General features: G+C 63.2%; 52 protein-coding genes and 2 tRNA genes (1 of these 54 running past the window's edge). 27 read left to right on the top strand and 27 right to left on the bottom strand.

Going from position 1 to position 57,671, the window contains the following annotated elements; translation table 11 throughout:
* Both J1C48_RS09505 and J1C48_RS09510 read left to right on the top strand, forming a co-directional pair.
* On the top strand, window positions 1-687 hold a 687-nt coding region (locus J1C48_RS09505; RefSeq protein WP_207257612.1), incomplete at its 5' end, for an IS3 family transposase.
* A 219-nt stretch (window positions 688-906) separates the two neighbouring features.
* Window positions 907-1,356 carry a type 2 periplasmic-binding domain-containing protein gene (locus tag J1C48_RS09510; protein WP_207257613.1) on the top strand — a complete coding sequence of 150 codons (450 nt, stop codon included), beginning with the start codon at window positions 907-909 and terminating at the stop codon, window positions 1,354-1,356.
* Between the two features lie 205 nt (window positions 1,357-1,561).
* Here J1C48_RS09510 and J1C48_RS09515 read toward each other — a convergent pair whose 3' ends face one another.
* Complete coding sequence (locus J1C48_RS09515; protein ID WP_207257614.1) at window positions 1,562-1,858, bottom strand: restriction endonuclease, SacI family; 297 nt, start codon at window positions 1,856-1,858, stop codon at window positions 1,562-1,564.
* A 245-nt stretch (window positions 1,859-2,103) separates the two neighbouring features.
* On the opposite strand from J1C48_RS09515, the gene J1C48_RS09520 reads away from it, so the two are divergent.
* On the top strand, window positions 2,104-2,382 hold the full coding sequence (locus J1C48_RS09520) for a ribbon-helix-helix domain-containing protein (protein WP_207257615.1): 279 nt from the start codon (window positions 2,104-2,106) through the stop codon (window positions 2,380-2,382).
* Between the two features lie 6 nt (window positions 2,383-2,388).
* A complete protein-coding gene (locus J1C48_RS09525) occupies window positions 2,389-2,706 on the top strand; it encodes a type II toxin-antitoxin system RelE/ParE family toxin (RefSeq protein WP_207257616.1) in 318 nt (105 codons plus the stop codon).
* Between the two features lie 410 nt (window positions 2,707-3,116).
* Here J1C48_RS09525 and J1C48_RS09530 read toward each other — a convergent pair whose 3' ends face one another.
* Entirely contained in the window at window positions 3,117-4,445 is a 1,329-nt protein-coding gene (locus tag J1C48_RS09530) for a site-specific integrase (RefSeq protein WP_207257617.1), read from the bottom strand.
* Between the two features lie 172 nt (window positions 4,446-4,617).
* A tRNA-Ser gene (locus tag J1C48_RS09535) sits at window positions 4,618-4,707 on the bottom strand.
* Between the two features lie 657 nt (window positions 4,708-5,364).
* Here J1C48_RS09535 and J1C48_RS09540 point away from each other — a divergent pair.
* From J1C48_RS09540 to mazG, 8 genes are all read left to right on the top strand, one after another.
* Window positions 5,365-6,441, top strand: coding sequence for a septal ring lytic transglycosylase RlpA family protein (locus J1C48_RS09540; RefSeq protein ID WP_207257618.1), 1,077 nt, complete (start codon window positions 5,365-5,367; stop codon window positions 6,439-6,441).
* A 162-nt stretch (window positions 6,442-6,603) separates the two neighbouring features.
* Window positions 6,604-7,830: a D-alanyl-D-alanine carboxypeptidase family protein gene (locus tag J1C48_RS09545; RefSeq protein ID WP_207257619.1), complete on the top strand. Its 1,227-nt coding sequence runs from the start codon at window positions 6,604-6,606 to the stop codon at window positions 7,828-7,830.
* Between the two features lie 15 nt (window positions 7,831-7,845).
* Entirely contained in the window at window positions 7,846-8,523 is a 678-nt protein-coding gene (gene tmk, locus J1C48_RS09550) for a dTMP kinase (RefSeq protein ID WP_207257620.1), read from the top strand.
* A 13-nt stretch (window positions 8,524-8,536) separates the two neighbouring features.
* Window positions 8,537-9,631 carry a DNA polymerase III subunit delta' gene (locus tag J1C48_RS09555; RefSeq protein ID WP_207257621.1) on the top strand — a complete coding sequence of 365 codons (1,095 nt, stop codon included), beginning with the start codon at window positions 8,537-8,539 and terminating at the stop codon, window positions 9,629-9,631.
* Window positions 9,632-9,747: 116 nt separating this feature from the next.
* Complete coding sequence (gene metG / locus J1C48_RS09560; RefSeq protein ID WP_207257622.1) at window positions 9,748-11,301, top strand: methionine--tRNA ligase; 1,554 nt, start codon at window positions 9,748-9,750, stop codon at window positions 11,299-11,301.
* Window positions 11,298-12,098 carry a TatD family hydrolase gene (locus J1C48_RS09565; protein ID WP_207257623.1) on the top strand — a complete coding sequence of 267 codons (801 nt, stop codon included), beginning with the start codon at window positions 11,298-11,300 and terminating at the stop codon, window positions 12,096-12,098. Before metG ends, J1C48_RS09565 begins: the two co-directional genes overlap by 4 nt.
* A 61-nt stretch (window positions 12,099-12,159) precedes the next feature.
* A complete protein-coding gene (locus J1C48_RS09570; protein WP_207257624.1) occupies window positions 12,160-12,969 on the top strand; it encodes an MBL fold metallo-hydrolase in 810 nt (269 codons plus the stop codon).
* Window positions 12,970-13,420: 451 nt separating this feature from the next.
* On the top strand, window positions 13,421-14,290 hold the full coding sequence (gene mazG / locus J1C48_RS09575; RefSeq protein WP_207257625.1) for a nucleoside triphosphate pyrophosphohydrolase: 870 nt from the start codon (window positions 13,421-13,423) through the stop codon (window positions 14,288-14,290).
* On the opposite strand, the gene J1C48_RS09580 is transcribed toward mazG, so the two are convergent.
* The 9 genes from J1C48_RS09580 to J1C48_RS09620 all read right to left on the bottom strand — a co-directional run bounded on the left by J1C48_RS09580 (window position 14,276) and on the right by J1C48_RS09620 (window position 22,681).
* A complete protein-coding gene (locus tag J1C48_RS09580) occupies window positions 14,276-14,692 on the bottom strand; it encodes a TfoX/Sxy family protein (protein WP_207257626.1) in 417 nt (138 codons plus the stop codon). The two genes, mazG and J1C48_RS09580, sit on opposite strands and share 15 nt — an antisense overlap.
* 19 nt (window positions 14,693-14,711) lie before the next feature.
* Entirely contained in the window at window positions 14,712-15,095 is a 384-nt protein-coding gene (gene sufA / locus J1C48_RS09585) for a Fe-S cluster assembly scaffold SufA (RefSeq protein WP_207257627.1), read from the bottom strand.
* A 112-nt stretch (window positions 15,096-15,207) separates the two neighbouring features.
* The gene (locus J1C48_RS09590) at window positions 15,208-15,630 is read right to left on the bottom strand and encodes a VOC family protein (RefSeq protein ID WP_231081690.1); all 423 of its coding nucleotides are present in this window, start codon (window positions 15,628-15,630) and stop codon (window positions 15,208-15,210) included.
* A 14-nt stretch (window positions 15,631-15,644) separates the two neighbouring features.
* Window positions 15,645-15,995 (bottom strand): SUF system Fe-S cluster assembly protein, encoded by a 351-nt coding sequence (locus tag J1C48_RS09595; RefSeq protein WP_207257777.1) that lies wholly within the window; start codon window positions 15,993-15,995, stop codon window positions 15,645-15,647.
* A 123-nt stretch (window positions 15,996-16,118) separates the two neighbouring features.
* A complete protein-coding gene (locus J1C48_RS09600; RefSeq protein ID WP_207257629.1) occupies window positions 16,119-17,369 on the bottom strand; it encodes a cysteine desulfurase in 1,251 nt (416 codons plus the stop codon).
* Between the two features lie 67 nt (window positions 17,370-17,436).
* Window positions 17,437-18,696, bottom strand: a complete 1,260-nt coding sequence (gene sufD / locus J1C48_RS09605) for a Fe-S cluster assembly protein SufD (RefSeq protein ID WP_207257630.1) — start codon at window positions 18,694-18,696, stop codon at window positions 17,437-17,439.
* A gap of 2 nt (window positions 18,697-18,698) precedes the next feature.
* Complete coding sequence (sufC, locus tag J1C48_RS09610; protein WP_207257631.1) at window positions 18,699-19,454, bottom strand: Fe-S cluster assembly ATPase SufC; 756 nt, start codon at window positions 19,452-19,454, stop codon at window positions 18,699-18,701.
* A gap of 386 nt (window positions 19,455-19,840) precedes the next feature.
* On the bottom strand, window positions 19,841-21,358 hold the full coding sequence (sufB, locus tag J1C48_RS09615; RefSeq protein ID WP_207257632.1) for a Fe-S cluster assembly protein SufB: 1,518 nt from the start codon (window positions 21,356-21,358) through the stop codon (window positions 19,841-19,843).
* A 132-nt stretch (window positions 21,359-21,490) separates the two neighbouring features.
* A complete protein-coding gene (locus tag J1C48_RS09620; RefSeq protein ID WP_207257633.1) occupies window positions 21,491-22,681 on the bottom strand; it encodes a cysteine desulfurase family protein in 1,191 nt (396 codons plus the stop codon).
* A 192-nt stretch (window positions 22,682-22,873) separates the two neighbouring features.
* Here J1C48_RS09620 and J1C48_RS09625 point away from each other — a divergent pair, with 192 nt between their 5' ends.
* Entirely contained in the window at window positions 22,874-23,548 is a 675-nt protein-coding gene (locus tag J1C48_RS09625) for an alpha/beta hydrolase (protein ID WP_207257634.1), read from the top strand.
* 11 nt (window positions 23,549-23,559) lie between these two features.
* Here J1C48_RS09625 and J1C48_RS09630 read toward each other — a convergent pair whose 3' ends face one another.
* A complete protein-coding gene (locus J1C48_RS09630; protein ID WP_231081689.1) occupies window positions 23,560-25,287 on the bottom strand; it encodes an ArnT family glycosyltransferase in 1,728 nt (575 codons plus the stop codon).
* A gap of 173 nt (window positions 25,288-25,460) precedes the next feature.
* Here J1C48_RS09630 and tyrS point away from each other — a divergent pair, with 173 nt between their 5' ends.
* Window positions 25,461-26,711 carry a tyrosine--tRNA ligase gene (tyrS, locus tag J1C48_RS09635; protein WP_207257635.1) on the top strand — a complete coding sequence of 417 codons (1,251 nt, stop codon included), beginning with the start codon at window positions 25,461-25,463 and terminating at the stop codon, window positions 26,709-26,711.
* A 79-nt stretch (window positions 26,712-26,790) separates the two neighbouring features.
* On the opposite strand, the gene J1C48_RS09640 is transcribed toward tyrS, so the two are convergent.
* Window positions 26,791-30,006, bottom strand: coding sequence for a hypothetical protein (locus tag J1C48_RS09640; RefSeq protein ID WP_207257636.1), 3,216 nt, complete (start codon window positions 30,004-30,006; stop codon window positions 26,791-26,793).
* Between the two features lie 245 nt (window positions 30,007-30,251).
* Between J1C48_RS09640 and bcp the strand changes: the two genes are divergently transcribed.
* The 3 genes from bcp to J1C48_RS09655 all read left to right on the top strand — a co-directional run bounded on the left by bcp (window position 30,252) and on the right by J1C48_RS09655 (window position 33,148).
* Window positions 30,252-30,725: a thioredoxin-dependent thiol peroxidase gene (bcp, locus tag J1C48_RS09645; protein WP_207257637.1), complete on the top strand. Its 474-nt coding sequence runs from the start codon at window positions 30,252-30,254 to the stop codon at window positions 30,723-30,725.
* Window positions 30,722-31,567, top strand: a complete 846-nt coding sequence (locus J1C48_RS09650) for a ferritin-like domain-containing protein (RefSeq protein ID WP_231081688.1) — start codon at window positions 30,722-30,724, stop codon at window positions 31,565-31,567. Before bcp ends, J1C48_RS09650 begins: the two co-directional genes overlap by 4 nt.
* A gap of 213 nt (window positions 31,568-31,780) precedes the next feature.
* Entirely contained in the window at window positions 31,781-33,148 is a 1,368-nt protein-coding gene (locus J1C48_RS09655; RefSeq protein WP_207257638.1) for a M23 family metallopeptidase, read from the top strand.
* Window positions 33,149-33,214: 66 nt separating this feature from the next.
* On the opposite strand, the gene prfB is transcribed toward J1C48_RS09655, so the two are convergent.
* From prfB to J1C48_RS09670, 3 genes are all read right to left on the bottom strand, one after another.
* Window positions 33,215-34,343 (bottom strand): peptide chain release factor 2 gene (gene prfB / locus J1C48_RS09660; protein ID WP_207257639.1). Its coding sequence is split into 2 segments (ribosomal slippage): window positions 33,215-34,273 and window positions 34,275-34,343, totalling 1,128 coding nucleotides; the frame shifts between segments, so codons are not numbered across the junction.
* 141 nt (window positions 34,344-34,484) lie between these two features.
* Window positions 34,485-36,938, bottom strand: coding sequence for a penicillin-binding protein 1A (locus J1C48_RS09665; RefSeq protein ID WP_207257640.1), 2,454 nt, complete (start codon window positions 36,936-36,938; stop codon window positions 34,485-34,487).
* A gap of 343 nt (window positions 36,939-37,281) precedes the next feature.
* Entirely contained in the window at window positions 37,282-38,508 is a 1,227-nt protein-coding gene (locus tag J1C48_RS09670; RefSeq protein ID WP_207257641.1) for an N-acetylmuramoyl-L-alanine amidase, read from the bottom strand.
* 139 nt (window positions 38,509-38,647) lie between these two features.
* Between J1C48_RS09670 and J1C48_RS09675 the strand changes: the two genes are divergently transcribed.
* Together J1C48_RS09675 and J1C48_RS09680 are read left to right on the top strand one after the other, a co-directional pair.
* Window positions 38,648-39,079: a hypothetical protein gene (locus J1C48_RS09675; RefSeq protein ID WP_207257642.1), complete on the top strand. Its 432-nt coding sequence runs from the start codon at window positions 38,648-38,650 to the stop codon at window positions 39,077-39,079.
* Between the two features lie 200 nt (window positions 39,080-39,279).
* Complete coding sequence (locus tag J1C48_RS09680; RefSeq protein WP_207257643.1) at window positions 39,280-42,153, top strand: Rne/Rng family ribonuclease; 2,874 nt, start codon at window positions 39,280-39,282, stop codon at window positions 42,151-42,153.
* A 342-nt stretch (window positions 42,154-42,495) separates the two neighbouring features.
* Here J1C48_RS09680 and J1C48_RS09685 read toward each other — a convergent pair whose 3' ends face one another.
* The 5 genes from J1C48_RS09685 to pdxH form a co-directional block, all read right to left on the bottom strand.
* Window positions 42,496-43,896, bottom strand: a complete 1,401-nt coding sequence (locus tag J1C48_RS09685; protein WP_207257644.1) for an NAD(P)(+) transhydrogenase (Re/Si-specific) subunit beta — start codon at window positions 43,894-43,896, stop codon at window positions 42,496-42,498.
* A 10-nt stretch (window positions 43,897-43,906) separates the two neighbouring features.
* Complete coding sequence (locus tag J1C48_RS09690) at window positions 43,907-44,335, bottom strand: proton-translocating transhydrogenase family protein (protein WP_207257645.1); 429 nt, start codon at window positions 44,333-44,335, stop codon at window positions 43,907-43,909.
* Window positions 44,335-45,510 carry a Re/Si-specific NAD(P)(+) transhydrogenase subunit alpha gene (locus tag J1C48_RS09695; protein ID WP_207257646.1) on the bottom strand — a complete coding sequence of 392 codons (1,176 nt, stop codon included), beginning with the start codon at window positions 45,508-45,510 and terminating at the stop codon, window positions 44,335-44,337. Before J1C48_RS09695 ends, J1C48_RS09690 begins: the two co-directional genes overlap by 1 nt.
* 199 nt (window positions 45,511-45,709) lie before the next feature.
* Window positions 45,710-45,934: an aa3-type cytochrome c oxidase subunit IV gene (locus J1C48_RS09700; RefSeq protein ID WP_231081687.1), complete on the bottom strand. Its 225-nt coding sequence runs from the start codon at window positions 45,932-45,934 to the stop codon at window positions 45,710-45,712.
* A 133-nt stretch (window positions 45,935-46,067) separates the two neighbouring features.
* On the bottom strand, window positions 46,068-46,688 hold the full coding sequence (pdxH, locus tag J1C48_RS09705) for a pyridoxamine 5'-phosphate oxidase (protein ID WP_207257647.1): 621 nt from the start codon (window positions 46,686-46,688) through the stop codon (window positions 46,068-46,070).
* Between the two features lie 66 nt (window positions 46,689-46,754).
* Between pdxH and J1C48_RS09710 the strand changes: the two genes are divergently transcribed.
* The 5 genes from J1C48_RS09710 to J1C48_RS09730 all read left to right on the top strand — a co-directional run bounded on the left by J1C48_RS09710 (window position 46,755) and on the right by J1C48_RS09730 (window position 50,688).
* The gene (locus J1C48_RS09710; RefSeq protein ID WP_207257648.1) at window positions 46,755-47,165 is read left to right on the top strand and encodes an RT0821/Lpp0805 family surface protein; all 411 of its coding nucleotides are present in this window, start codon (window positions 46,755-46,757) and stop codon (window positions 47,163-47,165) included.
* Window positions 47,166-47,357: 192 nt separating this feature from the next.
* On the top strand, window positions 47,358-48,311 hold the full coding sequence (locus J1C48_RS09715; RefSeq protein ID WP_207257649.1) for a DnaJ C-terminal domain-containing protein: 954 nt from the start codon (window positions 47,358-47,360) through the stop codon (window positions 48,309-48,311).
* 116 nt (window positions 48,312-48,427) lie between these two features.
* Complete coding sequence (gene fabI / locus J1C48_RS09720; RefSeq protein WP_207257650.1) at window positions 48,428-49,252, top strand: enoyl-ACP reductase FabI; 825 nt, start codon at window positions 48,428-48,430, stop codon at window positions 49,250-49,252.
* 23 nt (window positions 49,253-49,275) lie between these two features.
* Window positions 49,276-49,887 carry a histidine phosphatase family protein gene (locus J1C48_RS09725; protein ID WP_207257651.1) on the top strand — a complete coding sequence of 204 codons (612 nt, stop codon included), beginning with the start codon at window positions 49,276-49,278 and terminating at the stop codon, window positions 49,885-49,887.
* 198 nt (window positions 49,888-50,085) lie between these two features.
* The gene (locus tag J1C48_RS09730; RefSeq protein ID WP_207257652.1) at window positions 50,086-50,688 is read left to right on the top strand and encodes an LOG family protein; all 603 of its coding nucleotides are present in this window, start codon (window positions 50,086-50,088) and stop codon (window positions 50,686-50,688) included.
* Between the two features lie 209 nt (window positions 50,689-50,897).
* On the opposite strand, the gene J1C48_RS09735 is transcribed toward J1C48_RS09730, so the two are convergent.
* From J1C48_RS09735 to J1C48_RS09755, 5 genes are all read right to left on the bottom strand, one after another.
* Window positions 50,898-51,855 (bottom strand): IS630 family transposase gene (locus tag J1C48_RS09735; RefSeq protein ID WP_207257653.1). Its coding sequence is split into 2 segments (ribosomal slippage): window positions 50,898-51,512 and window positions 51,514-51,855, totalling 957 coding nucleotides; the frame shifts between segments, so codons are not numbered across the junction.
* A 237-nt stretch (window positions 51,856-52,092) separates the two neighbouring features.
* Window positions 52,093-52,169, bottom strand: a tRNA-Met gene (locus tag J1C48_RS09740).
* A 576-nt stretch (window positions 52,170-52,745) separates the two neighbouring features.
* Window positions 52,746-53,165 carry an RbsD/FucU family protein gene (locus tag J1C48_RS09745; RefSeq protein WP_207257654.1) on the bottom strand — a complete coding sequence of 140 codons (420 nt, stop codon included), beginning with the start codon at window positions 53,163-53,165 and terminating at the stop codon, window positions 52,746-52,748.
* Complete coding sequence (locus J1C48_RS09750; protein WP_207257655.1) at window positions 53,159-53,413, bottom strand: hypothetical protein; 255 nt, start codon at window positions 53,411-53,413, stop codon at window positions 53,159-53,161. The genes J1C48_RS09745 and J1C48_RS09750 overlap by 7 nt, the downstream gene beginning before the upstream one ends.
* 198 nt (window positions 53,414-53,611) lie before the next feature.
* Entirely contained in the window at window positions 53,612-54,721 is a 1,110-nt protein-coding gene (locus J1C48_RS09755; protein ID WP_207257656.1) for an iron-containing alcohol dehydrogenase, read from the bottom strand.
* A 125-nt stretch (window positions 54,722-54,846) separates the two neighbouring features.
* On the opposite strand from J1C48_RS09755, the gene J1C48_RS09760 reads away from it, so the two are divergent.
* From J1C48_RS09760 to J1C48_RS09770, 3 genes are all read left to right on the top strand, one after another.
* Window positions 54,847-55,626, top strand: coding sequence for a GntR family transcriptional regulator (locus tag J1C48_RS09760; RefSeq protein WP_343217691.1), 780 nt, complete (start codon window positions 54,847-54,849; stop codon window positions 55,624-55,626).
* A complete protein-coding gene (locus tag J1C48_RS09765) occupies window positions 55,623-57,164 on the top strand; it encodes a UxaA family hydrolase (protein WP_207257657.1) in 1,542 nt (513 codons plus the stop codon). Before J1C48_RS09760 ends, J1C48_RS09765 begins: the two co-directional genes overlap by 4 nt.
* A 338-nt stretch (window positions 57,165-57,502) precedes the next feature.
* On the top strand, window positions 57,503-57,671 hold the 5' portion of the coding sequence (locus J1C48_RS09770) for an ABC transporter ATP-binding protein (RefSeq protein ID WP_207257658.1). 1,463 nt of this gene lie beyond the right edge of the window; 169 of the gene's 1,632 nt are visible here — the first part of the coding sequence; its start codon is at window positions 57,503-57,505; the stop codon falls past the right edge of the window.

A 57,671-nucleotide genomic window follows, 5' to 3' on the forward strand; every position in this document is an offset into this window, starting at 1 on the left:
GACCGAACCTATGGTGCCCGTCGCGTCTGGCACGACGTGCTGGCCGAAGGGCTGTCCTGCGGCCTGCATCGTATTGAGAGGCTCATGCGTCAGAACGGGCTGCGCGCCCGGCCGCGGCGTCGTGGTCTGCCGAAGGACACCGGCGAGCGAGCGCCAGTGTCGGACAACCTCTTCGATCGCGCCTTCGAGGCATCGGCACCGAACCAGAAGTGGATCGCCGACTTCACCTATATCTGGACCGCCGAAGGTTGGCTTTACGTTGCCGCCGTCGTCGACCTGTTCTCCCGACGTGTCGTCGGCTGGGCGATGAAGGCCGAAATGACGGCGCAACTCGCGACCGACGCTCTCATCATGGCGATTTGGCGCCGCGGCAAGCCGGACAGCCTGATGCACCACAGCGATCAGGGCAGCCAATATACGAGCGAGCAGTTCCAGCGCCTGATGGCCGATCACGGCATCACCTGCTCGATGAGCCGGTCGGGAAACGTCTGGGACAATGCAGCGATGGAGAGCTTCTTCTCGTCGCTGAAAACCGAGCGGACAGCTCGCAAGGTCTATAGGACGAGGGATGACGCCAGGGCCGATGTGTTCGATTACATCGAGCGCTTCTACAATCCCCAGCGACGGCACTCGACATTGGGCTATATGAGCCCCGTCGAGTTCGAGGAGAAAGCTATGTTAGCTTAACTGCGTGTCCGAAAAACCGGCAGCAGCTCAATTGACGATCTGACGCGGCCGGATCACTTCTGGCTCGCGCCGGCGGATCAATGCCTCTTTCTCGGCGAGTATACGGCACGCAAGGGATTTAGCTTCAGCGCGACCAACAACGTCGTACTGAACTTCAAGAAGTCCGTCGACCGGCGCGGCCGTCCGGAATGGCAGTACAAGGAAAGGGCGATCACCAACGTGGCGCAGGCCTTCCGCGACGCGATCTCGGCCGACTGGCTCGCCGCGGCGACGCTGGTACCGGTCCCCCCCTCAAAGGCCAAGACCGATCCCCTTTACGATGATCGCCTGGTGCGCATGCTGCGCGGCATTCCGGCCCCGCGCCCGCTCGATATCCGCGAGTTGATCGTCCAACTACAGTCGATGGATGCCGCTCATGATGCGGACGTGCGGCCTACGCCGGACGATATCGCTGCCGGCTACCATGTGGACGAGCGCCTGACGCAGCCCGCACCGTCGACCATCGCGATTTTCGACGACGTGATGACCACGGGCGCGCACTACGTCGCCGCCCGGCAGGTGCTCGCGGCGCTGTTTCCGCAGGCGACGATCTTCGGCTTCTTCATCGCGCGCCGCGTTCCAGAGACGACGGATTTCAGCGTGTTCTTCGACAATCTCGATGATGAATAGGCCGGCCACGGCTCGGCGCCTTTCTAGACGCCTTCGGCGCGGTAGAGCCGTCCCCATAGCGCGACCCCATCGGGGGAGGATTCAACGGCGACAAGCCGGTTGTGGATGAGACGAACCGCCGTGCCAGAGCCCGCGAACTTCGGCAGGGCGCTCCAGAAAAGGACCTGATCGACGAACTCCGGCCACCCGTGGAACAGCGCTAGGCTCAGGCCGAAGCCGGCCGTCCACTGCGCGAGATGCGCCCCATGTCGAGCGCCGGCTGCCGGTCGCTCACCATGACGACGGCAGCCTCAAGCACTCCCATATCGATGCATTTCTTGCCGAATATCTGCACGTCGAACGCCGCAACGGGCTTGTCGCGGACCTCGATCGCCTTATCCCACGCTGTGGGATTTCCTGCGGCGCAAACGCACACGTCGCCGGGGTATTTTCTGTCATCGAACCATCCGGCGATTTTCTCCAGAGCCGTCACGGCGTCCGGAACGGGGTGGAGCGCCTCCATTTCAATCGAACAGCCAGCATGAGCCCTTTAGGCTTGGAGGTCGACCAGACTGCGCCATCGAGATGGCGGCCAGTTCACTTGCGGCCCGTTCGCATCATCATCGGATAGAAGGCCTGATGGCTTTGGGGATAGCGGAGGATCAAAGGAGGTCACTGAAACGCTTGTATGTGCGCTGAACGCGCGTTTAGTTGACGTTTGACCCGCAAATGTGAGAGCGTGAAATGTAAAAAATATGGAACGGCGCTATGGCGAGCACACGCGATGCGAAGATGGTCAAACGGCTGAATACGACGTTGCCCGACCCGCTGGCGCTGTACGTCGGTGAGATCACCGGCAAGGGATCGCTCTATGAAACACCGAGCGAATTCATCCGCGATCTGGTGCGCAGGCACATGGAAAAGACGATGGAACAAGAGCGTAGCGACATTCACGCTCTGCTGTCCCAATCGCTACGAGAGAACGATTACTCCGCACTTACGGATGCCGACCTAGCCGATGCCCGCAAAATGGCGGCAGGCGAATAGGCGCCAATGTCCCCAATTATCCGCAGCGCACTTTTCAAACGCCAGTTGATTGAAATTACGTCCGGCTATCGCGTTCGCGCCGGATCGAAGATTGCCCTACAATTCGTTGACCAGATCGAGGCCGGCGTTCGCTTTATCGTCGCAAAACCGTTGGCCTGCAAGGTCTATGCGCGCGTTGAGGGCAGGGAGTTCCGCAAGTGGGGGCTACAGGATTTCCCCGTTTCGATCTTCTTCCGGCTTGAGGGCGAAGACGCCATAATTCTCGAAGCTCTTTATGCTCACCGCATGAACATCGCAGCGCGTTTGCCGAAGGACGTTGAATAACTTGGCCAGCTTGTGGGATCGTAACGGCCCGCACAATTCACTTATTTTCTGTTGTTTTCCAACAATTTTCAGACGGTGATCGTGCCTTGTCATGCCGAGAAAACCTATATTCGTTAGCCTCTTTGAATTCTCGAAGGCAGATACGCACAATTTCGGACTGGGACGTGTTGATGTCCTTTGCTGCAATGGAAACCCATTCCTGAATATCATCATCAAGTGTGATCTGAACTGGCCCCCCTTTCGATGGCGCAGATATGGCCGGCCTTCGAGCCTAAAGGGCCCATGTCGGCAGTCCGGTCAAAACGGCGGGTCATCGGCCACGTTGGTGGTTGGCATGGCGTTGCCCGCTTCAACTCCGGCACAAAGGCTTTGCATAGTGATGGCGATTGCCTGCAGGACGCGTAAGGCTTTCACAGACTGACGGCGATCTTCGTCAGCCATTCGAGCTTGAGTTCGAGCTTCGGGCCTTTGCCATAGGCTGGCCTTGAAAATTTATGCCCCATCAAAGCGGCGTCGACGATGTCGGGCGCCGAGGCGTCGGTCAGACGGTCCTTGAAAGCGTGACGCAGCGAATAGAGCGTGTGCCGCTCGCTCTCGCGCAGGTCGTTCGTCGCAAAGAATTTGTTGACGGCCGCCGACAGCGATCCGGACTTGTCGCGATATCGGCCGGCGGCCGTCGTCAAAATCTTCGCGCCTTCGAGCGCGACGCCGACCAGCGGCGTCTGGCGGCGCGAATATTTGGTCTTGAGGCTGTAGCCCTTATAAGGCTCGACTGAGATGTGCGGGATGTCATGATCCAGCCGGATATCCTCAGGGCGCAGATGAATAATCTCGATCGGCCGGCACCCGGTCTCGATCATCACCAGCACGAGGCCGCGGGCATCGTCATTTAGCCCGGCGAGCGCGCCATCGGCGAGCAGCCGCTCGCGGATGAACCCGGTCGAAAACGGCGGTGGCGATTCCGACGCGCTTTTGAAGCGAAGCCCCTGGAAGCGGCGACCGAGATCGAGGTCGAGCCGATCCGAAACCGTCCCGATCATCGTGGCGACATAGGCGATGTCTTTGTTCGGAGTCTCCATAGCGAGATCGTCCTCGACGATCCGGTCAGACCACCAGGCGCGAAACGCGATCGCGTCGGCGCGCGTCAGATCGGCGACCGGTTTATCGCCCACCACGCCGATCAGGTTGCGGATCGCCCGCAGCCGCGGCAGTCGCCACTTGTGCATCTGCCCTGGCGACTTGTCACGCCGCTCCTCTCGGGTCAGTTCCTCGTAGGTTTCCAAGAGTGTCGACAGAACGAGGCCCGGTTCGGCTTCGCCCCCGAGCAGAGCGCGCGCTGGCTGATCGTGCGCCGGCAACGGCCGCTTTGCGCCGTGATGGCTCGCGCGCCATTGCTGCAGCGCATTGATCCGCTCCAGGACAGTGTCGAGATCCTCGTGCGTGATCGCGCTGAGCGGCTGATAGGCGAAGCCGGCCGCCCTGGCGAAGTCGATCGCCGCTCGGTACCGCGCTTTGGCGTCCGGCTCGCTGCCTCGCACGAGCGCCTGCCAATAGGCCTCTGTCTCCGCATTGATCCGGTCCCGCAAGACAATTGCCGCGGCGACGTCGTCCGTTTCGCAGGAGACATCGACGAACACCCGCTCGTCGACATGGGCATAGCGTTTCGGCACGCGGCGCCAATAATGAATACGCTTGCCGCGTCGAACGAGCCATTTCGGCAGAGCGTCTCCCCGGGCCATCTCAGGACCCGCGCCGATCGATCATGTGCCCCGCGTCCTGTTAGGCCGATTGTTAGGCGATTTGTTAGGCGATTTTTTCCGTCGCCTCAACCTGTTTTGCGTCTGAAACTCCGATAAATCAAGGTTACCAGTCGCTTGATGCCGATCCGGTCAGGACCGTCTTCCTCACAAGTGGCGGATGGGGTGGGATTCGAACCCACGAGACGGTCTCCCGCCTGCCGGTTTTCAAGACCGGTGCCTTCAACCGCTCGGCCACCCATCCCGCGGGCATGCCTTAACCGGGTAGGGCACTGAAAGGCAAGCGCGGCGAGGGCGAGAAACGGGTGCCGATCGGCGGCGCGACGCCAAGCGGTGGGCCGCTCGGGGCGGCATGCGCCACGATCAATGGCGGAGGATTGCGGGGCAATCGACGTCCGGCGGCCGATTGTAACAATTTGTGAAGTCAGCGCCAATCCAGCCGGAAAGTCGCGAGAATACGGCGTTAATGGGGCGGCGGCCGCAAGATTGCCATATTTTCGTCAGCCCGTTGTCGGAAAAGTGCCGGCCGAGCATCCCTTCGATTTTTCTAACCGATTGAAAAAACAACTATTTTTTCCGTGATTGCTGACGAAACGGCAAGCGCGCTGGCAAAATCATGGTGAATCCGAGTTTGTGATGCGAATACAACAGTCAACCCTCATCCTCCGATAGCATCGCCGCAAAGCGCCAAACCCCTATGATTGCCGAAGAAAGCGAGTTTGTTACATGGTTGTTTCACGGTCATGAACGGTGTGGGGACATCGGATCTTGCGGCCGTGAAAATTGCCTTGAGACAACTCAACAAAAAACGACGAAATACGGTGGGGGTGTCATGGTTCGGAGCGGGGGGGTCGGCCGAGGGTCGGCGGGCTTTTGTGTCTTGGGGATTGCGGCGAGCGCCATGTTCGCTGGCTGCAGCGGGTCCGGATCGGGGAGCGGCTCGCCGCTCGAACAGCTGGCCGAGCTGTCGACGACAGTAAAATTCGACAGCAAGAGCTATGGCGTGCCGGCGAGCCCGCGCGTCACCAATCTGCGCTCGGTGCGCAAAGGCGGTGGCCGCGTCCAGATCGGCAAGCCCTACAAGGTCAAGGGCAAGTGGTATTATCCCAAGGAGCAGCCGGGCTACGTCAAGCTCGGCAAGGCCTCCTGGTATGGACCGAACTTCCATGGCCGCCTGACCGCCAATGGCGAAGTCTACGACATGCATGGCCTGTCGGCCGCCCATAAGACCTTCCCGCTGCCATCCTATGCGATGGTCACCAATCTGAAGAACGGCAACACGCTGATGGTGCGGGTCAACGATCGTGGGCCTTATGCCGACGGGCGGGTGATCGACCTGTCATCCGAGGCCGCCGATCTGCTGGGCTTTAAGTCCGCCGGCACCGCCGATGTGAAGGTCGAATATGTCGGCCGCGCGCCGCTCGAGGGCGATGATACCAAGATGTTGATGGCCAGCTTCAAGCCGGGCGAGGGTGGCTCAAGCCTGACGCCGGATACGGTGATGATGGCTGCTGTCCAGTCGCGGCCGGCGACGACTGCAGGCGCTGGCGCCGGGATCGCTGTTGCCAATGCCTATGGCGAGGATCTGCCGGGCGTTCAAACACCGGGCCTGCCGGTTCCGACCGCGCGGCCGGCGTCGGCAGATCAGAATTTCGGGACGTCATTGTTCCGCAGCTCCTTTGCCGAAGAGACGGCCGGCAATGGCGCGGCATCCGCGCTGACCAATTTGGCCGCCTCCGCGCCCGGCCGAGCGATCGCGGCCATTGCGCCCGGCGAGACGATCGAGGTCGGCACTGTCGACGCGGCCATGCTGGAGCGGGTGAAGGCCGTTGCCTTCGGGCAGGGGGCGCTGAGCGTCGAGACTGCTGCTGATGCCTATGCAGCCAAGATCGCCGTTCGTCCCGATGCCGATACCGATCGGCTGTTAAAGCGGCTCTGGGAAATCGGCGCTGAGGACGCCTTCGTTCTGCGCAACTGACGCAGGGCGATCGCGGCGTTCCCCGCCGCTGAGCGCCGGACGGATCGCGGGACGCGCCGAACGGACGGCCGGGGTGGCCGTGGCGCGACACGCCGTCTCGATCTTTTCATCGATGGTGGTGAGGGCTTGCACCGGGACGCGGGCGAACGGTAACGGAGGCGGATGACCAAAGCGCAGCTCCCATGCCCAGCACCGCAGACGCGAGCGTCCCTCGTTGCACCGCTTCGCGCCGCATTGGTTCTTGCTCTTCTGGTCAGCGCTGGCATGCCGCGCGCCTTTGCCCAGGAGACGCCCAAGTCGGCCATGGAGACCGCCGCTGATGAAGCGCTGCTGGTCGACGGCAAAACCGGCACGATCCTCCTGCAGAAAAATCCCGACAAGCCGTTTCCGCCGGCTTCGCTCGCCAAGATGATGACCATCGAGGTGGTGTTCGAGGCGGTGCGGTCGGGCAGGATCGCTCTCGACACCGAATTTCCGATCAGCGTTCACGCCTGGCGCACCGGCGGCGCGCCCTCCGGCACCTCGACGATGTTCGCCAAGGTGCGCTCCACCGTGGCGGTGTCGGATCTCATCCGCGGCGCCATCATCCAGTCGGCCAACGACGCCTGCATCGCGCTTGCGGAAGGAATTGCCGGATCGGAAGAGGCGTTTGCCAAGCTGATGAATGCGCGAGCAGAAAGACTGGGGCTGACGAACTCGCATTTCGTCAACGCCACCGGCTTACCCGCGGAGGGTCAGCACGTCACGGTTCGCGATCTGGTGATCCTCGCCCGGCACATCCGCACCACCTATCCGAAACTCTATGCCGTCTATGCAGAGCCGAACTTCACCTGGAACAAAATCTTTCAGCGCAACCGCAATCCGCTGTTGAAGATGGACATCGGCGCCGATGGAATGGAGACCGGATACACCGAAGCCTCCGGCTACGCCTTGCTCGGGGTGACGGATCGCGACGACCGGGTGACCTATCTCGCCATGAGCGGGCTGAAGAGTTCGCGCGATCGCTCGCAGGAGGCCCGCCGACTGCTCGATTGGGCGCAGGAGTCGTTCAAGATGCGCGACCTTTATCGGGGCGGCGAGACGGTGGGCTCGGCCGAGGTCTTCGGCGGCGCGGCAAGCAGCGTGCCGCTGGTCGCGCCGCGGCCGATCGCAGCGCTGGTGCCCCAAAATGAGGGCGAGCGCGTCTCCGGCGAAATCCGCTATAATGGCCCCTTAGCGGCGCCTGTCGAAAAGGGCACGACGATCGCGTATCTCGATGTCATGGTCGATGGCGGCAAGGTGTTGAGTGAACCGCTCGTCGCCGGCACACGTGTCGCCAACGGAACCTTCACCGATCGCGCCTTCGGCGCGCTGCGCGAGCTGGCTTTCGGCTGGCTGCGGGCATTTTGAGACGAACGGGACGTCGTGGCTGGATATTTCGTCACATTCGAGGGCGGCGAGGGAAGCGGCAAGTCCACGCAGATCGCAAGACTTGCCGCGCATCTGCGCGCGTCGGGCCGGAAGGTGCTGATCACTCGCGAGCCGGGCGGCTCGAAGGGCGCCGAGGCCGTGCGTCACATCATTCTGTCGGGCCTGGCAGAGGATCTGGGCGCCGACTGGGAGGCGGTGCTGTTTGCGGCGGCGCGGGCCGATCACGTCGCCGAGTTGATTCAGCCGGCGCTTGCGGCCGGCGACGTGGTGCTATGCGACCGCTTTCACGATTCCACCCGGGTCTATCAATTTGGCGGGCGCGCGGCGCAGAATGGCCTGATGGAGCGGCTGGAGCGCGCGGCGCTCGCCGGCATCTATCCCGATCTCACGATCATTCTCGATGTGCCGACCGCAATCGGTGGTGAGCGGGCCCGCCGGCGCCGGGGCGACACCAGCGCCGACCGTTTCGAAAAGGACGACCAGGCGATCCAGGAGTCGCGCCGGCAAGCGTTCTTGACGATCGCCACCGCGGAGCCGGACCGTTGCGTCGTTGTCGACGGCAACCGGCCGGTGGAGGATGTTGCCGCGGAGATTCGGGCGATCGTCGATGATCGGCTGGACGCCCGCCGCTTCGAGGCGATCGAGCGGTCGCTGACGGTCGGCCAGAGCTGACGGGGCGGGCGACATGAGCCTTCAAGCCCTCGATGGCTATGCCACCCATGACCAACTCGACGGTGTGCCACAGCCCTTTGTGACGTCGCGGCTGATCGGCCATGGCGAGGCCTTCGGTGCGATGCGCGAGGCGAGGGCGTCTGGTCGCCTTCATCACGCCTGGCTGCTGCAGGGGCCGGTCGGCATCGGCAAGGCGACCACGGCCTTCGCGTTTGCCCGGCTGTTGGCCGGCGCTGCGGAGCACGAAGACAATGCCGCGACCATCGCCTTTTCGGCCGACGATCCGGTCTTTCGCCAGATCGCCATCGGCTCGCTGCCCGGTCTGATCCACATCACCCGCCCGGTGGTCGAGCGCGGCAGCGGTTTCCGCACCCAGATCACGGTGGAGGAGGTGCGCCGCCTTGGCCGCTTCTTCCACGCGACGGCGTCGAGCGGCAACTGGCGCATCGCGATTGTCGATCCGGCAGACGATCTCAACCGCAGCGCCGCCAATGCGTTGTTGAAGCTGCTTGAGGAACCGCCGGCGCGCTCGCTGTTCCTGTTGGTCAATCACACACCGGGCCGTCTCTTGCCGACGATCCGTTCGCGCTGCCGGGTGGCGCGGTTCGAGCCGCTGCGCGATGACGAGGTGGTCGCCGCGTTGCGGGGCACAGGCCAGGCGCTCGACGATGGGGAAGCCGCGTCCCTGGTGAAGGCTGCCGAGGGCAGCGTGCGGCAAGCCTTGATGCTTGCCACCCATGGCGGCGTCGAGATCGAGCAGGCACTGGCCACTATGCTCGGCGCAGCGCAGATCGACCTCAACGGCTTTCATTCGCTGGTCGATTCGCTGACGCTGAAGGGGCGTGAGGCGTCCTTCGAGCTGTTCCTGTCGGCGCTGCTTGGTGCCATCGCGCGGCTGAGCGAACACCACGTCGCCGCCGGCGCGCTCGGCCCGGGCGCCGCCTTTGCCGAGTTGTGGCAGGCCGAATCCCGCCGCATCGGCGAGGCCGCAGCGTTCAATCTCGACCGCAAGCAGATGGCGCTGACGACGGTCAGCCGGCTTTTTGCCTTGAAAGTGTCGATCGAGCGGCGCCAAGCTCGCAATGAGGCGGTTGATTTCGAGGATTGATTGAGCCGGCCGCGCGAATGCTCTATCTGCTCATCGCGAGCGGACGATCGATCGACGCGGGTGCGGCCATGTGAAGGCCGCCCGATCTCATCAACACAGACCTCAGCGAAATTTCCATGGCCGAACGCTTCTATCTGACCACTGCGATTTCCTATCCGAACGGTCGCCCCCATATCGGCCACGCCTACGAGTTCATCGCGACCGATGCCTTGGCGCGGTTCAAGCGGCTCGACGGCTATGACGTCATGTTTCTGACAGGGACCGACGAACACGGCATCAAAATGCTCCAGACAGCCCGTGCTCAGGGGGTGAGCCCGCAGGACTTCGCCGAGACCAATTCGGCCGAATTCGAGCGGATGGCGAAAGCTCTCGGCGGCTCGAACGACGACTTCATCCGGACCTCGGAAGCGCGGCATCATGCGGCGAGCCAGGCGATCTGGACGCGCATGGCCGACGCCGGCGACATTTATAAGGGCTCCTATTCCGGCTGGTACTCGGTGCGCGACGAGGCCTATTACGGCGAGGACGAAATCACCCTGCGCGATGACGGCAAGCGCTACGGCCCGCAGGGCACGCCGGTCGAATGGGTCGAGGAAGAAAGCTACTTCTTCAAGCTGTCCGCGTTTCAGGACCGGCTGTTGGCGCTCTATGACGACAATCCGGCCTTCATCGGTCCGGCCGAGCGGCGCAACGAGGTGGTCTCCTTCGTCAAGGCCGGCCTCAGGGATCTCTCGGTGTCGCGCACGACCTTTAACTGGGGCATTCCAGTGCCCGGCGACGAAAAACACGTGATGTATGTCTGGGTCGATGCGTTGACCAACTATCTCACGGCGACCGGCTTTCCGGGCGAGGGGGAGCGCTCCGCCTTCTGGCCCGCAGATCTGCACGTCATCGGCAAGGACATCGTCCGTTTTCACACGGTCTATTGGCCGGCCTTTCTGATGTCCGCCGGTCTGCCGCTGCCGAAGCGCGTTTTCGCCCATGGCTTTTTGTTCAATCGCGGGGAGAAGATGTCGAAGTCGGTCGGCAACGTCATCGATCCCTTCGCGCTGATCGACGTCTATGGCCTCGACCGCCTGCGCTACTTCCTGCTGCGCGAGGTGCCGTTCGGCCAGGACGGCAACTATTCGCATGATGCGATCGTCAACCGGACGAATTCCGAGCTCGCCAACGATATCGGCAATCTCGCCCAGCGCTCGCTGTCGATGATCGCCAAGCATTGCGAGGCGCAGGTTCCGACGCCGGGCGCCTTCAGCGCGGCTGATCAGGCAGTGCTCGACGAGGCGCACGGGCTGTTGATCAAGGCTCGCGAGGCGGTCGACCGGCAAGAGCTGCACGCCGTTCTCGCCGGGATCGTCAGTCTCGTCTCGGCGACCAACCGGTATTTTGCCGGCGAAGAGCCCTGGGCTCTGCGCAAGAGCGATCCGGCGCGGATGGCGACGGTGCTTTACGTCACCGCCGAGGTGGTGCGCCGGGCGGCGATCCTGTTGCAGCCCTTCGTGCCGGAAAGTGCGTCGAAGCTGCTCGATATTCTGGGCGTTGCCGACGATCGCCGCAGCTTCAGCGAACTCGCGCCGGAACGCGCGCTGAAGCCCGGCAACCCGCTGCCGCCGCCGCAGCCGATCTATCCGCGCTTTGCCGACAAGACGAGCGAGGACGGCGCGGCATGAGCCTGTTTCTCGTCGATAGCCACTGCCACCTCGACTTTCCGGATTTCGAGGGGCAGCGGGCCGAGTTGATCGCGCGGGCGCAAGAGAACGGCGTCCAGCGTTTCGTGACGATCTCGACCTTCGTCTCCAAGCTCGACCGGCTCTTGGCGATCACCGAGGAGTTCGACAGCGTCTACGCGTCCGTCGGCACCCATCCGCACAATGCCGGCGACGAGCCGGATGTCAGCGTCGAGGACCTTGTCACGCTCTCCAACCGCGAAAAGATCGTCGCGATCGGCGAAGCCGGGCTCGACTATCACTACGACAAGAGCCCACGAGACATTCAGGCCAAGGTGTTCCGCACCCATATCGCGGCCGCGCGTCAGACCCAGCTGCCGCTGGTGATCCATGCGCGCCAGGCCGACGACGACATGATCGCGATCTTGGAAGATGAAAGCGGGAAGGGGGCCTTCCCCTTCATTCTGCACTGCTTCTCATCTGGCCGGGCGCTCGCCGAGGCAGGCCTTGCGTTGGGCGGGTACCTTTCCTTCTCGGGCATCTTGACCTTCAAGAACTCCGAAGACATCCGGGCGATCGCCGCTGATGTGCCGATGGACAAGCTGCTGGTCGAAACCGACGCGCCCTATCTCGCGCCGCCGCCGCATCGCGGCAGGCGCAACGAGCCGGCCTTCGTGCGCCACACCGCTGCGGTTTTGGCCGAGGTCAAGGGCGTCGATCTCGACACCGTCGCGCGTCAGACTTCGGACAATTTCTTCCGTCTTTTCAAACGGATCGACGACCCACGCCGTGTCGCCTGAGGATCGGGCGCCGCGCGGGCGCCGGCAGCCTCAAGTCTGATCGATTCCGGGACCTTTCATCATGCCGGACTGTCTGCGTCTCACCATTTTGGGCTGCGCATCTTCGCCAGGCGTTCCGCGCATCAACGGTGACTGGGGCGCATGCGACCCGGAAAACCCGAAGAACCGCCGGCTGCGCGCCGCGGCCTTGATCGAGCGGATCGGCGCTGACGGTGTCACCACGGTCGCGATCGACTGCGGCCCGGATTTCCGCGCGCAAATGCTCGCGGCCAAGGTCGAGCGCCTCGACGCGGTGCTGTTGACCCATGCCCATGCCGACCACATCCATGGCATCGACGATTTGCGCGGCTTCATGCTGGCCCAAAAGACGCGCATTCCGGTCTATGCGGACGAGGCGACCTATCAACGGGTCTTTGAAGCCTTTCGCTACTGCTTCGAGACGCCCGAAGGCAGCGACTATCCGCCGATCATTCGGCGGGTGGCGATCGTGGCTGGTGAGCCGTTCGCCATCCACGGGCCCGGCGGATCGCTGGAGATCATGCCGGTCCGCCAGATCCACGGCTCCATTCATTCGCTCGGTTTCCGGATCGGGCCGCTGGCTTATTGCAGCGACGTGTCGGATTTTCCCGAGCCTGCGATCACTGCGATCTCGGGCGCCGAACACATGGTCATCGATTGCCTGCAATATCGCGAACACCCAAGCCATCTCAGCGTCGCGCAGGCGCTGGCCTGGATCGAACGGCTCGAGGTCTCCGCGGCAACGCTGACACACATGCATACGCCGCTCGACTATGCGACGCTCTGCGGCGAACTGCCGGCCCATGTGCGGCCGGCCTATGATGGGCTGGTCGTCGAACTGCCGCTCGGGTGAGATTGCGGCGCTGCAGCTCCGACGGCGGATCACATTGTCAGCTTCGGCGTCGTCGGTTCGGTGCGCGACGGTCGCAGCGGACATCCCAACATACGGGACGCCATTCCCAAAGCGCCCAAAATCAAGCCCTGTCCGCCATTCAATTATGTTCCATAATCTATCTTATGCAACTTACGGACAGGGCTTGATCGGCACTGATGCGATGTGACGCTTGTTATCGCTCGAAAACGCTCCCCTCAAATCCTCGACCGAGCGCAATATCGTCCGTGATGCCATTCATCCGTCGTCGGATGGGCGCTCTGGCGCATCCGTTTGAACCAAGGCCTCAATCTCACCGGTCTGCAACACCGTGCTTTTGCCTCGTCATAGCGTGTCATCGCAGCTAGAACTCCAATTGCCCCGACGAACCGTCATCGGTCCGTTTGCCACCCGCATTGTCTCGGAGTTTCCCATGCAGCCCTCGCGCGACATTTTTCGGCTGATCGAAATCATGGCGGCGCTTCGCGAGCCGGAGACCGGATGCCCGTGGGATCTCGAGCAGGACTTTGGCTCGATCGCGCCTTATACGATCGAGGAGGCCTATGAGGTCGCCGATGCAATCGAGCGCGACGACGCGATCGATCTGAAGGAAGAACTCGGCGATCTGTTGCTGCAGGTCGTCTACCACGCGCAGCTTGCCGAAGAGCGCGGGCTGTTCACCTTCGACGATGTGGTCGAGGCAATCACCCGAAAAATGATCCGCCGCCATCCGCATGTCTTCGGCGACGCCGAAGCCCGTTCGGCGCGCAGCGCCAAGGGCCAATGGGAGACGATCAAGGCACAGGAAAAGGCCGAACGCTTCGAACTGCGCCAAAGCGCGGCGACGACGCGGCTGTCGGGCGCCGCGACGGCCGACATCACCGAGCGGGCAGGCCATCTCGATCAGGTGCCGGCCACCCTGCCCGCTTTGACGCTGGCTTTGAAGATCCAGAAGAAGGCGGCCGATGTCGGCTTCGACTGGGACCAGCCGGAGCCGATCCTTGCCAAGATCGATGAGGAACTTGGCGAGCTGGCCGAGGTGGTCGCGGTGAAAGACGACGATGCGGCCGAAGACGAGATGGGTGATCTGTTATTTTCGGTGGTCAATCTGGCCCGCTTTCACGGCATCGATCCGGAAAAGGCGCTGCGGCGCTGCGTGCGCAAATTCCGCGATCGTTTCGGCTTCATCGAGGACGTGCTGGCGCGGCGCGGACGGACGCTTCAGGACGCCAGCCTCGACGAAATGGAAGCCCTGTGGGCAGCTGCCAAGGGGCGCGACGGCACCAGCTCAGCCGGCGGATGATGGGCGCGGCGACTTGGCGGCGGTGGATTTTGTCGTCATACGCTTGCGTGTGCGGCCGGTGCGCGTTGGCTTCGGCTTTTCGCTGAGAGCGGCACGCCGGGCCGCGGCATCGGCGACGCGGATGAATGCGGCGGCGACATCCGGGTCGTCGTAGCCGTCGTCAGGAAAGCGCCAATAGGGCATTTTAACCGCCGCTTTGCCGGGGCGCTGATAGGTCCAACGCTCCATCGCCGCCGCCTCATAGGCGGCTTCGCCGGCCGCATCGCCCTTCAGATACAAGGTACCGCGCAGCACCACCGCGACGATCCGGCCATCGCTGTAAATGCCCTGGCCGCCAAACATCCGACGGATCGCGATGTCGGGAAGCGATTGGAAGAGATCGCGGAGAAACGTCTCGTCCATCTCGGCGCCGGATCCAGCTTTAGCTGGCTCGGCCGGCCTGCGCCATGGCGGCGAGATCGGCCTGTTTCAACTCGACGGATTCGCCGCAGCCACAGGCCGAGATCTGGTTGGGGTTGCGAAAGACGAAGCCCGAGCGCAGCACGGTTTCCTCGTAATCCATCTCGGTGCCGAGCAGGAACAATACGGCCTCCGGCGCAACGAACACCTTGGCTCCATCACGTTCGATGACGTCTTCGGTGGGGCCGACCTCGCGCGCCATATCGATGGTGTATTCCATGCCGGCGCAGCCACCCTTTTTGATGCCTACGCGGATGCCGAGGGCGTCGCCGTCGCTGGCCGCCAGGATGTCCTTGACCCGCGCGGCAGCGGCATCGGTCATGCTCATCACGGTGAAACGGCTCATGGCGGTTTCCTTTCGGCTGTCTGCAGGCATTGCATCGCAGAAGATGGTCATTTTGGTCCGCGCACGCAAGTCACTCGCTCTTGCGTATCGGGCGTGACAAAGGCGGGGCTGCTCATGTTCGCGACCACAGGCCGCGTGAGGCCAGCTCGCCGCAATGGCCGTCGGGATCGCGGAAATAGAGGCTATGCCCCCTGCCCTTGGACCAGTCTATCGTGCTTTCGACGGCAATTCCGAGGGCGGCGAGGTGAGCCCGCCAGACATCCACCGTGCCATCGGGAATCGCCAGCGCGAAATGAATCGGGCCGTGGCCATCGTGCGGCGGGATCGTGCCGGCTCCCGGCACTTCGACCGGCTCCAGTGTCGCGCCGCGCAGAAACAGAATCAGAACCGTCCCGTCCGGCAGACGGAAAACCGTGATCCGGTCGTCCTCAAACAGCGGTTCGACGCCGAGAAAGCCGGCGTAGAACGCCCGCGACCGTGCCATGTCGTCGACATAGAGGCAGGTTTCGAGCAGACCTGAGAGCGGCGGCGCCACGCGTTGGCTCCGACTTAGAACCAACCGACGGCGACCTGCGCCTCTTCGCTCATCCGCTCCGGCGTCCACGGGGGATCAAAGACGATCGCCACCTTCACCTGGCCGACGCCATCGACGGAGCCGACGGCGTTCTCGACCCAGATCGGCATTTCGCCGGCAACCGGGCAGCCCGGCGCGGTCAGCGTCATTTCGACGTCGATATTGCGCTCGTCGTCGATGTCGATCTTGTAGATCAGGCCGAGCTCGTAAATGTCCGCCGGAATTTCCGGATCATAGACGGTCTTCAGCGCGCCGATGATGTCGTCGGTGAGCCTTACGAGCTCGTCGGCGGGAATCGCGGAGGTCGGCGCGTCACCGGCCGCCATCGCCGTATTCGCGGCGGCGGTATCATTTTCAGGCGCAGCAACGACCGGCGCGCTGCTCTTGGTGTCGACGTCCTCGGTCATGAACGGGGTCTTCTCTGTGTCTTTGGCCTTGGCGCTCATGGATTATGCGAAGAAACGCCGGGCCTTTTCCAGAGCTTCGGCCAGACGGTCGACCTCAGCCATTGTATTGTACATAGCAAAGGATGCGCGACATGTGGAGGTCACCCCGAAGCGCTTCAACAGCGGCTGGGCGCAATGGGTGCCGGCACGCACGGCAACGCCCTCGCGATCAATAAGCATCGAGACGTCGTGGGCGTGGATGCCTTCGAGGTCGAAGGAAACGATTGCGCCCTTGCCCGGCGCTTCGCCGTAGATGCGCAAAGCATTGATCGCCCGCAGCCGTTCATGGGCATAGGCGCCGATCCGCGCTTCATGGGCCGCGATTTTTTCCCGACCGACCGACGTCATGTAATCCAGCGCGGCGCCGAGGCCGATCGCCTGGACGATCGGCGGCGTGCCGGCCTCGAAGCGATGGGGCGGCGCATTGTAGGTTACCGTCTCCTCGGTCACCTCGGCGATCATCTCGCCCCCGCCGTTGAACGGCTTCGTCGCCGCCAGCATCGCAGCGCGACCGTAGAGCACGCCGATGCCCGTCGGCCCGTAGGTCTTGTGACCGGTAAAGACGTAGAAATCGCAGCCGATGTCCTGAACATCGACCGGCATGTGCACGGCGCTCTGGCTGCCGTCGATCAGCGTCGTGATGCCCTTGGCTCGGGCGAGCGCGCAGACCGCCTTCACGTCGACGACGGTGCCGAGCACGTTCGACATCTGGGTCGTCGCGATCAGTTTGGTGCGCGGCGTGATCGCCGCCTCAAAGGCCGCGACGTCGATCGATCCATCGTCAGCAACCGGGACGAAGACGAGTTTCGCGCCGTTCTTTTCGCGGATGAAGTGCCACGGCACGATATTGGCGTGATGTTCCATCTGGGTAACGACGATCTCGTCGCCCGCGCCGATCCTTTCCATGCCATAGCCATAGGCGACGAGATTGATCGCCTCGGTCGCCGAGCGGGTGAAGACGATCTCTTCGCTCGACGGCGCGTTCAGGAAGGCGGCCACCTTTTGGCGCGCCGCTTCATAGGCCTCAGTCGCGCGGTTGGAGAGGTAATGCAGACCGCGATGAACGTTGGCGTAGTCTTCGCTGTAGGCCCGCATAATCGCATCGAGCACCAACTGCGGCTTCTGAGCCGAGGCGCCGTTGTCGAGATAGGTCAGCGGCTTGCCGTAGACCTCTTTCGCAAGGATCGGGAAGTCGGCGCGGATCTTTTCGACGTCATAGCCGAGCGGATCGGCGATCGCGGCGTCTGCGGACATGAGGATCAAACTCCAGCTGTGCGGCTTGAGTGGCGGGCGGACGCCTAGCGCCCGCCGCTTGTCTTGGTCAGTGGCTGTGATCCAGCCAGGCGTCGATCTTGCCGGTCAGCGCGTCGGCGATCGCCGCCTCGACCTCCAGCTCCTCCACCATTTCGTCGACGAAGGCCTTGACCAGCAGAGCTTTGGCCTGGGGCGCCGGGATGCCGCGCGACATCAGGTAGAAGAGGTGGTCGGCATTGATCGCGCCGGCCGTCGCGCCGTGGCCGCACTGGACGTCGTCAGCGAAGATCTCCAGCTCGGGCTTGGCCGAAAAGTCGCCGTCCTCCGACAGAAGCAGCGTATTGCAGGCCATCTTCGCGTCGGTCTTCTGCGCGTCCTTGGCGACCTTGATCATCCCTTGGAACACGCCGTGGCCACCGGTGACGACATTGCGGAAGGTCTCGGTCGCGGTGGTGTGCGGGAAGGTGTGGCGCAGCGTCGTCGTGACGTCGACATGCTGGTCCTTCTGCAAAAGGTTCACACCCCGCATGAGGATCTCGGACCCCTCGCCCGCGGTCACGGCGTGGACCTCCTGACGCACCAGCGAGCCGCCGGCATTCAGCACGAATAGCTTGAAGGTGGCATTGGCGCCGATGTTGACATTGAGCTGGCCGAGATAGGCCGCATCGGAGTCTTTCGCCTGGTCGATGATCCAGAGAACCGTCGCGCCGTCGCCGATTGTCAGATGCGACACACGGCTGGCCGGAGCCGGCGAACCGCCGCCTTCGATCCGCTCGACGAAGACGGCTTTGGACGCAGTGCCGACTGTTGCCGCCACCGCCGCGTGGGGCCGGGCTCCAATCCCGTCGCGCAGTTCGATCGGCGCGGCAACCGCCGTGTTGGCGGCGACCGCGACCTTGGCGACGCGGGCACCGAACGCGGCGTTGACGAGACGGACCGTATCGAGCGGGCGGTCTAGATGGTTCGGGCTTTCGTGCCAATCGGCGAGATCGTTGCTGGCGGTGATGGTCACGCCATCCGGCGCGCTGGTATCCTCGGGGGCTTCGAGATCGACGACGGTCGAGCCGGCGACCAGCGGTGACAACACGTCGTCATCGCAGGCGCTGCCGGCGGGCGCGTCGAGCCCGGTGGCCTTGCCGAGGCGACGGCCAATAAGATTGCGCAGATCGGTGTAATGCCACGCTTCAATTCGGCGATGCGGCAGACCTTCGCGGCGCAGCGCCTCGATCGCGGCGCTGCGCGCGTCCTCATCCGTGCCGGCAGCTTCCGCCAGCGAGACGAGCGCCGCCTCGGCTGGCGTCCGGGGTCGCAATTCGGTGACGCTCATCGTTACGCCGCCTCGCCGATGATCTGGCTGTAGCCTTCGTTCTCGAGCGTCAAGGCAAGGTCCTTGTCGCCGGACTTGATGATCCGGCCCTTATAGAGAACGTGCACCTTATCCGGCACGATGTAGTCGAGCAGGCGCTGATAGTGGGTGATGACGAGGAACGAGCGTTGCTCGGAGCGCAGCGCGTTGACGCCATCCGAGACGATCTTCAAGGCGTCGATGTCGAGGCCGGAATCGGTTTCGTCCATGACGCAGAGCTTGGGTTCGAGAAGCGCCATCTGCAGGATCTCGGCGCGCTTCTTCTCGCCGCCCGAAAAACCGACATTGAGCGGTCGCTTCAGCATCTCGGCGTCGATCTTCAGCTCAGCCGCCAAGGTTTTCACCCGGCGCATGAACTCGGGCGTCATCAGCTCGGCTTCGCCGCGCGCCTTGCGCTGGGCGTTGAGCGCGGTCTTCAGGAAGGTCATCGTGGCGACGCCGGGGATTTCCAGCGGATACTGAAAGGCCAAAAACACGCCGGAGGCGGCGCGTTCGGCCGGATCCATCTCCAGGATCGACTCGCCATTGTAGACGATGTCGCCCTCGGTGACCTCGTAATCGTCGCGCCCGGCGAGGATGTAGGAAAGCGTCGACTTGCCGGAGCCGTTCGGCCCCATGATTGCAGCGACTTCGCCGTCCTGAACGGTGAGATTGACGCCCCTCAGAATTTCGGTGCCTTCGTCAGCGACGCGAGCGTGAAGGTTCTTGATTTCGAGCATGGTGTGTTTCGTCTTTAGCGTTCGTTCAATTCAGTTTCGTCATTTGCAGCTTGAGAGGATGATGCCGCCCAGGCTTGGCTTGATCGTTAGCAGCGCGCAAATCCGGGGGATCGCAGATCTCGTCCAGACCTCATCTCGTCTTGAGGCGCATCAGCGATCAAACCGACATCGGATCATCCAAAGGCAGAGCAGAATCGCGGCCGCCTCGGTCAATCGGCTCACTTATCGAAGCAATACTTTCAACAAAGAAAGCACATCTTAGAGAAGCGCCATCAGTGAAAGGCCTTGCTCCACAGGTTCAGTGCGATCAATCAGGTCGACGTAGCGCTTCTTCCGATCTTTGCGGTCGGGTCGATCCTTGATCGGCGCTGTGTCTGCCTGTCCGATCACCCCACACTCCCCTCCAGGCTGATGCCGATCAGTTTCTGCGCTTCCACGGCAAACTCCATCGGCAGCTGCTGGATGACATCCTTGACGAAGCCGTTGACGATCAGCGCGATCGCCTCTTCCTCCGGGATGCCGCGCTGCATGCAGTAGAACAGCTGGTCGTCGGAGATCTTCGAGGTCGTCGCCTCGTGCTCGAACTGCGCGGTGGCGTTCTTCGCCTCGATATAGGGCACGGTGTGGGCTCCGCAGTCGTTGCCGATCAGCAGCGAGTCGCACTGGGTGAAATTGCGGGCGTTGGCGGCGCGGCGATTGGCCGAGACCTGGCCGCGATAGGTGTTGTTGGAATTGCCCGCAGAAATGCCCTTGGAGATGATCCGGCTGGTGGTGTTCTTGCCGAGATGGATCATCTTCGTGCCGCTGTCGATCTGCTGACGGCCGTTCGATACCGCGATCGAATAGAATTCGCCGCGTGAATTGTCGCCGCGCAGAATGCAGGACGGATATTTCCAGGTGATCGCCGAGCCGGTCTCCACCTGTGTCCAGGAAATCCGCGAGTTCTTGCCGCGGCAGTCGCCCCGCTTGGTGACAAAGTTGTAGATGCCGCCCTTGCCCTGCTTGTCGCCGGGATACCAGTTCTGGACAGTCGAATATTTGATCTCTGCGTCGTCCATGGCGACCAGTTCGACGACCGCGGCATGCAACTGGTTCTCGTCGCGCTGGGGCGCGGTGCAGCCTTCGAGATAGGACACGTACGCCCCTTCGTCGGCGATGATCAGCGTGCGTTCGAACTGGCCGGTGTTGCGCTCGTTGATGCGGAAATAGGTCGACAGCTCCATCGGGCAGCGCACGCCCTTCGGTACATAGACGAAGGAACCGTCGGTGAAGACCGCCGAATTGAGGGTGGCGAAATAATTGTCCGACGTCGGCACGACCGAGCCGAGATATTTCTTTACCAGCTCCGGATGCTCGCGGATCGCCTCGGAGATCGGCATAAAGATCACGCCGGCCTTTTCGAGCTCCTTCTTGAAGGTGGTCGCGACCGAAACCGAATCGAACACGGCGTCGACGGCGACGCGCGAGCCGCTCGGCGCGGCCAGCAGGCCGTCGTCTTCCTCCCCCGCGGCCGGCTTCACGACGCCGGCCAGAATCTCCTGCTCGCGCAAGGGGATGCCGAGTTTTTCATAGGTGCGCAAAATCTCCGGATCGACCTCGTCGAGCGATGTCGGGCCCGACATCGACTTCGGCGCGGCGTAATAGTGAATGTCCTGAAAATCGATCGGCGGATAGTCGACCCGTGCCCAATTGGGGCTCTCCATCGTCTTCCAACGCTCAAATGCTTCGAGACGCCAGGCCAGCATCCATTCCGGCTCGCTCTTTTTGGCCGAGATCAGTCGGATGATGTCTTCGTTGAGCCCTTTCGGGGCGACATCCATCTCGATCAGCGTCTCGAAGCCGTATTTGTACTGGTCGACATCGATCTCGCGGACCTGATCGATGGTCTCCTGGACTGCAGGCATGCCTCTCGCTCCATACTCGCCGGATTCAAGGTCCGGTGGTCGGGTGTGTCGATCCGGAAAACTTACTCCTGATCGTCAAGATAAGTCTCGAATGGCCGCGTTTTTAGTGCCATTCCAAATTATAGCAAGCATTCAAGCGGCAAATGCGCGACCCGCTTTGGCGCGTGCGCGGGCAACCAGCTCTTCATACGCCGAAACGAACCGTTCAAGGGCACTTTTCGCGGTGTCGCGGCCAAAGCTCACGCGTATCGCGCCAAGCTCGGCATCGATCGGCAAGCCCGCAGCAGCCATAGCCGCGACAACGTGGCTCGCTCCCACCTTACCCGACGAGCAGGCCGAGCCGGCGGAGACCGCGATTCCAGCCAAGTCGAGCGCGATCTGTGCCGTCTCCGCCCTGATCAACGGATGCATGATCGCGATCGTATTGGGAAGACGCTCGGCCTCATTCCCCAAGATCGTGAGATCCGGAATTCGCGCCTTCAGCAGACGTTCCATATGATCGCGGTTGCCACGCATCATGTTCGTGGCAGCCGGCCCGGCCTCGCAAAGGGCCTTCGCCGCAGCGCCAAAACTGGCAATTGCCGGCAGAGCCTCCGTGCCGGAGCGCAGGCCGCGCTCCTGACCGCCGCCGCGCAACAGCGCGAAGGGCCGCCGCGCCAAGCTCTTCAGGACGATCGCCCCCGCTCCCTTCATCGCGCCCACCTTGTGGCCGGAAAGAATGACCGCGTCGGCGCCAGAGACATCCATCGCGATCGTCGCCCGGCCCGCAACCTGCGCGGCGTCGAGGACGAGAATGATCGGCTTGTCAGCGATGGCCTGGCGAATCTCTGCCACGGGCTGAATCACGCCGGTTTCCGAATTGGCCCAGGACAGCGCCAGCATCGCCGGTTCATCGACGGCCTCGAGCCAGCGGGTCAAAACGGCGAGATCGACGATGCCGTGATGGTCGACCGCAAGCCGCGTGATGGCTGTCTCGGCGAAACGGCCGCCTTCACGCGTCGCCGGATGATCGGTATCGATGACGGCAAGGCGGGTGATCGTCGTCGCCGTGCCATCGATCAGCCAGTCAGGCGACAAGAGCTGGGTCGCGGCCTCGGTGGCACCGCTGGTCAAGACGACGTTTTCCGCCGGGAGGGCAGCGCCGACGAGAGCGACGATCGCACTGCGCGCGTCCTCACAAACGGCCCGCGCCGCCCGGCCCTCGCGATGGGTCGACGACGGATTGGCAAGCGACAGCGCCGCGACGGCTGCCTCTCTCGCTTCGGGCAGCAGCGGCGCGGACGCGTTGTGGTCCAAATAGATCCGCTTATCGCGGCTCGTCATATCATCTCGCCAAAAATGAATTGCCCTATCGGCGCAAAATCCTTGATATTTTGGCCATGAAGAGACTAGAAAGCGCCCTCACGTGGCCGCGATAGTTTCGAACTCCTCTAAACTAGAACCTACGAAGACCGTCAGGCTTCGTCAAGCGTCGCCGATGGTGGTGGCTCCGCCCGCTGAATGAAAGAGTATCTTATGCCCGAAGTGATCTTCAATGGCCCGGCGGGGCGTCTCGAAGGCCGGTATCAGGCCGCCAAGGAAAAGAACGCCCCGATCGCCATCGTGCTGCATCCCCATCCCCGTTTCGGCGGGACCATGAACAACCAGATCGTCTACCAGCTGTTCTATATGTTTGTGGAGCGCGGTTTTACCACACTGCGCTTCAACTTTCGGGGAATTGGCCGCAGCCAGGGCGAATTCGATCATGGCACCGGCGAGCTGTCTGATGCCGCCTCGGCGCTCGATTGGGTGCAGAGCCTACATCCCGATTCCAAGCAGACCTGGGTCGCCGGCTATTCCTTCGGCGCCTGGATCGGCATGCAGCTGTTGATGCGCCGTCCGGAGATCGAGGGCTTCCTGTCGATCGCGCCGCAGCCGAATTCCTACGACTTCTCTTTCCTCGCCCCCTGCCCGTCGTCTGGCCTCATCATTCATGGCGGCAAGGACCGCGTCGCGCCGCCGCGCGACGTCCAGACGCTGGTCGACAAGCTGAAGACCCAAAAGGGCATCGTCATCACCCAGAAGACGATGGACGACGCCAATCATTTCTTCAGCGATCGCACCGACGAGCTGATTGGCGAATGCGCCGACTATCTGGATCGGCGCCTCGCCGGCGAGTTGTCGGATCCGCGGCCGAAGCGGCTGCGCTAAGAACCCCGGCTTCACCGCCGTGTATCGGACGCGGAGGTGACGACGTCGAGATCGACCCACCCGCCACCGCCGAGATCGAGGCCCTCGACCTCGTCAAGGCGACGCAGCGGCAGGCCTTGTTTCGCCAGCGTTGCCTTGACCGTGGCGAATTGGGCCGCCGGGACGACCGCCAGCGCGCAGGCCGGGTCGTGCTGCAAATGATCGGCGACACCGGCAAGATCGGTCAGACGCGTCCGTTCTCCGAGCAGGAAAACGATGCTTGGCTCGTGATAGCCGGCAAGCGCCATCGTGGTCGTCGGGCACGGCTTCGCCGCCGCAACGATCCGAGCGATCGAGCGGCTTGGCCAAAGCGGCGTTAAAGCCGGCGCAAACAGCCCGAAGAACAATCCATAGGCCGTGGCGGCAGCGATGGCCATGCCGACGATGCGCTTCCAGCGTACCTCAAGGCCGGTTGCCAGGCCGAGCCCGCCGGCAGTGAGGATCAGCGCCGCGATGAAAACCGCGACCGGTGGAAAGGCGACGTGAAAATAGAACGGTGCGCCGATCACGAGCCCGGCGAGCACCAGCGTCACGGCAGCAACGCCGAAGGCCGCGAACCGCCAGAGCCAGCGCTGCCAAGCGGCCAGATCGCCAAAGCGCGGCACATCGGCCCCCGTCGCCGCCCAGCCGAGCAGCAGCGCCAGCGCCGGATAGGCCGGCAGGACGTAATGCGGCAGCTTCGTCGCGATCACCTCGAACACCAGCCAGAACGGCAGATACCAGCAGAGACAGAACCGCAGCGCCGGCGAAAGGCGCCAACGGTCGATGGCCGCAAGCCCCGCACCGACGGCCATCGCGCCGAAGGGCCAGACCATCAGGCTGAAGGTCAAAACGTAATAGCCGGGAGGCGCCCCATGCGACTGCTGGCCGTCGGCCACCTTGCCAAGCAGGTCGTCACCGACAGCGGTGTGCAAAAACACCCATCCGGTGCGCTGATAGAGCAGCAGCGGCCAGGGAAAAACGACGAGGGCAAGAAGCAGGCCACCGGCGACAGGCCGCAGGCGCTTCAGCCAGCACCAGTCGCGCTCCAGCACCGACAGGCCGATGACGGTGAACCCGCTCGCCAAGAGCGAGATTGGACCTTTGATCAGGACTCCCACGCCCTGGGCCAGCCAGAAGACGAGCGCCGGCCAGGTTCGGCCGTCACGCCCCGACCTTACATCGGCATGGATCCGCGCCAACGCCCCTTGCGCTATCACCGTCACCGCCAGAAGCATCGCGTCGGTCTTGCCGATCCGCCCCTCGAAGCCGGTGCCGGCGATGCCGGCGATCATCAGCGCCGCGACGAAACCGGCGTTCCGACCAAACAGCATGCTGCCGATCCAGAAGACGCCCAACACCGAAATCAGCAATCCGGCGACCGAGACGGCGCGATAGGCGGCGATCGAGGCTTTCGCCCCCTCGCCTGTCGCCGCGACGGCAAGGCTCTGCAGCCAATAGATCCCGACCGGCTTTTGATAGCGGGGCTGATCCTGAAAGCGGATATCGATATGGTCGCCGCTGGTCACCATCTGCCGGGTCGCTTCCAGATAATGCGGCTCGTCCCGGTCGATCGGCGGCAATGTGGCAAGGCCCGGCAGCAGCGACAGGGCTGTGATGGCGACCAGCACCAGCAGCTGCATCAGAACGGCCGCGGAGCGCCCCAGGCTCCGCGATCCGTCGTCAGCTTCGATTTCCTGCCCGCCGTCGAGTGCCGCCACGTGAGTCGTCCCATCCGAAATCCAAGGTGCCGATCGGTAAGAGGCCCTGATGACGCCTCTGCGACAGCATCCGATGTCAATGCGCCTCTGGAAATCGCCTCGAAGGCTGATAAACAGCCTAGCGTGATCTGACGACGGGTCGCACGCCTCATACTTCAATGGGAAACGTTCCAATGACCGGCTTCAAGTCTGAGTTCTTGCACACTCTCAGCGAGCGCGGCTTTATCCACCAGGTTTCCGACGAGGCCGGCCTGGATGATCTGTTCCGCAAGGAGACGGTTACCGCCTATATCGGTTTCGATCCGACCGCTGCGAGCCTGCATGTCGGATCGCTGATCCAGATCATGATGCTCCATTGGCTGCAGAAGACCGGCCACCAGCCGATCGCGCTGATGGGCGGCGGCACCGGCATGATCGGTGATCCGTCCTTCAAGGATGAAGCCCGCAAGCTGCAGACGACGGAGACGATCGCCGTGAACTTGGCCGGCATCCGGCAGGGGTTCGAAAAATACCTGACCTTCGGCGACGGACCGAGCGACGCCAAGATGGTGAACAACGCCGACTGGCTGCTTGGGATCAATTATGTCGAGTTCCTGCGCGACGTCGGCCGCCATTTCTCGGTCAACCGCATGCTGGCCTTCGACTCGGTGAAGCTGCGGCTCGACCGCGAGCAGTCACTGTCCTTTCTCGAATTCAATTACATGATCCTGCAGGCCTACGACTTCGTCGAGCTTTACAAGCGGTATGACTGCCGGCTGCAGATGGGCGGCTCCGACCAGTGGGGCAACATCGTCAACGGCATCGATCTCGGCCGGCGGATGGAGGGGGCGGAGCTTTATGCCCTCACCTCGCCGCTGCTGACCACCGCGTCGGGCGCCAAAATGGGCAAGTCGGCATCGGGGGCGGTCTGGCTGAACGCCGAGATGCTATCGCCCTATGATTTCTGGCAATACTGGCGCAACACCGAGGACGCCGACGTCACCCGCTTCCTGAAGCTCTACACGACCCTGCCGATGGACGAGATCGCGCGGCTCGGGGCGCTTGGCGGGGCGGAGATCAACGAGGCGAAGAAGGTGCTTGCCAATGCGGTGACGACGCTGCTGCACGGCCGTGCCGCCGCTGAAGAGGCGGCGGAGACCGCCCGCAAGACCTTCGAAGAGGGCGCGCTTGCCGAGACCTTGCCGACGATCGGCATCGCCAAGGCCGATCTCGCGGCCGGCGCGGGGCTCCTCAATCTGATCGTCGCGGCCGGTCTTGCCGGTTCGAACGGTGAGGCCCGCCGTCACGTTCAGGGCGGCGCGGTCAAGGTCAACGATCAGGCGGTGTCCGATCCGCGCGCGACGATCGGCGAGGCGGATCTGCAGGACGGCGTCGTCAAGCTGTCCGTCGGCCGCAAGAAGCATGTCTTGGTCAAGCCTGAATAGCGGCGTCCATCGCGCTTCATCAGGCTCTCATCGAAACGGGCGTCGGGTCATCCGACGCCCGTTTTGGCGCCCGGCTGCGTCAATACTCGAAGATCCGGCGGAAGATGCCGGGGGCGATCAGCGAGATCGGATTGACGATCAACGTCGGGTTGGAAAGCGTGCCCTCAAGGCGATAGGTGATGCCGATCAGCCCGCCCTCGCTGCCGTTGCCGAGCACCGGCCCGACAAAGGGCAAGGCGCCGAACAGACGGTTGAAGCCATAGGCCGGCATGAAGGATCCGGCGATGGCGATCTTGCCGGACGGATCGACGAGCGTTCCGGCAAAGCTCGATCCGAAGATCGGGCCGCGCACGATGCCGTCGTCGACCTGCAGTTTGCCCCCTTCCCAGTACAGGCGGGCGCGCGCTACATCGAAATAAGCGTTGGCGACCGGCAAATCCTTGCCGAGGCGCGCGGCGAGGCTGTCGGAACTCTGCCGGGCGGTGCCGACGAGGCTGCGCAGCCGCTCTTCGTCGACGAGGCTGAAATCCGTCAATGCCGCGGTCCCGGCATAGGCGCTGTCTCGGTTGCCGAGGCTAGCCTTCAGATGCCCGCCCTGCATCTTGTCGTAAAGCCCGGCAAAGCGCAGCAGCGCACCGGCATTGCCGACGTCGAGATGCACCACCGGGGCATCGCCATTGTCGGAGATGACGGTGAACGACACCGGGGCGCCATGGATGCTCGCGGTGACAGACGCGGAATCGACCTCACCCCCTCGGGAATCATAGCGGATCTCGGCGTTATCGACGATCTCTTGACCGAAGCCGACAAGCGTCTTGGCCGAGAGTTCGATCAACAGCCGGTCCTTGCCAGCTTCGGAGGTTCCCTCGCCTTTGCGCAAGAGCTTCTCGAGCGAACCGAGAAGCGGCCGGGCATCGATGCTGCTTGCCGCGACCCGCACGCCGACGCCGCCTTGAATCCGGGTGAGCCGCGCCGAAATGGCATCGCCACGGTTGAGCGAGAGCGATTTGAGGACGAGCGATTTCAGCCCGTTGCCGTCGAGCTCGGCCGAACCTTCAGCCGAAAAGCCCTCACCCTTGATGACGGCATTTTCGATCTTCATGATCTTGCCGTCCTGAACCACCGAGAAGGTCATCCGCCCAGCGATTCCGGCACTCTTGGTCCAGCCGATTTCGGGCAAATGGATCGTCGAAAGGCTGAGATCAGCGCTGGCGGCAAAGCCGGCCTTGGTCAGCGTCATTTCGACCGGCAGCGGTCCGCCGATCATCCGGGCAATCATCGGCGAGAGTTTGGCCAATGCGGCGTGATCGAGGCGCGCATCGATCTTCAGGTTCTCCTCGCCGACCGGATGCGTGCCGATCGGATGGGTGAAGCTGATCACCGCCGGAATGCCGTCGATCTTGCCGTGCAACTCGCCAATCGCGCTGCCTTCGGCGATCATCGCCGTGCCGGTCAGGTCGGAGAGCTGGCGGCCGTTGATCGGCTCCTTCAGGTCGACGCCCTCAAGCTCGGCGACGATCGTCCATTTCGGCTGCAAGCTTGCATCTTTTGCCGCCGGCGATGGGCTGCGGGCCAGATGGAATGCGACGCCGAGGCCGATCTTGGCCTGGCCGGCAACAGTGTTTGGCGGCCAGGCACGAACATCGAAGGCGCTCATTGGCGCTTGTGCGGCCAGCGTTAAAATGTCGGCGGCGGGTCCTTCGACATTCAGCGACAAGGCACCGTCGGCGCCACCGGCGACATCCTGGAAGTCGAGCTGCGACGGCAGTACGGTCAGATTGTCGAAGCCCGCCGCGGTGGCCGTCGCGACATTGATCGCGACGTGACCGCCGCGGTGACGGATGGTGCCGGAAACGTCGGAGACATCCGGAAGGCCGGACATTGTGTGGAACACCCCGCCGTCGAAGGCGAGGTGCAGCTGGAACTCATCATCGGTCATCGGCACGTTGGGCCGGACCACCTCGGCAAGGCGCGCCACCGTCAGATCGAGTCCGAAGTTCGCGCTTTCGATCGTACCGTCGACGAGATTGTCCATCGCCCAGTCGCGTGGGTTATTGGCGACGAAAAATGGCCAGAATGCCTTCAAATCGACGGCCGCAATTTTTGTCGCCTGGAAGGTTGCGGTCAGCCGGTCATCGGCGGCCAGTCCGGTGAGCAGCGCTGAGGCGGAGAGCCGGCCGCCACCCAGGTCCAGCGCGGCCTGATCGATCGCCAGGCGACCGCTGTTCAGATCGATCGTGCCATGAGCGGCGAAACGGGCCGCACGCGGCGTGTTGGGCGCGGCGGTGGCTTGCTTCAGGCCGATTCGCGAGAGGAGTTTGGTCGAGATCAGGTCAAAGGGAACGCGTCCGCCGGCCGCATCGGCGAAATCAAACGTCCCCTCGAAGGCACCGGTGAAATTTCGGCCATTGGCAAACGTCGCCGTAATATGCGGCTTCGGCATCCCCTCTTTCAGATCGATACTGAGCGCGCTGTCGATGCTGCCGGCGTCGCGCCAGGGCGCTTGAAAGCTCGCCGTGACGCCGAGCCGGCGCGCGCCCTTGTGACCGTCGAGCCTCAGGGCAAGAACCGTCTCTGGTCGAGCCGCTCCCGTCTCGCCCGGCGGGGGTAGACGTAACGGTTGGGTGGCAAGCTGCAGGCTGGCAACATGGCGGTGGTCGCCGGAGAGTTTGGCCTGACCGTAGGCGTTGAGGATTGTGCTCCCCACCGCCGCGCGGACGGTGAGGTTGAGATCCCTCGCAGACGAGTGGGTGATCATCAGCCGGTCGACGCGCGCCGCATTTTCCGCCGTGCCGCCGTCGAGCGGGCGCAGATCGCGGATATCGAGCGCCCGGATCGGCATATCGCCAGCCGTTGCAACCCCATCATCAAGTGCTGCAAAGACCGCTTCGACGGTCGGCACTTTAAGCGTCGATGCGCTGGTGAAAATCCGCGGGTCGACACGCACATGATCGGCAGCAACCGTATCGGCCGAAATCTTCCCGCGAAGAAGATCGATCAGGCTGATGCCAATCGAAAAGGTGTCGAGCGAGGCGATCGTCTTGCCGGACTTGCGTTGGGTGAAGACGACGTCTTCAAATCGAAAGCCGAGTTCGCCGAAGGAGGTGAAGCCCATCCTGCGACTGCCGACGGCAATCGCGACATCCGACGGCAGCAGGCTCGCCGCCAGGCGCTGGCTCTCGTTGAGGACGATTGTCTTGCCGAAAGACGTCGTCGTGACGATTGCGATCGCCCCGGCGCAAAAAATCAACGCCCCTGCAAGAACGCCCGCAAGGATCCGACCGAGCCGGTTCACGAGGCGATCTGGCGATTTCCAACCGCCTGTGCTCGCGACAGCACTACGCTGGCACGCTGAGTTTCGGTAAGATCGCCGCGGCCGGACCCCAATCCGCCGTTGACTGCCCTCATTCTGCGCTTTCCCCGCCCCTCGCGGACCTGCTCTTTGACCACGCTACCGTGTGGACTGGACGATTCAGGCCTGATCCGGCATTCCCTGGCTGGAATGCTCCTCCGCTCTTCTCACGTCGAAAGGATGGCACGATGACAATTTCCGAAGGTGAAACCTGCCCGAATTTCTCCTTGCCAGACGAGCGTGGCGAAATGGTCGCGCTGACCGACATCAAGGGGCGTCCGTTCGTTCTGTATTTCTATCCGAAAGACGATACGTCCGGATGTACGCGCGAGGCTGTCGATTTTACCGGTTTGAAGCGTGATTTCGACGCAGTGGGCGTCACCGTCTTCGGCGTCTCGCCCGACCCGGTCAAAAAGCATCAAAAGTTTATCGAAAAGCACGACCTCGCTGTGCGTCTTCTGGCCGATGAGGAGAAGAGCCTGCTGTCGGCCTTCGGCATCTGGGTCGAGAAGTCGATGTACGGTCGCAAATATATGGGCGTCGAGCGCACCACAGCCTTGATCGACGCCGACGGCAAGATCGTGCGCATCTGGGAAAAGGTGAAGGTCCCCGGCCACGCTGAAGAGGTTCTCGAAGCGGCCAAGCAGCTTGCCGCCTCGTGATCAATGAGACCCCGACCGCCGCGGCGGAAAAGCCGCCGAGCACGTTGCGCGAGGCCGCGACCAAGGCGCTGGCCGCCGCCGACCTCGACGACAAGGTTCGGCTGACGAACCTTGCCTGCCGGTTGTGGTTCTCGCGCCGGCTCGGCCTCTATTCTGTGACAGATCCGAATCATCCGGGCCGGCCCGGACGTCCGGCGGCGCCGGAACTCGTCTCGCCCCGCAAGCTGAAGCGGCGCTCGGTGCACAGTGTGGACGGACGAATCACGCTGATCCACGCCCTCGCCCATATCGAATTGAACGCCATCGATCTCGCTCTCGACATCGTCGCGCGCTTTGCCGCCGAGACGATGCCGCGCAGCTTTTTCGATGGCTGGATGACAGTCGCTCTCGAAGAGGCGAAGCATTTCGGCCTCTTGTCGCGGCGGCTGGAGTTGCTCGGCTCCCATTACGGGGCGATGCCGGCCCATGACGGGCTCTGGCAGGCGGTCGAAGAGACGGCTCACGATCTTTCCGCGCGGCTTGCTGTCGTACCCCTCATTCTCGAAGCGCGCGGCCTCGACGTCACGCCTTCGATGATCGACAAGCTGCTTGCGGTCGGCGACGAGGAGACCGCCAAGATTCTTGAAATCATCTATCGCGACGAGAAGAAGCATGTGGCGATCGGCGCGAAGTGGTTTCGCTTCCTCTGCGCTCGCCACGGCGTCAACGCCGCCGAGCGCTTCGGAATCTTGGTGCGGCAAAGCTTTCGCGGTGACATCAAGGCGCCGTTCAATGACCGCGCACGAGCTGAAGCCGGCCTGACGCCGACCTTCTATCGTTCACTCTCGGCCCGCTCGCGGTAGAGCAATGGAACGGTCGATGGTGCGGACCGGCAAGGCGCATTGCCGTTGATTGTCCGGACGATGTCGAACCGGAAATCGGCTTGGGATTTTCGGCCCGCGATCTGATGCCGCGACAAACCGGACGCCAAATCGCAAAGAACCGTTAACCTTAATCAACTCTAATCGTCGCCATGAAGGGCCCGACTCGGGCAACAGATCAAGCGATGATTCTCGATGCCTGCAAAACGACTGAAGAGCACCTTCGGAAGTCCCGCCGAACCACACACGATCATCATCGCCAAAGGTGAAAGTGTGCGTTACTTCACCCTGTGCCGGACGCAGCTTCGGCTGGCGGTGGCCGGCGTGCTGTTGGGCACGATGGCGGTGCTGGCCTTGCCGGTCAGCTATATGGCGTTCGACTTTGATGCACCGGCGAAGACCACCGCGCACTCCGAAAGCCAAGAGCAATATGAACGCCGTATCGCCACCTTGCGGGCGGAACTCGACCGGGCGACCAGCAAACAGTTTCTCACCCAGAAGATGGTCGAGAGCAAAGTCGACGTCCTGCTCCAGCAGCAGGAGGAAATCGCTGCCCGCTATGAAAAGCTGCAGCCGCTCTTCGATCGGGCCAAGGCCAGCGGGCTGTTGCCGCGGGCGATCCCGGTTCCCTCGCCGAAGCCGGACGACGAGGTGGGGACCGACGCAACGCCGAATGCGGCGAACGCCGCCGTCGATGCCGATGTGGAGCCGAGCGGCGTCAGCGATGCGCCGGAGAATGGTTTGGTCAACGGCTTTGCGCCGAGCCAAGCCAAGCCCGCAAGCGACTGGCTCGGCAAATTGCGGGTCGACGCTTCGCCTCCGTCCGGCGGCGTGCCGCCGGATATGGCCAAGGATGAGACCGGCAGCGCGGATGCCCGGCTTCGGCAGATCGGCAAGGCCCTCAGCCTCGCCGAACTGGGGCAATTGAGCCATGTCGAAGTGCTGGCCTCGCGTGCCCGGCAACGGGCGGTGCGAATTTCTTCCGCGCTCCAAGCGGCCGGTATCGAGGTTCCGGCCGCCGATGACAGCAAAGGCGGCGTCGGTGGCCCCTTCGTCCTCGCGGCAAGGGCCAGCGCCTTCGATCGTTCCGTTGCCGAACTCGGATCGGCTCTCGACGAATTGAAACGCGTCAGCGAGACAGCCCGCAAGGCGCCGCTGGAAGAGCCCCTGCCCGCTTCGACGATTTCGTCGGGCTTCGGCATTCGCGTCGATCCGTTTCTGGGGCGGCGCGCCCTGCATAGCGGCATCGACTTCGCCGTCCCACGCGGTCGCCCGATCCAGGCCACCGCCGCCGGCCGCGTGATTCATGCGGGGCCCGCCGGCGGTTATGGCAACATGGTCGAGATCGATCACGGCAACGGCATCACCACCCGCTACGGCCACATGTCGACGATTTCGGTGACGGTCGGCGAAGAGGTGTCGCGCAACGAGACCATCGGCGCCGTCGGCAGCACCGGCCGCAGCACCGGACCGCATCTGCATTACGAAATTCGCGAAGATGGGCGGCCGATCGATCCGGAGCGTTTCTTCCGGATCGGCGAAAAGCTGAAGAGCCTCGCCTGAGTTGAGAAAAGGGCCAGCGTTTCCGCCGGCCCTTGTTCGTCGTCTGACGCGGATGATCCGACGGGATCAGTCGATGTCCTCGACCGCGTCCTCGTCGCCATGGACGCGATGGGCGAGCGCAGCCTCCATGAAGCCGTCGATATCGCCGTCCAGCACCTCCTGCGGCGTCGTGTGCTCGACGCCGGTCCGCAAATCCTTCACCAGCTGATAGGGCTGGAGGACGTAAGAGCGGATCTGTTGGCCCCAGCCGATATCGGTTTTCGACGAGGCCTCGGCATTCGCCGCCTCCTCACGCCGCTCCAGCTCGGCCTCGTAGAGACGCGCCTTCAGCATGTTCCAGGCGGTCGCCCGGTTCTTGTGCTGGGAGCGCTCCTGCTGACAGGCCACCACGATCCCGGTCGGGATATGGGTGATGCGCACCGCGGAATCCGTGGTGTTGACGTGCTGGCCGCCGGCGCCCGAGGCTCTGTAGGTGTCGATCCGGCAGTCCGATTCGTTCACCTCAATCTGGATCGAATCGTCGACGACCGGATAGACCCAGACGGAAGCGAAGGACGTGTGCCGCCGCGCCTGGCTGTCATAGGGCGAAATCCGCACGAGACGGTGCACGCCGGATTCGGTCTTCATCCAGCCATAGGCGTTGTGCCCCTTGATGAGCAGCGTCGCCGACTTGATGCCGGCCTCTTCGCCGGGATGCTCTTCGAGCAGTTCGACCTTCATCTTGGATCGCTCGGCCCAGCGAGTGTACATGCGCTGGAGCATCTCCGCCCAATCCTGGCTCTCTGTACCGCCGGCACCGGAGTGGACTTCGACATAGGTGTCGTTGGCGTCGGCCTCGCCGGACAGCAAGGTCTCGATCTGCCGCTTGTCGACCTCGGCCTTCAGCCCGCGGATGGTCTTTTCCGCCTCGTCGACAATGGACGCATCGCCCTCCTCTTCGCCCATGGCGATGAGTTCGACGCTGTCTTCCAGCGACTGCTGCAAGCCGCGAATGGCGGTGACGGTGGATTCGAGCTGCTGACGCTCGCGCATCAGGTTCTGCGCTTCCATCGGATCGTCCCAGATCGATGGATCCTCCGCCTTCTGGTTCAGAAGGTCGAGACGTTTGAGGGACTTATCCCAGTCAAAGATGCCTCCTTAGCAGGCTTATGGCCTGCTGGACTTCGTCGACGATCGACTCGATCTCGGCGCGCATGTCGCGGTCTCCTTGGTGAAATGCGGGCGACGCGGCGAACACCGCGTCGCGATCCATCGGCAAGAACGATGGAGTGGCGGGTCTTACCGGGGCCGGCTTGGGCCCGTCAACCGGGCCGCCGCGATCCCGTCGCAAACAGATTTAGAACAGGCCCCCGGCGCCCTGTGTGATCGCCTGCTCGGCCTGTGGCGAGATCTGGCCGGAAACGCCCATGCCGTCGCTATACTGGTCGTCGCCGCCGCCGATCACCTGATAGCTGTCGGACGGACCGGTGCCCGGCTTGAAGGCTTCCATGATCACGTCCGGGCCGGATCCGTCCGCCCGCATACCGGTCTTCCGGTTGACCGCGATCAGCTGCATGCCCTCCGGAACCTTGAAATCGACCGGCTTCTTGCCCTTCAGGGCGTCGCGCATGAAGTCGACGAAGACCGGTGCGGCAAGGCCGCCGCCAGTCGCGCCATGGCCCATCGGCGTCGGATTGTCGTAGCCGATATAGACACCGCAGACGAGATCCGGCGTGAAGCCGATGAACCAGGCGTCCTTCTCGTCGTTCGTCGTCCCGGTCTTACCGGCGATCGGCACGCCAAGAACCCTGACATTCGTCGCCGTGCCGCGCTGGACCACACCCTCCATCATCGAGGTGATCTGGTAAGCGGTCATCGGATCCAGCACCTGATCGCGTTTGTCGACCAGCGTCGGCTCGGGCTGACCGGTATATTCGCGGGTGTTGCACTCGGCGCAGAAGCGCTGATCGTGCTTGTAGATCGTCCGGCCATAGCGATCCTGCACGCGATCGATCAGCGACGGCTCGATCGAGCGACCGCCATTGGCGATGACCGAATAGGCCGAGACCATTCTCAACAGCGTCGTCTCGCCGGCGCCGAGCGCCATCGGCAGATAGGGTTTGAGATGGTCGTAAATGCCGAAACGCTCGGCATAGGCGGCAACCAGATCCATGCCCATGTCCTTGGCAAGGCGCACGGTCATCAGATTGCGGCTCTTTTCGATACCGAGCCGCAGCGTCGACGGGCCGGCATAGCTGCCGCCGTAGTTCTTCGGCGTCCACATGCCGCCATTGCCGTCCGGCAGCGAGATCGGCGCGTCCATGATCACCGAGGCCGGGGTGTAGCCGTTGTCGAGCGCCGCGGAATAGACGAACGGCTTGAACGACGAGCCGGGCTGGCGATAGGCCTGACTGGCGCGGTTGAACTCCGACTGGGCGTAAGAGAAGCCGCCGACCATGGCCCGCACGCGGCCGGTTTGCGGCTCCATGACCACCAGCGCGCCCTGCACCTTCGGCGGCTGGCGCAAGAGATAGCCGTCGCCGTCCTGCTTTTTCTCGACATAGACGACATCGCCGCGGGACAACACGTCGCTCGCCTTGCGCACCGTGCCCGATCGGGCCTTGGTGTTGAGCCGGAGGGCCCACTTCATGTCGGCGAGCGCGATGGTCCCGAGTTCGCGATCGCTGCTGATCGCGCCGGAAACGGTCTTTTCCGGCTGCAGGCCGACATTGATGTGGTCGGCATCCGCCTCCAGCACCACCGCCAGCCGCCATTCGGGAACGTCCGAGAGCCCGTCGATCTTGCCGAGTTCGGCGCCCCAGTCGCTGCCGATATTGATCTGGGTGACCGGGCCGCGATAGCCGCGCCTTTGATCAAAGGCGACGAGCCCGTGCTGCAGGGCCGCGCGCGCCTCGCGCTGATCGGCCGGGTCGAGCGTCGTGCGTACCGACAGCCCGCCTTCGTAAAGCGCCTTGGCGCCGTAGCGCTGGACGATCTCGCGGCGCACGTCTTCGGTGAAATATTCCGACGAGGCGAGATAAGTGCCGGACGGACGCGGATGCACCTCGATCGGCGTGTCCTGTGCCTTCTCAGATTGCTCCTCGGTGATGAAGCCGTTCGCCGCCATCTGCGAGATGACCCAGTTGCGGCGGCTGAGAGCGCGGTCGTAGTCGCGGAACGGATTGTAGTTCTCGGGCGCCTTCGGTAGCGCCGCCAGATAGGCCGCCTCCTGGATATTCAGCTCGGTCACCGACTTGTCGAAATAGGCCAGCGCCGCCGCCGCGATGCCGTAGGAGCCCATGCCGAGATAGATCTCGTTGAGATAGAGTTCGAGGATCTTGCTCTTCGAATAGGCCTGTTCGATGCGCAACGACAGAATCGCCTCCTTGATCTTGCGATCGAGGGTGCGCTCGTTGGTCAACAGGAAGTTCTTCGCGACCTGCTGGGTGATCGTCGAGGCCCCCTGCATGCGGCCGCCCTTGGCCATCACCATCAGGGCGCGGCCGACGCCTTCGATGTCGATGCCGGGATGCGAGTAGAAATTCTTGTCTTCAGCCGAGATGAAGGCATTCTTGACCAGATCCGGGATCGCCTGGATTGGCAGGAACAGCCGCCGCTGCTTGGCATATTCGGCCATCAGCTGGCCGTCGGAGGCGTGAAAGCGGGTGGTGACCGGGGGCGCGTAGTCGGCGAGCACCTGATAATCTGGCAGGTCCTCTGACATCCGCTCGACATACCACGCAACGGCACCCGCCACGAGGATGAAGAGAACGGACCCAATGCCGAAGAAATAGCCGATCAGTCTGATCATCGAAACTCCGTCCGGACGGTGTCGTGAATGTTGCGTCCGGTCCAACCGGGCGACCCCGCCGCCGCGGCCGCCCGCCCCCTTGATGCAGCTTGCGCCGCGATGTCTTCGGTCGACGCGTTGAAGAGCGTCCTGAGCGTGCCTGCAAATTGCGGCATCGCGATGGATACAGTCCGCCTTCCGTCATGCTCGCGACGCGAAATTTGCCGAGCCACCACAAATTTTCATGACGGCGTCAAGTCTTTCTTAAGGGCCGAAATGCCCCGAATGGCTCGGCGAGCCAAGAGGAAAATCAACAAACCACCGCATTGCTCGGTTTTTCAAAGCGATTTCGCTTCATTTCGCTTCATTTCGCTTCGGCCTTGCGGAGCGCATCGGCTTTACCGCCGCGAAAAAACCGGATGATCGATTCGGCGATTGCCGATGTGATTTTATTGCGCCAGTCGTCGTCCTTCAGCAGCGTCTCGTCCTTGGCATTGGAGAGAAACCCCATCTCGAGCAACACCGACGGCACGTCCGGCGACTTCAGCACGCGAAACCCCGCCGCGCGCTTCGGCCGGTTGATGAGGTCGATGTCGTTTTTCTTCAGATCGGCGACGAGCGAGGCGGCGAAATGCTCCGAAAAGCTTACCGTCTCGCGCCGCGTGAGGTCGAGGAGGATATCGAAGATCTCCGGCGTGCTCGCCTGAAACCCGTCCGGCGCGAAGCGGTCGGATGCGTTTTCGGTCGCCGCGATCTGGCTCGAGAGCGCGTCCGACGCCTTTTCGGACAGTGTATAGACCGTTGCGCCGCGCAAACTCGTATAATGAATCGAATCGGCGTGGATGGATAGAAACAGGTCGGCGTTCAGCTTGCGCGCCATCGCCGCCCGCGCTTCAAGCGGAACGAACACGTCAGTATCGTGGGTGAGTTTTACCTCGACATTGGGGTAGCGTTCGAGCTTGGTCGCCAGCATTCGGGCGTTTTCGAGATTGATGTCCTTTTCCTTGGTGCCGGAGGGCGACACTGCGCCTTCATCGATGCCGCCATGGCCAGGGTCGAGAACGATCAGGAGAGGCCGGGGCCCTTTCGGCTTGGCCGCGCTCGCGCCGGCGCCGGCCTGATCGACCGCGGCGTCCAGACGTGACGTGGCGCGCTTCTGGCGCTCGCCGGCCTTGTCCTTGGCGGGCGCGATCATCAGATCGACGATCGCTTGATCGTCCGCCGTGCTTTCGACAACGCGCCCGATCGCCCGCTCCTTCAGCCGAAAGATTACCCTGTAGCGATCGGCGGAGACCATGCCGTGGCGGATCGACTGGACCAGCGGGTTCTCCGGCAGTTCGCCGAGATGGACCGCCGGCAGCGTATCGTCGAAATCGATGGCGATCCGATCCGGATTCCGCAAGGAAAAGCTGTGCACCGGCGCTTTGGCGGTCAGTGTGAAGCGGATCGCCAGACCGCCATTGTCCAGCTTCGGCTCGACGGCGGTGATCACCCGGTCCTGAGCAGACGCGGCAACGCTCGGTGCAAGCGCTGCAAACATCGCCAGACACAAGGCGGCGACGAAGCTGGCGATTCGGCGGTCAGCGATCATTCCCAAGTCTTCCCAGGGCGCCGTGGCGGTCTTGCGGCGTGTTCGGCGTGACACAACGCGGCGGCCATACCACAGCGAACGCCGAATCCAGCAAGCCCTGGACGGCGCGCAGCCGTAACCGCATCACTCCGTCAGGCCCTTGTCCTACAACACGATTCAGACGGCGTCTGGCGATGGTGGCCGCAACAACTTCACCTTTGCGATAACCGCGCAGCCTTGCCTGAAGCTCGGGCGCGACACTGATCAACGCCTGCCGAAGCGGCATCGCTCTTGTCATGCTCAATATCCCGTCATAAAAGCAATGGTGAGGTCCGAGGTGTCGGGAAACTTCCGTTTCCGGCAAGAACATCGACCACCGATCGCGAGACGGCGAATTCGTTATTCGCGAGATCAGGTCGGCCCGGCGGCGCTGTTTTGTCCCGATGCCCTGCCTCCAGTCGAGGTTTTTCGCCGAGGCCGCAGATCAAAGGCTGCGATCGGCATTCTTCATCGTTCCAACTGCGCGATCCGAGACACGGAGGCGCAGGCGAAGCGTTTCATCGGCCGCTCAGGCGGTCACCTGTTGTTATAAGGTCGCGTTGTTGCCGTCCCTGTCCGATATTTTCTGCTTGCCTTTGTCCAGTGCCCGCGTTGCCGCGGCCGGGCATCTCTCGCGGATCGTCGAGGGGCGGTTCCAAGACGCGACCCATTCGGGCTCGCGCCCCTATCAGCACCGCCAGGCCGTCAAATGCCGAACGCGTGTCCCCTGCGCGAGCGCCGGGGAGTCGTTGCATGGCAAACAAAATGTTGATCGATGCGTCCCACCCGGAAGAGACGCGCGTCGTCGTCGTCCGCGGTAGCCGGATCGAAGAGTTCGATTTCGAATCCGAACACAAAAAGCAACTCAAGGGAAATATCTATCTCGCCAAGGTGACGCGAGTCGAACCGTCGCTGCAGGCCGCCTTTGTCGAATATGGCGGCAACCGCCACGGCTTCCTGGCCTTTTCCGAGATCCATCCGGACTACTACCAGATCCCCAAGGCCGACCGTGAGGCGCTGCTCGCCGAGGAAATGGCCCGCGGCGACGAGGATGACGACGCGGACGAGCCGAAGCCGAAGCCGAGCGCCCGTAGCGGCCGCGGCCGCGGCAAGCCGCGTTCGAAGGCAGCCGATCGCGAGGACGCCGAGACGATCTCCGAGGCCGTGACGGTCGAGGACGATGCGGTTGCGCCCCGCGATGACGACGCTGCGGCGCCGCGTGAGAGCGTCGTCGACGCAGACGCGGCCGAGGCGATGGGCGACGACGACACCGGCTTGACGGTCGGGAGCGGCGATAGCGATGCCGAGGCCGGCGACGGTGAGGCGGTCGAGGCGTCCGACACCGGCGACGACGCCGGCTCGCCGCGCAAGTCGCGCCGCAGCCGCCGCTCTCGTAGCCGCGCCAAGGAAGCCGATGCGGACGGCGACGACGACGACAGCGAGCCGGAGGAGATCGACGAGATCGGCTCCGAGGACGCGATGGAAGAGGTGCCGGTCCGCCAGGCTCGGCCGCGCAAGCAGTACAAGATCCAGGAGGTGATCAAGCGCCGCCAGATCCTGCTCGTCCAGGTCGTCAAGGAAGAACGCGGCAACAAAGGCGCGGCGCTCACGACCTATCTGTCGCTGGCCGGTCGTTACTCCGTCCTGATGCCGAACACCGCGCGTGGCGGCGGCATTTCGCGCAAGATCACCAATGCGGCCGACCGCAAGCGGTTGAAGGAGGTCGTGCGCGATCTCGAAGTGCCGCGTGGCATGGGGATCATCTTGCGCACGGCCGGTGCCAACCGCACCAAGGCCGAGGTCAAGCGCGACTACGAATATCTGATGCGGCTGTGGGAGACCGTGCGTACCGTCACCCTGTCGTCGATCGCCCCTGCCCTCGTCTACGAGGAAGGCAGCCTGATCAAGCGCTCGATCCGCGACCTATACAATAAGGACATCGACCAGATCCTGGTTGCCGGTGACGGCGGCTACCGCGAAGCCAAAGACTTCATGCGGATGCTGATGCCGAGCCAGGCAAAGGTCGTCCAGCCTTATCGCGATCCGACGCCGATCTTCGCCCGCCAGGGGATCGAGGGGCAGCTCGACAAGATGCTGCAACCGCATGTGACCCTGAAGTCCGGCGGCTACATCATCATCAACCAGACCGAGGCGCTGGTCGCCATCGACGTCAACTCCGGCCGCTCCACCAAGGAGCATTCGATCGAAGACACGGCGTTCCAGACCAATCTGGAGGCGGCCGAGGAGGTCGCGCGGCAGCTTCGCCTGCGCGATCTCGCCGGCCTGATCGTGATCGACTTCATCGACATGGAGGAAAAGCGCAACAATCGATCCGTCGAGAAAAAGCTGAAGGACTGCCTGAAGAACGATCGCGCGCGCATCCAGGTTGGCAAGATCTCGCATTTCGGCCTGCTCGAGATGAGCCGTCAGCGCATTCGCGCCAGCGTGCTCGAATCCACCATGCAGCCCTGCCCGACCTGTGGCGGCACCGGCCATATCCGCTCGTCCTCTTCGTTGGCGCTGCATGTGCTGCGCAATATCGAGGAGCATCTGCAGAAGCACGCCAATCACGATCTGATCGTCAAGGTGCCGACCGCGACCGCGCTGTACGTGCTCAACGAGAAGCGCAAGCGGATCGACGAGATCGAGCAGCATTATGGCCTGAGAGTCACCATTGAGGCCGACGAGACCGCCGGCCACCAGGCGGTGGCGATCGAGCACGGTGCGCTGGCCGAGCAGCCGATCCTGCGTGCTGCGATCGCGACGCCGGAATCGGTCGCGGCCGATGACGAGATCGAAGCCGAGGCAATCGAGGTCGACGCTCCCTCTCTCGACGAGCAGAAGGACGAGAGCGGCGACGGCAACGGCAAGCGCCGTCGGCGCCGCCGGCGCAAGCGGCGCGGCGATCGGGGCGGCGAAAGTGACGAGACTGCGTCGCAGGATCAGCCATTCGACGAGAGCGCTGAGAGCGATGATGCTGACGGCGCAGACAGCCCGGACGAAACGGATACCGCCGAAGACGCCAGCGACGACAATGACGAAGGTGACGGCGACAATGGCGATCGCGGCTCGCGTCGGCGCCGGCGAGGCCGCCGCGGCGGCCGTCGCCATCGCGAGGATGGCAGCGAGGCCGAGGGCCAAGCCGACGAGCCAAGCGAGGATACCGTTGCTGCGAAGGCCGCTCAGCCTGACGCGGACACCAGCGCGGACGATGCGGAGACCGTCGTCGCAGCGTCGGAGGCAGTCGTGGTCGAAGACGGCGTAACGGCCGCGGCGCCCAGCGATGGCGACGAAAAGGGCGAGACCGAAACGCTCGTTCCGGCGCCCGAGGCGGTGTCCGTTCCGATCGTGTCGGCGGATGACGCCGCCGCTGGAGAGGCCCCCACCGCACCGGCCGATGAGCCGTCCAGCGACGTCGAAGCCGGCAGCGATGCGGCCGAAGAGATTGCGCCTGGCACGGCTGGCGCGGACGCACCCGACGAACAGCCTGCGGCCAATGACGATACGCCGGTTCCGGCCGAGCGCAAGGATCCGGTGGTCACCTCCTCGACCGGCGCCGATGCGCCGGAAGATGGTGAAGGCAAACCGCGCCGCACGGGATGGTGGGCCCGCCGCAGTTTTTTCTAAGACTCTTCGGGCTCGGCCGCTAGAGCATGGTGCCGAAAAGTTGCATGACTTTTCGGGTCACATCATGCGGCAAAACAATGGCTTAGAGCGGAATGGCGATTCCAGTTTATCGCATTCCGCTCTACGGCCGGGCCCGAAGGCTTATTAAAAAGTGCAGGTGGCGCCTCAGTCGATTGGGGAGCAGCGCGGGACGAGATCCCGCAGACCCTCCGCCCAGCGATCCTGAAAATCGCAGGGCAACAAAAAAGCGGGCTTCGGGCCCGCTTTTTTTGTTTGGTTGGTCCGATCAGACCCTTGACCGTCGCGACGGTCGCTGCGCAGCGGCCGTGACGTCCGGCTGTTTCAGTGATCCAGCGCCTTGACGATGTCCTCGACCATTTTCTTGGCATCGGCCAGGAGCATCATTGTGTTGTCCTTGTAGAACAGGGTGTTGTCGATGCCGGCATAGCCAGAGCCGAGGGAGCGCTTGACGAAGAGGCAGGTCTGGGCCTGATCGACGTTGAGGATCGGCATGCCGTAGATCGGCGAGGACTTGTCGTCACGGGCCGCTGGGTTGGTCACGTCATTGGCGCCGATAACGAAGGCCACGTCGGACTGGGTAAACTCGGAATTGATGTCCTCGAGCTCGAAGACGTCGTCATAAGGCACATTTGCCTCGGCCAAGAGCACGTTCATGTGCCCGGGCATGCGGCCTGCCACCGGATGGATCGCGTATTTGACCTCGACGCCCGCTTCTTTCAGGCGATCGGCCATTTCACGCAGCGGATGTTGAGCCTGGGCCACCGCCATGCCGTAGCCCGGGACGATGATCACCTTGTTGGCATTTACCATCAGATAGGCAGCATCCTCGGCCGAGCCCTGCTTGACCGTCCGGTCGTCCATGTCCTCGCCGCCCGCCGGGCCGGCATCGCCACCGAAGCCGCCGAGAATCACCGAGATGAAGGACCGGTTCATCCCCTTGCACATGATGTAGGAGAGGATCGCGCCGGACGAGCCGACCAACGCGCCGGTGATGATCAGCGCGAGATTCTGCAGCGTGAAGCCGATGCCCGCCGCCGCCCAGCCGGAATAGGAGTTCAGCATCGACACGACGACTGGCATATCGGCGCCGCCGATCGGGATGATCAACAAGACGCCGAGCGCCAGCGATACCAGGATCACCAGCCAGAAAAGGACGTGGCTTTCGGACGCCGCGAACCCGATAACCAACGCGACCAGCAAGACGGCAAGGGCGAGGTTGATGGCGTGGCGGGAGGGCAGCATGATCGGCTTTCCGCTCATCCGTCCATCGAGCTTGAGGAAAGCGATGACCGAGCCGGTGAAGGTGATGGCACCGATGGCAACGCCGATCGACATCTCGACCAATGCTTCGCCGTGGATGGCGCCAACGGTGCCGATGCCCATCGACTCCGGCGCGTAGAGCGCCGCGGCCGCGACCATCACGGCGGCAAGACCGACCAGCGAATGGAAGGCGGCAACGAGCTGCGGCATCGCCGTCATCGCAATGCGCTTGGCGATCACCGCGCCGATGGTGCCGCCGATCGCGATCCCGAGAATGATCAGAACCAGCCCGCCGAAGGACGGACCGGCGAGAAACAGCGTCGTCAGGATGGCGATGCCCATCCCCACCATGCCCAACAGATTGCCCTGACGGCTGGTGGCGGGGTGAGACAAGCCCCGAAGGGCGAGGATGAAGAGGACGCCGGAGACGAGATAGAAGAAGGCGGCTGCGCTTTCGGACATGGCTAGCGCCTCACTTCTGCTTTTTCTTGTACATGGCCAGCATGCGCTGGGTGACGAGGAAGCCGCCAAAGATATTCACCGAGGCGAGGATCAGAGCGACGAAACCGAAGGTGGTCGCCAGACCCGAGGCCGAGAGACCGACCGCCAGAAGCGCGCCGACAATGATCACCGACGAGATCGCATTGGTCACCGACATCAGCGGGGTATGAAGGGCTGGAGTCACTGACCATACCACATAGTATCCAACGAAGATCGCCAGGATGAAAATGGCAAAGTGAAAGACGAAGGGATCGACGCTGGAGGCGGCATGGCCAGCGGTCGTCGCCGCCTCGCCGAGCCGCTCGCCGATCATCTTTTCCACGCCGCTGCGGGCATCGCGGAGGGCGGCGCTCGCATCGTTGAGCTGTTGCAGCACGGCTTTCGCGTTGGTTGTGTCCATCATTCGCCTCCCCCGGTCTTGTCACCAGCCCCGCTCGCGTTGTCGCCGCTGTCCGCCGCAAATTGCGGATGCACAACCTTGCCGTCGCGCGTGAGAAGCGTTGCCGCCACCAGCGCGTCGTCGAAGTCGATCGCCAGCGCGCCAGATTCCGTGGCGATCATGGTTTCGAGAAAGGCCGAGAGGTTCTTGGCGTAAAGCAGCGAGGCGCTCGCCGCGACCCGGCCGGGCACGTTGGCGTGTCCGATAATCCGCGCGGGTCCGGCATCGACGATTTTGCCGGCGACCGCGCCTTCGACATTGCCGCCGCGCTCGACGGCGAGATCGACCAGCAACGAGCCGGAGCGCATCGATTCGACCATCGCCCTGGAAACCAGCCGCGGCGCCGGCCGGCCCGGGATCAGCGCGGTGGTGATGACGATATCCTGCTTGGCGATATGCGAGGCGACGAGTTCGGCCTGTTTGGCTTGATACGCTTTCGACATTTCCTTGGCGTAGCCGCCGGCGGTTTCGGCCGCCTTGAACTCGTCGTCCTCGACCGCGATGAATTTGGCGCCGAGCGATTCCACCTGTTCCTTGGCGGCCGGGCGCACGTCGGTCGCGGTTACCACCGCGCCGAGCCGCCGGGCGGTCGCAATCGCCTGCAGGCCGGCGACGCCGGCCCCCATGACAAAGACACGCGCGGCGGGCACCGTGCCGGCGGCGGTCATCATCATCGGAAAGGCACGATCGAATTCGTGGGCGGCGTCGATCACCGCACGGTATCCGGCCAGGTTAGCCTGGGAGGACAGAACGTCCATCACCTGGGCGCGGGTGATGCGAGGCATCAGCTCCATGGCAAAGGCCATGATCCCCGTCTCGGCCATCGCCCGCAGCGCGTCGTCATGGCCGAATGGATCCATCATCGCCAGCACGACGGTGCCGCGCGAATAGGTTTGAAGCTCCTCGCCGGTCGGTCGTTGAACCTTGAGGATCACGTCAGCCGAAGCTGCTCCCGCGGCGTCGCCGATCGAGGCTCCCCCCGCTCGGAACGCCGCGTCGGGGATCCGTGAGCCTTCGCCCGCCCCGCTTTCGATAATGATTTCGGCGCCGCGGCCGATGAGCTTCTTGATCGTGTCCGGCGACGCGGCGACACGCGTCTCCCCATCCGATCGCTCCTTTGGAACGAAGATCCTCATCCCCGGCTCTCCCCCCGACGCCGTTGTTGTCTCGACAGGCCCGATCGGCAGAACAGCGCCATGCGCCGCCCTCGGCGCCGCATGCCCACCCGATTCGACGCACAACGACCGCCCCCAGCTTTTCAGCGCGAGCAATCATGCTCTCGATCTGAGGCGTTGTGGCTCGCCGAAAATCGACACAGATTGTCGAATCGTGACGTTACCGCAGCGCGAAATAACCAATGGCGATTGTCAAGAGAAAGACGAGGACGGACGCAAGGATGCCACCGCCGATGACCAATCCGACCATCATGCCGAGAAGAATCCCGACGACCGCGACCGTGCCCCATTTGAACAAAGTCAGGAAGAGAGCGTAAGTCTTTTCATGCTCCGGATAGTCCATCTCGGCAGCATGCGACATGTCGATGTGCGTTTCCTTTGCCACGGCGACCCTCCTCTACGCGCGATCCGTCTGACATACACGAAAGAGCGCGGCGCTGGCAACGTGCTTCAACGTTCGCGGGCATGTCGCGCTGCGACACCTCCCCAAGAGAGCGGCACAGCGCAGGGGGCAAGTTTTAAGGGTAAAGGCGCGCGATGCTCCAGACGTCATCGAGGACGGCGCGGGTGAAGGCGATCCGGTCGTGCAGGCGATAGGCGCCATCCTGCCAAAATTCGATTGACAAGGGCTGCAGCCGAAAGCCTGACCAACGGGTCGGACGCGGGATATCGCCCTCGCCGAATTGGTCGGTGTAGCGCGCAACCGCCGCTTCGAGGACCGCGCGGCTTTCCAGCGGGCGCGACTGCTCCGACGCCCAGGCACCGATCCGGCTGCCGCGCGGACGGCTGGCGTAATAGGCATCGGCTTCATCATCAGCGACCACGACAACCGGGCCCCGCAAGCGAACCTGACGCCGTCGGCTCTTCCAGTGAAAGCACATCGCAGCCTTCTGGCTTGCGAGGATCTGTCGCCCCTTGGCGCTTTCGAAATTGGTGTAGAAGGCAAATCCTCGCGAATCGAAGTCCTTCAGGAGTACCATGCGGACGTCCGGCAATCCGCTTCCGTCGACCGTTGCGAGCGACAGCGCGTTGGCGTCGTTCGGTTCGCTGGCGAAAGCTTCGTCGAGCCAGCTCGCAAAGAGCGCGAGCGGGTCTGAGCCTACGGTGGTTTCATCGAGTTTTAAGTTTTCTTCTGCCATGTTGTGCCTCGTATTGGACTGTGCGCACACGCGTCGATTCGGCGGAATCAACGTCATATGAGAACCATGCTGGGATACAAGACAATCTGCGTCCTGGCGGTTTTTCTGGGCGTGCAGGGCTGTGTCGTCGCCGGCCCGACGATCGAGCAGACATTGTCGCTCGACCAGACCGTGACCGGGTCGATCGCCACCCCGCCGACAAAAGCCGATACGGTGACCGAATCAGATCGAATGATCGTACGCAACGCCGTATCCTCCGCCGACATCGCGAGCGGATCGAGGCGGTTTGCCTGGTCCAACCCGGAAACCGGATCGAGCGGCGTGATTTCGGACCTCAACCAGTTTCGTGACGGCGAGAATATCTGCCGCAACTTCGAGACCTCGCGCCAACGTTTTGACGGGATCGCGCTTTATCGTGGCCGGGCTTGCACCGCCGGCGCTGGCCAATGGGCATTGCTCGAGTTCGCCAAAAGCTGATCGCCCGGCTCGACATGGCACGAGCGGCGCCAACCATCAGAAAAGCCGCGCGAAATGATGGCCGAATGAGGCAACAACCTTCAATTTCGTTCCATCCGCGATCATATAGGTGCCATGAAGGCGGCGCTCGCGCGTCGAACCGATCCAATTATGCCATCCTGGTTCATGCTATCCTGAAGGAACTGACAGCCTATGCGCGATCCCTATTCAGTCCTCGGCGTCTCGAAGTCGGCGAGCGACAAGGAGATCAAGTCGGCCTTTCGCAAGCTAGCGAAGAAATATCACCCGGACGCCAACGCCAACGATCCGAACGCAGCGACCCGCTTTAATGAGGCCAATCAGGCCTATGAGATCCTCGGCGACAAGGACAAACGCGGACAGTTCGATCGTGGAGAGATCGACGCCGAAGGCAAAGCGAAATTTCAAGGCTTTGCCGGCGGCGATCCGTTTGGCGGGCGGGGCCCATTTACAAGTGGTGGCGCACGCGCGAATCCAGGCGGTTACGACTATCGCGCCTCAGCCGAAAACCTCGACGCCGACAGCATTTTCTCCAGCCTGTTCGAAGGCGCCTTCGGCGGCGGCAAGCGCTCGTCGGCCCGCGGCGGCTTTTCCGGGACCAAAGGCGGCGCGCCGAAGGGTGCCGACATCACCGCTCAACTGACGATCGGGCTCAGCGAAATCGTTTCCGGCGCAAAGGTGGAAGTCGCATTCTCCTCTGGAAAAAAGCTGGCGATCAGCCTGCCGGCGGGCGTCGAAGAGGGCAAGTCGATTCGACTGAAGAAGCAGGGACAAGCCTCGCCGGCGCCCGGCGGCGAGCCCGGCGACGCCCTGATCACCATCCATTTCGCGCCGCATCCCCGCTTCAAGGTCGACGGCCGGGATCTGCGCGGCAGCGTCTCTGTCCCGCTTGCCACCGCCGTGCTTGGCGGCCGTGTCGAGGTCGAGACGTTGGACGGACGCGTCGCACTCACCGTCCCGGCCTGGACCAATTCGGGTCAGATCTTCCGTTTGAAGGGAAAAGGCCTGACGACAAAGGACGGCGGCCGTGGCGACCTGTTCGTGCAGGCGCACGTCGTGCTCCCGACGGGAGATCGCGAGCTGGAGGCGCTGATGCGCGCGCGCACCACCAAAGAGCCGGCGAACTGACTTCACCGCGCGGCCGAGCGCGGGAGAGATGTGAGAAGCTTGAAGCCCCCTTCCCTCTGTGCCATACCGCCGCGGCATTAAGAATTGTCTCAATACCCATTGGAGAACAACGCGCCATGACTGCATCGAACGGTCTGATGGAGGGCAAGCGCGGCCTCATCATGGGGGTTGCGAACAACCGTTCGATCGCCTGGGGCATCGCCAAGGCTCTGGCCGATGCCGGGGCGGAGATTGCCTTGACCTATCAGGGCGATGCGTTGAGGAAGCGGGTCGAGCCGCTGGCCGGCGAATTGGATGCGCTTCTGGCCGGCCACTGTGACGTGACCGACGAGTCGACGATCGACGCGGTGTTCGAGACGCTTGCAGCTCATTGGGGTCAGATCGACTTCGTTGTCCATGCCATCGCGTTTTCCGACAAGGACGAGTTGACGGGCCGCTATGTCGAGACGAGCCGGGCCAACTTCACCAAGACCATGGACATCTCGGTGTTCTCACTGACGGCGATCACCGCCCGAGCCGAAAAGCTGATGACGGACGGTGGTTCGATCCTGACGCTGACCTATTACGGCGCCGAGAAGGTGATGCCCCATTACAACGTGATGGGCGTTGCCAAGGCCGCGCTGGAAGCCTCGGTACGCTATCTCGCGGTTGATCTCGGCAACAAGGCGATCCGCGTCAACGCAATTTCCGCAGGACCGATCAAGACGCTCGCCGCCTCCGGGATCGGCGACTTCCGCTATATCCTGAAGTGGAACGAGTATAATGCGCCGCTGAAGCGCTCGGTCTCGGTCGAGGAGGTCGGCCAGTCGGCGCTCTACCTTTTGTCCGACATGTCGAAGGGCGTGACCGGCGAGGTTCACCATGTCGACTGCGGCTACCACACGGTCGGCATGAAGGCCGTCGACGCACCGGACATCTCGGTCGTCAAGGACACCCAGTAAACGAGTTCAGAACGGTTCCGAGCATGACCCTCACTCCGCTGTCCGGCCTGCCGGAATTGTTCATCTCGAGGCATGGTCAGACGGACTGGAATGCCGAGGGTCGATTGCAGGGGCAGGTCGAGGTGCCGCTGAACAGTCTCGGCCGTTCGCAGGCCCGCCGCAACGGCCGTTATCTGCGCAATGTGATCGGGTTGCGCGCCGGCGAATTCGCCTTTCTCGCCAGCCCGCTCGGCCGGGCCCGCGAAACGATGCGGATCATCCGCGACGAGATCGGCCTCGACCCAGAGGGCTTTCAGACCGACCCACGGCTGGTGGAGCTGAATTTCGGCAGCTGGGGCGGCTCGACCATGGATGAGATCGCCGGCTTCGACGCCGACGGAATCAAGCGCCGCAAAGCCGACAAATGGGGATTTGTGGCACCGGGTGATGGCGGCGAATCCTACGCGATGCTGGCCGAGCGGGCCCGTCCGGTGTTCGAGGCGCTTGATCGGCCGACCATTCTGGTTGCCCATGGCGGCATCACCCGCAGCTTTTTGGCGCTTTATGCGGGTGTCGACGGTCAGGAGGCGGTCCGGGCCGAGATCGCCCATGACCGGCTGCTGCATGTCGCCGATGGGGACACCCACTGGGTCTAGCGCGCCGTGCGTCCGGTCGGACGCATAACAAGCGCGCACCGTGATCGCGTCTCCAGCATCGGCCCGAAAATCGGACTCGATTTTCGGCAAGGCACGATACGTCGATTCCAAGGGTGAGAGCGACCTTTTGCGTGCGCACTGTCGCAACAGGGCCAAGGCGCTTGATTTCCGCCTGCCACCGTCGGACCTTCTGAAACCATGAGCATGATTCGATCCACCTGCGTCTATTGCGGCTCCTCGCCCGGTCGCAGCCCGTCCTATATCGCCGCGGCCCGCAGCCTCGGCGCCCAGCTCGGCCAGGCGGGGATCAATCTCGTCTATGGCGGCGGCACCCGGGGTATCATGGGCGCCGTCTCCGACGCCGTCCTGGCGGCCGGCGGCAAAGTCACCGGCATCATCCCGCAGTTCCTGATCGACATGGAAGCCACCGAGCGGGAGCTGCAGCGGCTCGACGAACTCATCGTCACCGCGGATATGCACGAGCGCAAGCACTTGATGTTTGAGCGCTCCGACGCCTTCATCGCACTGCCCGGCGGCATCGGCACGTTGGAAGAACTGGTCGAGATCATGACCTGGAGCCAGCTCGGCCGCCACCAAAAGCCGGTGGTGATCGCCAATATCGACGGCTTTTGGGATCCCCTCGCCCGGCTGTTCGAGCATATGGCCGAAGAAGGCTTCCTCCATTCGGCCGAGCGGCTGAAGCCGCTGGTGATCGACAGCGTCGACGACATCGTCCCGGCACTGCTCCGGCATGGCGCAACCAATGCCGACGGCCGCGATGAAATCATCGAGCGGCTGTAAGCCGCGGTCGACGCACAACGCCACGCCGAGCGCATTTCGTGACGCTCGATGATGGCAGCGCTCTCGACCAAACGATTGGACATCTTCGGAGACTGGCGGATGCCGCAGTGATCTGATTGCCTGACGCTGGGTTCGTCGCGATAGAGCGCCCTGCATCCTATCGAACGCCATAGTGCAAACCGTCAAATGCACCCTAGAGCGTCGGGCGATTAATCAGCGACATAGCCTGCGGCCTTGAGATAATTCCAGCATTCGTCTGGCTGGAACAGCGCGCAAATGTCGCCGAGCGCTCGCCATAGGTCGCCCGAAGTTCTTGCCTTTGCCTTTCGCAGAAGGGTTTTGAGCTTGGAGAAAGCCATTTCGATCGGGTTCAGGTCCGGCGAGTATTTCGGTAGCAAGAGGCGCCAGGCGCCGCGCTCGGCGAGAGCCTCGGCAGCCCGAGGGCTTTTGTGGACATTCAGATTGTCCATGATCACGACGTCGCCTGGCGACAGGCAGGGCGCCAATTGGGTGCGCACGTAGAGATCGAACGCCTCGCCGTCCATCGCCCCGTTGATGACCGACGGCGCAATCAGGTCATGACAGCGCAGCCCCGCGATGAAAGTCTGCGTTTGCCACCTGCCGAAGGGGGCGTCGGCCCGCAGTCTTTCGCCCTGAAGGCTGCGGCCGCGCAGCGGCGTCATGTTGGTCTTCACGCTGGTTTCGTCGATGAACACCAGCCGCCCCGGCTGCCGGCGCATGAAGGGCTGGCGGCGATCACGCCATTCACGCCGGGCCGCTTTCACATCGCAGCGTCCTTGCTCCGATGCCAGCAGCGTTTTTTTTATAGGTGAACCCCGCCCGGCAAAGCAGCTTGGACAGGTTCGACGGATCGACCGTCACCCCATGCTGCGCTTCGAGCCAGGCGGCAAGGTCCGGCATGGTGATATCCGGCTTGGTCTTCACCTTGTCGATGATGGCGTCTTGATAGGGGCCGAGCTTGCCCGATCCCGCCGGGCGGCCTTGCTTGGCCGGCGCCACCGATCCCGTTGCCGCATAACGGGCCTGAACTCGAACCGCCGTCGACGGCGCCACTTCAAACCGCGCCGCCATCGCCCGACGCGAACTGCCTGCCTCAATGCCCCGAACGATCCGAAGCCGCAAATCTGATGAAACCGCTTTTCCCATGGCGCACCTCCACCACCACAGAATCAGACTTCAGCAAAAAACGGAATCTCGATTCAGCGTTCCCGCCCGACGCTCTAAATCGGTCTTCACCGACCGGTTTTTCATCCAAAATTGATCTATTTTGAAGTTGCGCTCAGTGACTTTTCAAGTTGCGCGCTAAATTTGCCGCGGGCAAGAAAAACCCCGACTTCCTCGCGGAGGCCGGGGTTTGAGATGGCTTGCCATCGCAAGCATCAGTGGTTGCGGGGAGAGGATTTGAACCTCTGACCTTCAGGTTATGAGCCTGACGAGCTACCGGGCTGCTCCACCCCGCGTCAGCGACGGTCGCCCTCATCGGCGCCGTTGATGGGCGCTATGTATGCGACAGTTGGATGAATGAAAAGGGGGGGCGTCGGGAAATGCCGAAAAAACGTTCGGCACAAACGGTCAAATCCTTGGAATCATATGGAAAATTATCTTTTGCACGGCTTTGGGGGCGGCTGCGGCGATCGGTCGGCGATCGAATCGCGGCGAAAGCCTGCCGACCGGCGGTGATCCGGTCGAGACCCAGGCTGCAATCATACTGAACCGTATTGGAATGCCAACGCGGTTCGGAGATCCCGCCAAAGGGCTCCTCTTGTCCCGCTGCGCGGTACAGCCTCTTACCGGCTCGAGCCGATTGCCATGCTCGATTCTCCCGCCAGACGCTGGCCGTTGCCCGCCGCAAGGGCCATCAATCACGAAAGCGACTCCACTTGGGCGCCATGGCGCATGACGGGGCGAATGCGGTCGGCCAACCCGTCGGCGCCAGCCTTGGCCTCGGACGCCTGGACCGCGACGGCGCGCGCGATCGCCGCTCATCCAACCATGACCGCCGAGGGCGACCGGTTAACGGTGATGATTGGCGTCGATCACCGAACGATGCCCTTTTTCAAGATCAAATTGGCGTAAAGCCGCGATTCGCCGGTGGCGACCACCGCAAAGGCGGTCTTGGCGCGGTCGTAAAAGGCGAAGCGCTCAATTTCCTCCACCTCGACGGCGCCGCCATGGCCCTGCGTCAACGCCGCATCAAATGCGTCGCGGATCGCCGGCCGCCCGTCGGGAGATGCCATCGCGATCGCCGGCTTGGGGACGAACTCGTCGAGCGGCATCACCGAGACGATCGCCTGCACAACCCGGTCAGCATCCAGCCCCGGCATCCGGACGAGGCGCGTCGCGATCGCCGTCGACGGGAAATTGCGGTCGCTGATGACAATCTCGTCGCCATGGCCCATGTCACGCAGGATCGCCAACAGATCGCCGGTGAGGATTGGATCGATATTCTTCAGCATGATGGCCTCCCTCTCTCAATTTTGCGCATTGCGCCGTCTCTGAACATCGCGCCAATCTTGGGGCCGATGCTGCAATTCAGCATCTCGCCGCCGCGCCGTCGAGACTTCACCAACGCGTTTCCGACAGTGCCATGCCGAACCATTTTGACATTCTTCCTCAACCGATCGGCGGTGATCGCACCGATGACGACGTAGGTGACGGCCAGAAGCCGAGTGGAGAAGGCGATCGCCGCGCCGGCAAGCGGCATGTTGGATTCGAACACCGAGGGCGGAATGACGCCGACGGAGAACCGCCGCACCCGCAGACAGGAGACCCGCGGCGGGTCAGCGTGCGCCCTTGTCCTCACTCACAGGCCCAGCAAGCTTCGTCTCGTCGGTCCCATGATCTCCTCCATCATGACCGTGACAGCATGCCGCCAGGCCCTCCCCCGGTTTTTGTCGCAAGGTCAGGCTGAGCGACGCAGGATCTCGAGATATTCCGCGCGGCTCGCCTTCCGCGGATTGGTCGCGTGGCAATGATCCTTGAGGGCGCCGTCGGCGACCGTTTCCATCATCGCTTCGGTGACCCCCATGGCCGCCAGCCCGGACGGCATGCCGATCCGGCTGTTGAGGGCCGCAACGACCTCGTCCGGCTCGCCGCCCATACGCGTGCGCAGCACATCCCACTTGGCGCCGATGCTCTCGCGGTTGAAGCGCAGCACTTCCGGCATCAACACGGCGTTCAGCGTGCCGTGATGCAAGTTCAGCTCACGGATGGCCCCAAGCGGATGGGTCAGCGCGTGCACCGCGCCGAGCCCCTTTTGGAAGGCGATTGCGCCTTCGAGCGCGCAGATCATCATATCGCGCCGCGCGGCGACGTTTGAGCCATCGGCCGTGGCCCGTTCGATCGCGGCAAGGCCGCAATCCAACCCGTGCAGCGCAATCGCCTCGGCCGGCGGATTGAAAGCCGGCGCCATATAGGTTTCGAGACAGTGCGACAGCGCATCCATGCCGGTTGCCGCCGTCAGGCCAGCCGGCAGACCGTAGGTCAGCTCCGGATCGCAGAGCGCAATCGTCGGCAAGTTGTGCGGCGACAAAAGACCAAGCTTGCGGCCGTCGGCGGTGATGATCACCGAGGCCCGGCCGACCTCCGATCCGGTGCCGGATGTGGTCGGCACGGCGATCAGCGGGCAGATCCGACCGTGAATCTTGGCGACGCCACCATTCACCGCCGCATATTGCCCAAGCGGCGCCTCGTGACCGGTGAGGATCCTCACCGCCTTGGCGAGATCAAGCGACGATCCGCCGCCAAGGCCGACAATGCCGTCGCAGCCGCGCTCGCCATAAAGCGCAAAGGCCTCCATCACTGCGGCTTCGGTCGGATTGGCCGGCGTACCGTCGAACATCACCGCATCGGCGATCGGCGCCGTCACCGTTTCCACCAGCCCGGTCGCGACCAGACCGCGATCGGTGCAGATCAGCGGCCGTTTGACGCCGATGTCAGCCAGAAGATCAGCGAGACGCGCCGCCTGACCTTCGCCGAATTCGATACGAGTGAGATAGGAAATCAGTGCCACGAGATAGCCTCCGCGATGCCGCAGCCGAGCGCGCGGTCGACTGTTTGGGACCGTCAACAATGCACCGGAGTCGCCCGCTTGGCCGGCCAGAAATATATTAGCCAGCATGTCGGCGATATATCGCCGTGTCAATTGCAGAATCTTCTTCGTTGCAAAGATCTATAATATCAGCCAAAATTGGTCCTGGGAGAGAACGCGGCGTGCAACCAAAGCGACAGCAAAAGTCCAATCAGATATATCACATGCTGCGCCGCTCCATCATTCTTCTGGAGATGCAGCCCGGCTCGCTGCTGATCGAAAAAGACCTCGCTGCGCAGTGGGGCGTGTCACGCACACCGGTGCGTGAGGCGATCCAAAAGCTCGCCGATGAAGGGTTGGTAACAGTCTTTCCGCACTCTGCGACAATCGTCAGCAAGATCTCCTACCGCATGGCCGAGGAAGGCTTCATCATCCGCCGTGCCCTCGAAGTGGAGAGCGTGCGGCGCGCGGCCGAGCGGGCAACGCCGGAGATCCATGCCCGACTGGCGACCATTGTCACCAAGATGCGCGCGATCGTCTCCGAACAGCGGCTCGGTGAATATATCGAGGTCGACAACGCGCTGCATTGCGCCATCGCCGAGGCGAGCGGCGTCGGCCGGCTGTGGCGATTCGTGATGATGGCCAAGGTCGATCTCGACCGAATGCGCCAGCTCTCGGCCCCCGTGCCCGGCCATCTCGACCGCGTCACCGACCAACACGCCCAGATCGTCGATGCCATTTGCCATGGCCGGCCCGACCTCGCGGAGCTGACCATGCGCGTGCATCTGGAATCCTCTTTCGAGGTGATGTCGCGACTGATCGCCGAAGACAGAGATATTTTCGAACCGGACGGGCCGCGCCCCGTCCAGAAAGAACCTGCGGAATGAATAGACCCGAACCTCTGGTCGCGGCGGCCATCCGGCTGCACCCCGATGACAACGTCGTCGTCGCCCGGCGGCGCATCGAACCTGAGACCGACGGCGCCATCGAAGGCATCGCGCCGAAAACGGCGATCATGCGCGGCCACAAGATGGCGGTGCGCGCGATCGCGGCCGGCACGCCGGCGCTGAAATACGGCCAGATCATCGGCTTTGCGACCCGCGACATCGCACCTGGTGAGCATGTTCACACCGAGAACCTCGCCGTCGGCGAGTTCGAACGCGACTACGCCATCGGCGCCGACGCCGCGCCGGTCGATATCCTGCCGCCGGAGGAACAGCGCCATTTCAAGGGCTATCTGCGCCCGGACCGCCGCGTCGGGACCCGCAACTACATCGTCGTGATCTCGTCGGTGAACTGCTCGGCCACCGTGTCGCGCGCCATTGCCGGCCACTTTTCGGCCCGCGGCGCGATGGACGCTTATCCGGGCGTCGACGGGGTGATCGGTCTCGTCCATGGCGGCGGCTGTGCGTTCAACACCAAGGCCGAGGGCTACGCTTACCTCACCCGCACCATTGCCGGCTACGCCAACCATCCGAATGTCGGCGGCGTGCTGATGGTCGGGCTCGGCTGCGAGACCAATCAGATCCCGGCGCTGATGGCGCGCGAGGGCCTTGCCGAATCCGACCGCCTGCACACGATGACGATCCAGGCGCTCGGCGGCACCCGCAAGACGATCGAGGCCGGTATCGCCCATGTCGAGGCGATGATGCCGCTGGTCGGGGCTGCCCGGCGCAGCGACGTTCCGGCCTCAGGCCTGACTCTAGCCTTGGAATGCGGCGGATCGGACGGCTATTCCGGCATCTCGGCCAATCCGGGCCTTGGCTATGCCGCCGACCTTTTGGTGCGCAACGGCGGTACGGTGATTCTCAGCGAGACGCCCGAAATCTACGGCGCCGAACATCTCCTCACCCGTCGTGCGGAGCGGCCGGAGGTGGCCGAGAAGCTGCTGGAGCGGATCGAGTGGTGGCGACGCTACACCGCCCGCAACGACGCGGAGATGGACAACAACCCGTCCTTCGGCAACAAGGCCGGCGGTCTGACGACGATCCTCGAGAAGTCCCTCGGCGCCGTCGCCAAATGCGGCACCACACCGCTGCGCGCCGTCTACGAATATGCCGAGACCGTCCGCGACCATGGCTTCGTTTTCATGGACACGCCCGGCTACGATCCGGTCGCGGTGACCGGACAGGTCGCAGGCGGCGCCAATCTCGTCTGCTTCACCACCGGCCGCGGCTCGGTCTCCGGCTTCAAGCCCGCCCCCTCGCTGAAACTTGCCACCAATTCCGAGATGTACCGGCACATGAGCGAGGACATGGATGTCGACTGCGGCACCGTGATCACCGGCGAGGAGACCATCGAGGAACTCGGTACCCGAATTTTCGAGAAGATGCTGGCAGCGGCATCAGGCGCGGCAACCGCCAGCGAGATGCTGGGATACGGAGATAACGAGTTCGTTCCCTGGCAGCTCGGCGCGCTGATGTGATCACCGGCCGGGTAGCCGCCCCCGCGGCTCGCGTGCTGCCACCTATGCCGGCTGCGGCCTGAAGACCTCGAAGGTTTTCGGGCGGCGGTCGTTCCCACGGGGGAAATTATCGTGCAGAAGAGGGACGATCACGGGACTGGCCCGTGCCTGTGCGGCTGATGACGAAATGGCCTGAAAATTGCTTTTGTCAGGACAGATCGACTAAAGCATCGGGCCGAAAATCGATTCCGATTTTCGGTAAGCGCGATGCGTCAATCCAGAGAGTGAGAGCGTCCTGTCTGCGTCCGATAGGACGCAGGGCGCTCTCATTGGCAGAAGAAAACCCAAAGGACAGCACGATGCCGACAGCTTCACCAAGCGGCGCCAAACTCCTGACAGTCGAAAATCTGACCGTCGCCCTGCCCGCCGCGATGGACCGCGATTTTGCCGTCGAGGCGATCAGCTTCGAACTCGCCGCGGCCGAAACTTTGTGCATCGTCGGCGAATCCGGTTCCGGCAAGTCCGTCA

It is taken from the genome of Jiella flava (assembly GCF_017349315.1).
GTDB lineage: Bacteria > Pseudomonadota > Alphaproteobacteria > Rhizobiales > Rhizobiaceae > Jiella > Jiella flava.

Coding starts and splice junctions, on each gene's coding strand:
- J1C48_RS09515 (WP_207257614.1), bottom strand. CDS start 1,858: ATGGAGGCGCTCCACCCCGTTCCGGACGCCGTGACGGCTCTGGAGAAA.
- J1C48_RS09520 (WP_207257615.1), top strand. CDS start 2,104: ATGGCGAGCACACGCGATGCGAAGATGGTCAAACGGCTGAATACGACG.
- J1C48_RS09525 (WP_207257616.1), top strand. CDS start 2,389: ATGTCCCCAATTATCCGCAGCGCACTTTTCAAACGCCAGTTGATTGAA.
- J1C48_RS09530 (WP_207257617.1), bottom strand. CDS start 4,445: ATGGCCCGGGGAGACGCTCTGCCGAAATGGCTCGTTCGACGCGGCAAG.
- J1C48_RS09540 (WP_207257618.1), top strand. CDS start 5,365: ATGTTCGCTGGCTGCAGCGGGTCCGGATCGGGGAGCGGCTCGCCGCTC.
- J1C48_RS09545 (WP_207257619.1), top strand. CDS start 6,604: ATGACCAAAGCGCAGCTCCCATGCCCAGCACCGCAGACGCGAGCGTCC.
- J1C48_RS09555 (WP_207257621.1), top strand. CDS start 8,537: ATGAGCCTTCAAGCCCTCGATGGCTATGCCACCCATGACCAACTCGAC.
- metG (WP_207257622.1), top strand. CDS start 9,748: ATGGCCGAACGCTTCTATCTGACCACTGCGATTTCCTATCCGAACGGT.
- J1C48_RS09565 (WP_207257623.1), top strand. CDS start 11,298: ATGAGCCTGTTTCTCGTCGATAGCCACTGCCACCTCGACTTTCCGGAT.
- J1C48_RS09570 (WP_207257624.1), top strand. CDS start 12,160: ATGCCGGACTGTCTGCGTCTCACCATTTTGGGCTGCGCATCTTCGCCA.
- mazG (WP_207257625.1), top strand. CDS start 13,421: ATGCAGCCCTCGCGCGACATTTTTCGGCTGATCGAAATCATGGCGGCG.
- J1C48_RS09580 (WP_207257626.1), bottom strand. CDS start 14,692: ATGGACGAGACGTTTCTCCGCGATCTCTTCCAATCGCTTCCCGACATC.
- sufA (WP_207257627.1), bottom strand. CDS start 15,095: ATGAGCCGTTTCACCGTGATGAGCATGACCGATGCCGCTGCCGCGCGG.
- J1C48_RS09595 (WP_207257777.1), bottom strand. CDS start 15,995: ATGGCGGCCGGTGACGCGCCGACCTCCGCGATTCCCGCCGACGAGCTC.
- J1C48_RS09600 (WP_207257629.1), bottom strand. CDS start 17,369: ATGTCCGCAGACGCCGCGATCGCCGATCCGCTCGGCTATGACGTCGAA.
- sufD (WP_207257630.1), bottom strand. CDS start 18,696: ATGAGCGTCACCGAATTGCGACCCCGGACGCCAGCCGAGGCGGCGCTC.
- sufC (WP_207257631.1), bottom strand. CDS start 19,454: ATGCTCGAAATCAAGAACCTTCACGCTCGCGTCGCTGACGAAGGCACC.
- sufB (WP_207257632.1), bottom strand. CDS start 21,358: ATGCCTGCAGTCCAGGAGACCATCGATCAGGTCCGCGAGATCGATGTC.
- J1C48_RS09620 (WP_207257633.1), bottom strand. CDS start 22,681: ATGACGAGCCGCGATAAGCGGATCTATTTGGACCACAACGCGTCCGCG.
- J1C48_RS09625 (WP_207257634.1), top strand. CDS start 22,874: ATGCCCGAAGTGATCTTCAATGGCCCGGCGGGGCGTCTCGAAGGCCGG.
- tyrS (WP_207257635.1), top strand. CDS start 25,461: ATGACCGGCTTCAAGTCTGAGTTCTTGCACACTCTCAGCGAGCGCGGC.
- bcp (WP_207257637.1), top strand. CDS start 30,252: ATGACAATTTCCGAAGGTGAAACCTGCCCGAATTTCTCCTTGCCAGAC.
- J1C48_RS09655 (WP_207257638.1), top strand. CDS start 31,781: ATGCCTGCAAAACGACTGAAGAGCACCTTCGGAAGTCCCGCCGAACCA.
- J1C48_RS09665 (WP_207257640.1), bottom strand. CDS start 36,938: ATGATCAGACTGATCGGCTATTTCTTCGGCATTGGGTCCGTTCTCTTC.
- J1C48_RS09670 (WP_207257641.1), bottom strand. CDS start 38,508: ATGATCGCTGACCGCCGAATCGCCAGCTTCGTCGCCGCCTTGTGTCTG.
- J1C48_RS09680 (WP_207257643.1), top strand. CDS start 39,280: ATGGCAAACAAAATGTTGATCGATGCGTCCCACCCGGAAGAGACGCGC.
- J1C48_RS09685 (WP_207257644.1), bottom strand. CDS start 43,896: ATGTCCGAAAGCGCAGCCGCCTTCTTCTATCTCGTCTCCGGCGTCCTC.
- J1C48_RS09690 (WP_207257645.1), bottom strand. CDS start 44,335: ATGGACACAACCAACGCGAAAGCCGTGCTGCAACAGCTCAACGATGCG.
- J1C48_RS09695 (WP_207257646.1), bottom strand. CDS start 45,510: ATGAGGATCTTCGTTCCAAAGGAGCGATCGGATGGGGAGACGCGTGTC.
- pdxH (WP_207257647.1), bottom strand. CDS start 46,688: ATGGCAGAAGAAAACTTAAAACTCGATGAAACCACCGTAGGCTCAGAC.
- J1C48_RS09710 (WP_207257648.1), top strand. CDS start 46,755: ATGCTGGGATACAAGACAATCTGCGTCCTGGCGGTTTTTCTGGGCGTG.
- J1C48_RS09715 (WP_207257649.1), top strand. CDS start 47,358: ATGCGCGATCCCTATTCAGTCCTCGGCGTCTCGAAGTCGGCGAGCGAC.
- fabI (WP_207257650.1), top strand. CDS start 48,428: ATGACTGCATCGAACGGTCTGATGGAGGGCAAGCGCGGCCTCATCATG.
- J1C48_RS09725 (WP_207257651.1), top strand. CDS start 49,276: ATGACCCTCACTCCGCTGTCCGGCCTGCCGGAATTGTTCATCTCGAGG.
- J1C48_RS09730 (WP_207257652.1), top strand. CDS start 50,086: ATGAGCATGATTCGATCCACCTGCGTCTATTGCGGCTCCTCGCCCGGT.
- J1C48_RS09745 (WP_207257654.1), bottom strand. CDS start 53,165: ATGCTGAAGAATATCGATCCAATCCTCACCGGCGATCTGTTGGCGATC.
- J1C48_RS09750 (WP_207257655.1), bottom strand. CDS start 53,413: ATGCCGCTTGCCGGCGCGGCGATCGCCTTCTCCACTCGGCTTCTGGCC.
- J1C48_RS09765 (WP_207257657.1), top strand. CDS start 55,623: ATGAATAGACCCGAACCTCTGGTCGCGGCGGCCATCCGGCTGCACCCC.